This window comes from Methylibium sp. T29 (assembly GCF_000576205.1).
GTDB lineage: Bacteria > Pseudomonadota > Gammaproteobacteria > Burkholderiales > Burkholderiaceae_C > Methylibium > Methylibium petroleiphilum.
Genome location: NZ_AZND01000008.1, coordinates 1 through 49,585 on the forward strand (window position 1 = coordinate 1; position 49,585 = coordinate 49,585).

Here is a 49,585-nt window from a genome sequence, read left to right on the forward strand (position 1 = left end):
AGCAGCATGAAACTGTTGGTCGTTGAGGATGAGATCAAGCTCGCCGAGTACTTGCGCAAGGGCCTGACAGAGGAAGGCTACGTCGTGGATGTCGCCCACGACGGTATCGATGGTCTGCACCTGGCGGTGCAGGGCGACCACCACCTGATCCTGCTCGACGGCATGTTGCCGGGGATCGATGGCCTGGGTTTGCTCGCCGCGCTGCGCCAGAGCAAGCAGACGCCTGTCTTGATGCTGACCGCGCGAATTCGGATCGAGGACCGTGTGAAGGGCTTGCAAGGCGGTGCCGACGACTACCTGGTCAAACCCTTCGCGTTTTCGGAACTCGTGGCCCGGATCGCGGTGCTGCTGCGCCGAACCCGGCCGGCGGGCGATGCCGGCGGAGCCACCGTGCTGTGCCTGGCCGATCTCGAACTCGACCTCGCGCGCCGCCGGGCCACCCGCGCCGGTCAGCGGCTGGAACTCACGGCCAAGGAGTTCACCCTGCTGACGCTGTTGCTGCGCCGTCAAGGCGAAGTGCTGTCGCGCACCGAGATCGCCGAACAGGTGTGGGACATGAACTTCGACAGCGCGACCAACGTCATCGACGTGGCGGTGCGGCGGCTGCGCGGCAAACTCGACGCGCCGTTCAAGCGCCCGCTGCTGCACACCGCCCGGGGCATGGGCTACGTGCTGGAAGCGCGTGAAGAATGAGCAGGCGCACCGCAAGTTCGCTGGGCCGACGCTTGTCGTCCTGGCTGGCACTGCAGAGCCTGGCCGGACTTGCCGCGGTATGCGCTGTGGTCTACGCAGTCACCGACGCGAACCTGTCGGCGCGGCAGCTTGAAGCGATCGCGGAGAAGGAAACGCAGGTCCGGCACCTGCTGGCGGAGTCGGTAATTGACAGCGACACGGCGGCGCTCAAGCACAAGCTTGATGACTTCTTCGTCGGCCACCGCGACCTTGCGCTGTCGCTCCGGCGCCGCGATGGCACCGTGTTCTACGAGAACCTGGCGCCGGCCGGCGACAGCACCGGCGTTCGCGCGGCCCGCTTCGACGTGCCGTCTCCCGCTGCAAAGGATGAGACGCTCTCGGCGACCCTGTCACTTGACACGCGGGACGACAGGTCCCTGCTGTGGCGACTCGGTCTCACGCTGGTGGCCGCCGCAATAGCGGGCGCGATGTTGGTGTCCGCTGGTGGTTTTCTTCTCGTTCGCATCGGCCTGCGTCCCGTGCGGGACCTCGTCGAGCAGACGCGCAGACTCGCGGCCGACACGCTGCACGCTCGCCTGGATGGTTCGGCGCAGCCCGAAGAACTCCAGCCGCTGATTGCGCAGTTCAACGCGCTGCTGGGCAGGCTGGGCCAGGCCTACGAACAGCTCGAGGGTTTCAATGCCGACGTGGCGCACGAACTCTGCACGCCTTTGGCCACACTGATCGGCAGCACCGAACTCGCACTGCGCAAGGCGCGTGGCCTGGACGAACTGCGCGACGTGCTCGGCTGCAACCTCGAAGAACTGCAGCGCATAACACGCATCGTGCAGGACATGCTGTTCCTGTCGCATGCCAACCAAGGGGCAGCAGCGCGGCGCGTACCGGTAGAAAGCCTGGCTGCCGTGGCGCGCGTGGTCGGCGACTATCACGAGGCGGCGCTGGCCGAAGCCGGGCTGCATCTGGAGGTCATCGGCGACGCGGCCGGCGAGTTCGACGCGCCACTGCTTCAGCGCGCCCTGTCCAACCTGGTGGCCAACGCCACCCGTTTTGCCGAGCGCGGAACCGTGATCCGGGTCGAGATCGGTGCGGCGCAATCCGGTGAAGCAACGATCAGCGTCGTCGACCACGGCCTCACCATCGGGGCAGAACATCTGCCCCGGCTGTTCGACCGGTTCTACCGCATTGACCGTTCGCGCAGCAGCGCCGCACAGAATCACGGGCTTGGACTGTCGATCGTCGCGGCCGTCGCACGCATGCACGGCGGCCGAGCCTTTGCCCGTTCCGCCCATGGCGACACATCGATCGGCATGACCCTGCAGAGCGGACCTGCGCCCGGATCGGCCGGCGACTTGCAGGGATGACGGCGAATCCGGCTCGGCCTCGCATCGAAGCATCGGGCTCAGGCCCACGGGGGATCCATGCGCCACACCACACACCCGTCAGCGACCGCTTGCCTGCTGATCAGGTTGCGGCTGCTGCGCCGCGTGCTGGCCGCCGCCGGCCTGGGCTGGGCCCTTGCCGCAACGCCGGCCGAGCGCACGCTGTACAAATCGGTGCTGACCGACGGCCGCGTCGTCTATGGCGACGCACCGGACCCGCGGGCGCGCAGCAACCAGAAGATCAGCGTCGAGGTCCATCCGCCCGATGCAGCCGAGACCGAAGCCGCGCTGCGTGCGCTGGCGATGACGCGCCAGCAGTTGCTGCGCGACGCCGAGGCGCGGGCGGCGCGCTTGCGCCAGATTGAGCGGCAAATCGTCGCCGCCTACGCCGATCTGCAAGCTGCCGAAGCCGAGCGCGAAAGCGGCGTCGCGGTGCAGCAGGGCGACCGGCAGGGGCGGCGTTTCTCGGCTGCGTACCTGCAGCGGCAGCGCACGCTCGAAGCATCGGCCCTGCAGCTGCGGCGCAGCCTGGACGCGCTGCTGCGCGAACGCAGCGCATTGCTGTGACGCGGTTGGCAGCCCCGCCGCGCCGCCGCGTCGTTCAGGCGGCCGTCACAGCCTGCCCCTGGCCCGGTAGACCTTCGGCAGCACCCACCACAACAGCACGATCAAGACCGCGATGCCGCCGGCCGCGACGTTCCCCAACACATGGCCGAACACCGCCGACAGCACCAGTTGTGTCACCAGCACCAGCGCCAACGCGAGCGCGACCGAGCCGAAGATGATCTGGCGCGTGGCCAGCCGCTTGAAGTGCGCGCGGTCGGTCAGCGGTCGTATCACGCGGTGCTGTACGGCGGGCGCGCTCAGCATCACCAAGCTGGCCACCGCCAGCATGAAGGTCGCGATGAAGACGCCCTTCTCGGCCGCCACGACGGCCGCAAAGCCGCTGCTGAACGGCACCGTGATCAGAAACGCCGACAGCAACTGCGCGCTGGGCAGCAACACGCGCAGTTCGCCCAGCATGTCGGTCAGGTCGCCGTCGGCATCGCCGCCAGCCGCCGTTGCGGCGCCCGGGGCACTTTCAAGCGCTGGTACGCCCTCGTTCGTTGTCGTCATGTGGTCTCCTGCCCAGCGGTTGCTCCGCTGGCTGGGACGCTTGTACATCGATTCAGCGGACCTGATGGCTTGGGACGCCCCTGGGCAGCCGCTACGATGCGCCGAGGGAGCAATCGGGCTTCGCGCAGAAAGAAAAAATGAGTGATCCAACGCAGCTGAACACAGTGCCCGACAAACCCGCAGGCACGGCCGCATCGCGCCATCGGAAGGGCCTCACCTGGGCGCTGGCGCTGACCTCGGCCTTCATGGCCATCGAAGTCGTCGGCGCGCTGTGGACCGGCAGCCTGGCGCTGCTGTCCGACGCCGCACACATGCTCACCGATGCCGGCGGAATGGCGCTGGCGCTGCTGGCCATCCGCTTCTCGGAGCGCCCGCGAACGCCGCAGAAGACCTACGGCTATGCGCGCATGGAAGTGCTGTCCGCGCTGACCAATGCCGTCGTGCTGCTGCTGCTGACGATCTACATCTTCTACGAGGCCTACCAGCGCTACCTCAATCCACCCGAGATCCTGGGTGTGCCGATGCTGGCGGTGGCCGCGGCCGGCCTGGTCGTCAACCTGATCAGCATGAAGCTGCTGGCGGCCGGCTCGAAAGAAAGCCTCAACATGAAAGGCGCGTACTTCGAGGTGCTGGGCGACATGCTCGGTTCGCTGGGCGTGCTGGCCGCCGCCGCCATCATCATCTTCACCGGCTGGAAGCTCGCTGATCCGCTCATCGGCGCCGGCATCGGGCTGCTCATCATTCCGCGCACCTGGACCCTGCTCAAGCAGGCGATCCACATCCTGATGGAGGGCACGCCGCCTGAAGTCGACGTCGCGCTGCTCGAGCGCACGCTGCTCGCGATTCCCGGCGTGACCGGGGTGCGCGACCTGCATGTGTGGACCATCACCTCCGGCCTGGACTCGATGAGCGGCCACCTCGTTGTCGATGGCGGCACGGACGCCAAGACCGTGCTCGCTGCGGCGCGGGAGGCCATGGCCACCCGGTTCGCCCTCTCACACACGACGATCGAGATCGAGGATGCCGAAAGCGCCGCGGCCGAGGGCGCACGCGCTGTGTAGCCTCTTCATGCTGGTCGCGGTGTGGAAGGGGCCGCGACGTCGATGTGCAGCACGCTCGCGCAGACCGTGCGTGCATAGTGGCCGCACCATCACGGTGAGCGCAGGCTCCAAGAGTCCGAGCGGGCTTGCCATGGCGCATCAGGCAACATTGGGCCTCCGCCGCGGACGCTGCACGATCAACCCGGCGCTCCATCTTGGTGAGCTGGTGCACGAATGCCACCAGACGGCGCGAGAGGGCACCAAAACAGCGCAACCCGGGCGTTTCAGGCACATTCTCCAGAACCGGGGTGCATGGCACAGAAGCTGCCTATCGGGTGCCGATCGCCTGCGCAGCACCGACCGTCGCCTCGGCGCAGTTCGCCTTCAACGTGGGGGCCGTCAGTGACTACCGCTACCGTGGCATCTCGCAGTCCCGCCTCAAGCCGGCGATCCAGGGTGGTGTGGACTACGCAGCGGGCGGCTTCTACGTCGGGGCGTGGGCCTCGTCGATCAAGTGGATCAAGGACTTTGGCGGTGACGCCGGCGTCGAGATCGACGTCTACGGCGGCTTCAAGGGCGAGGTCATGCCCGGCATCGGCTTCGACGTCGGCGCGCTGACGTACCAGTACCCGAGCAATGACCTGAACCCTTCGGCAAACACCACCGAGCTCTACGGCGCGCTCACATATGGGGCGGCCACGCTGAAGTACTCGCATGCGGTCACCAACACGTTCGCCAACCCTGACAGCAAGAACTCGTTCTACCTCGACCTGTCGGCCGGCTTCGACGTGGGCGGCGGCGTCATGCTGACGCCGCATATCGGCTATCAGAAGATCAAGGGGCCAGTCGGCGGCGCAGCGACCTATACCGATTACGCGCTGACGATCAGCAAGGACTTCAGCGGCCTCGTCGTCAGCGCTGCGATCGTCGGGACCGACGCCGACAAGGTCTTCTACGCCTCGCCCATCAACGGCAAGGAACTCGGCAAACCGGGCATCGTGCTCGGCGTCAAGTACAACTTCTGAAGTCGCGGTTCGCGGGAGCCGGGGGCGCGCACGGCCAGTGGGCGCCCCTGAGGCCCGTGGCCGGGTGCGCGTTCGCCGCCACCTGGGTGTCGGGATGTCGCCCGGGTGTAGGTGTTGCTCTCGACTCGGAACTGCAGCCCCGTCTCCACCTGCACGCGGCCCGCCCCGACCACGTTGCTGCCGTCGGCAAGGCCGGGTCGGTCGGGGTTGATGGTGTCGTCCACCGGCTGTGCCGCAGCCGCGGCTGCGAGCTGCAGCGCCAAGGTCAAGCCCAGTTCCCGCCATTGTCGACAGGACGGCATCCTGGCGGCTACGACTTGAGCCATTCAACGAGCTCGGGGCCCAGCAGCGTGGCGTTGAGCTCCTCGTCCGACTGCGCGACAAAGGCTTCCAGATCGCGGATCACGACCACGCCGGTGTTCTTGAACCGGCGAGCAATCTTCTGTACGAACTCGAAGGTGACGCCCTTGTCCTCGCAGGCGCCGATGAACAGGAAGTAGACCTGGTCGCCGCGCTGTTGCGATTCCTCGAGAACACGCATGGTGCGCGCCTCGTCACTGCCGTCGTTTTCGCCGTCGGTGATGAAGAGCACCAGCGAGCGCCGCTTGTCGTGGGTGTGCGGGGTGCCGTGCTGGTGCACCTGCCCGCTCGGCGACCAGCCGAACAGGCGGCTCAGAAAGCCGGCGCCCTGCGATGAGCGGTGAGCCTCTTCGCACACCTTCCAGCCGAAGTGCTCGAGTGCGCGCTCGAGCACGAAGCTGTAGGTTGTGCCACCGTTCCAGCCCGGAACCCGTTCGACGATGTTGCGCGTGATGTAGTCGCGCGCATCGTCGGGCGTGACCACGCCCACGTAGTGCGCGCTGTCCTCGCCGGCGCTGAAGGTGAAGACGTCCATCTTGCGGTCCGGGTCGAGCACCATGCAGTAAGGCACCAGCCGCTCGAGCAGGATGCTGGTGGTGCCCTCTTCGTGCTCGTGCTCGAACGAGCCCGAGACGTCGATGATGGCGGCCGTTTCCGCCTTTACGTTCGCCACCACGCCGGCCTTGTCGAGCGCCAGCCGCAGCGCGTTGGCCGACTTGTCCAGATTCAGTGTGAGTTTGCTGTTCATGCGTGCTCCTGGTTCAGGGTTTCAACTGGCTGATGATGTCGCGCAGCCGATAGGCCAGCTCACCGGCTTCGGTCTGCGAAACCGTGGTCTTGCTGGCGCCGAGGGTGGTGATGGACGCGATGCTGCCGATGAACGCCGGCATCACGACCAGCGCCACGTTCTGGATGGCGCCGATCAGGCGGATCGGCTGCTCGATCTGCAAATCGCGCGTCGAGCCGGCCTGCCGCATCTGCGCCAGGGTCTGCGTCAGACTCATGCTGCGCTCGGCAAAGCACTGCGCCAGTGCGGCGTCGTCCTGGCGCAGGCGCTCCGACAGGAACAGCGCGCCGATGGCCGCGGCCTCGACCTGAGTCGCGGTCTCCTCCATCGACCCGGACAGGCGCAGCAGCCGGTCCTTCAGGTCCAGCAGGGGGTCGAGCGCCCCACCCATGAGCGCCAGCAGCTGCTCCAGCTCGGCTTGGGCCTTGGCCAGTTCGCCCGGCGTGTCGATGCGGCGGTTGATGCCCTGGAACAGCCGCCCCACGACACCGTCGCCGCTGTGTCCGCAGGCGGCCATCAGGTCGATCGATCCCAGGATGTCCATCATCCGCGCGAGGTAAGCCTGCACCTGGCGCAGCACCGGGCTGCGCGCCAGGGCCAGCATCTCGGCGACGAGTTCTCCGTGCGACTTCTGCAGCTCGTGGCCCCAAAGGATCGCCTTGCGCTGCGATGCCTTGGCGACGACAAAGGTGCCGACCAGCGCCCGCGCCTGCTGGTACACCCCGGCATCAGCGCCCGGCGACAACGCCTGCAGATCGCGCGCGGTCACTTCGATCCGCGTGCGTGCGGCGCCCGGAATGGCTGTCGGCTGCCGCACCACCGGCGGCTGCACTACCGGCGCGACAGCAGATGCACGACGCGCCGGCGACGGCATGTCGTGCGCCGCCGGCACGCTCAGCGCAGGGTTGCGCAGCGAAGCGCCTGAAGCGCCGATGACCGTCGGGCGCAACTTGTCCTTCGCAGACGGCACGGCCAAGCTTTCAGGAGAAGTGGCCCAGCACGTCGTTGAACGTGCCCGTGAAGCCGCGGCCGACGGGCGCGTACTCCCAGCCGTTGTCGCCGTGCATGATGCTGCCCAGCTGCACCACGTTGAACTCGCCGAACTCCTTGGACAGCTGGTAGGCGCCCAGCTCGCGCCCGCCCTCGTCGGCGATGGTGACGGTGCAGACCTCGATGTCGGCGAAGGCCGCCTCGTCCTCGGCCTCGGTCTCGGACCCTTCGTCGTGCCCCGCGCCGTGTTCGGCCTTGTGGACGGTGGCGAAGAGCGGGATCTCGTTCACGCCCGCCGGAAGTTTCGCGCCTTCGATGACGATGGTTTCGGTGTTGCCCTGCACCCGCACGTCGCCGGAGTGCCGCAGCCCGCCCGAGGGCGTGGCAAAGGAGCCGTCGGCCGCGGTCGGCAGCACGCCGGTTTTCGGACTCATCTTCGTCGTGTTGTACGTGGACAGGATCTCTTCGAGCGCCGCGACCTTGGCGCCATTGCCGCCGTTGCGGGCCTCGAGCGCGTGGATGTCGATGTCGTCCTGGTGGTCGGCCTCGCACTGCCAGGCCACGGTCACTTTGAACGTGGCGCCCTTGTTCAGCGAGAGCTGCAGCTTGCGAGCCGGCGCGGCGCCGGGCTTGTCGAGGGTCAGTGTGAGCATGGTTTCTCCGGGGTCGTTGTCAGGCCTGGCGCAGCGCCACGAGCTCGGCGCGAGACTGCTCGAACATCTGCCGCGCCGTCTCGAACTTGGCTTCGGTTTCCTGCTTGGCGGTTTCGACCAGATCGTGGATCTCGCGCGTCTGCGTGATGATCGCGGCGATTTGCTGCGCCTGTGCGACGCGGTTGTCACCGGGCGCCTTGGCCGCGGCGACGGCCACGTCCTTGGTGGCCTGGCCGCGCAGTTGTGTGAGCTGTTGGTCCAGGCGCGCCTGGCGCTGGGCGATCTGCTGCACCGATTTGACGGCGAATGCGCCGTGGATGGCCAGCAGGGTCATCTTGATCGACGCAAAACGCGAGGACACCGTGGTGGCGGTCTCCTGCAGCGTGGCGATTCCGGCGGCCTCGATCTGCTGGATCACCATCTGGTCGGCCGGCAGCCGCGTGTAGGTGCCTTCGAGCGCGAGGGCCCGGCTTTCCAGCAGCCTGAGCTTGTCCTGCAACTCGCGCAGCCGCGCCTGGGCGGTCATGTCGGCGGGGGCGGCAGCGGCGGTCTCTTGCGCCACGACCTGCCGGGCCTTGTCGAGAAACGCGCGCGCCACGGCGGCATCGACGGTGAAGCTGGCGAAGTGCGTGCCGTACGACTGCTTCAGGCTCTCCAGTGCCTGCAGTTCGCCGAACAGCGTCTTCATTTCCTTCGACAGTTCGCCCTCCAGGCGGCCCATCTCGTCGGCCAATGTGCGCGTCCGGCTCGAGATCAAATCGCCGACCTCCTGCATGAACTCGCTGAAGGCCTCTTCGGGCTTGCGGCCGGTGAACTTGGCGAACAGGCCGGCGAAGAACCCCGGGTCCTCGCCTTCCTGAATCTTCTCCAGGATTTCAGGCAGCTTGGCGTCATCGACACCTTTTCAAGGCGCCCGAAAAGCGCGAACACTTTGGACGCCGTCTTCGTGTCGAGCCGGGCCAGAAAGCCGTCCAGCGTCTTTTGCAGCGCCTGTTCGGCACCCAGGCCGATCTTGATGATGTCGCCGGACGGAATGGCCGCGAAGTCGAGCGTGGCCAGTGCCTGCTCGGCTTGCGGCATCTGCTCGGGCCGCAAAGCGATGGCCCCAGTGTCCAAGGGTGCTTGCACCAGCAACTCCTGCGCGGGGGTGGGTACTGCTGCAGTGGCTACCGCAGTCGGGAAAGTGGTGGGTTTCATGAGTTTCTCCTCTGATGACCGGTCGGGACTCCCCAGTCAGGCCGCGCTGTCGACACAGCTTACCCGGCTTGCGCTCCAACGGCGGCCGCAGTCCTCGCATCGCACGCGCTTGGGGCCATCCAGACAACGGGCAAACCCGGTTGGCACAGCAAGATGGCACGTCCGGCAACACCGCGCTGTCACGGTACTTTGGCCCCCTCGATCTCTTGGTCGACCAGCGCCTTCAATTGTGCTTGCCCGAAGTCGCGCAGCGGCGTGCCGTGGTCTCGCACGCCGGGTCGAAAAGTCATCCCAGGCAGGGAGGAATCGCCAAGAGCGCAGAGTCGGTCGGGACGGCTTGCTCACGGCATCCTGGCCAGGCTTGCCTGCAACGCGATTGATCGCCGGCCAAGAACGACTAATTCCGTCACGCGCGTGCCGAAATGCGGTGAAGTGCCGCACTGCATTGAACCCACTCGCTCGCCCCAAACCCTGTAGCTGCTAGACTATTTCGCATGCGTCGTTGGTTCGCCATTGCTCTGCTCGCCTTGTTGCCGTTCCAGTTCACCTGGGCTGCAGTGGCAAGCTATTGCGCGCACGAAAGCGATGCGCAGGCGCAGCACTTCGGACACCACGAGCATCAGCATCATGGTGATTCGACCGTGGACCAGGACAGTGGCGACTTGGCTGGCAAGACCTTGGGCAGCAGCGATCTCGACTGTGGACATTGCCATGGCAGCTGCTCGGCGGTGCCCACACCCTGTGATGGCTTGATGCCACTCGCCATCGCCTCGCATCCGGCCACGCTGGACGAAGGCATCGTGCGCACCCTGACGCACAGCCCGCCCGAGCGCCCTCAGTGGGCACCCCTCGCCTGATCGGCGAGGCGGCCACTTCTTCTTCCTGAAGCCCGTTCGCGCCTGACCGCGTGCCGTCGTCGACGGCCGCTCAGCCGCGACGCGACCTGCTGGGTCGCCCTTGCCGATCTCCCGTGAGTTGTCCTCAACCCTGGAGCATCGGATGCACCGACGAAATTTCATCACGCACGCTCGCTGGCGAACGACCGCCAGTGCCACGCTGGCCCTTGCCTTCGCATTCGCACTGAGCACTGCCGCAGCGGGTGCATTGGCCCAAACCACTGCGAAGCCCGAAGGGTTGACGCTGAGCCAGGCCTTCGAAGCGGCATGGGCGCGCCAACCTGAACTCGCGGCCCTGGCGGCACGCCGGGACGCAGCCCGGGCACAGCAGCAAGCCGCGCAGTCCTGGACACCCGAGCCCTTGGCGGTGGAGGTGACCGGTAAAACCGACCGCCTGAACCGTAACCTCGGCACACGCGAATACGAAGCAGGCCTTGCGATCCCCCTGTGGCTGCCCGGCGAACGCGGGCGCAGCCAGGCACTGGCGCAGGCCGAAGGCCGTGCTGTCGAAAGCCGCACCACCGCAGCCCAGCTGCGGGTGGCCGCCGCCGTGCGTGACGCCTGGTGGAACTGGCAACGCGCGCGTGCCGATGCCGCCACTGCACAGGGCCAACTCGACAACGCACAACGGATCGCAGCCGATGTCGGCAAACGGCTCAAGGCCGGCGATCTGGCACAGGCCGACCAGCACCAGGCCGATGGCGCCGTGGCTGCCGCCCAGGCGACGGTGGCGCAGGCGCAAGCGCCGTGATCGTGGCCGAGCAGTCCCTGCGCACGCTGGTGGCGTTGCCCGGCCTGGCGCTCACAGCCGGCCCGTCGGATCTCATCGCCGAGCCGGAGCCTGGCGCTGTGGGACCCGACATGGACACGCACGGCGAATTGCTGGCGCTGAAGGACCGCGCCTCGGTGGCCGAAGGCGTGGCGGCCCTGGCGGCCACGCAGTCGCGCGCCAACCCCGAACTGACGATCGCCACCACGCGCGACCGCGGGGTCTCGGGTGAAGCCTGGCAACAGACCTTCACGGTCAGCGTGCGCATTCCTTTTGGGGCGGGTCCGCGTCACGACGCGCGCACGGCGGCCGCGCGGGCCGAGACCATCGAACTGCAGGCGCAGTTGAATCTGGAGCGGGCCCGGCTGGCGGGTGAACGCGACTCGGCCAAGGCACGCACCGAATCCGCCCGGCTGCAGTTGGCAGCGGCGGAGCGCCGCGCACAACTGGCGCGCGAGTCCCGCGGCTTCTTCGACAAGTCCTTCCGCCTGGGCGAGACCGACCTGCCGACCCGGCTGCGCATCGAGGCCGAAGCGGCCGAGGCCGAGCGTCAGGCCGCACGCAGCCGCATCGAGCTCGCAGCCGCCATCTCCGCATGGCGCCAGGCGCTTGGCTTGTTGCCGCAGTGAAGCCCGCAGCTGCGACGAAGCCACCCGACGCTCAACCAAACACCTCTTCCGGACATTCCCCCATGAAGCCCTTCCACACCCTGGTCGCGATTCCTCTCGCGATCCTGATCCTGGCACCGAAACTTGCAATGGCGGGCGACGGCCACGACCACGGCGAAGCCGCACCCACGGCCACCGGCCCCGCCCTGCCCAGATTCGCCGCCGTGTCGGACCTGTTCGAACTGGTCGGCGTGCTCAACGGCAAGCAGATCACGCTGTACCTGGACCGGGCCGCCGACAACAGCCCGGTCACTGAAGCCCAGATCGAACTCGAGATCGGCGGCAAGAAGTTCAAGGCGGCCAAACAAGGCACGGACGAGTTCGAAGTCGTGCTGGCCGAAGCGCCCAAGCCTGGAGTCCTGCCGATCACCGCCACGGTGAGCGCCGGGTCCGACGCCGACCTGCTGGCTGGCGAGCTCGACATCCATGAAGCCGCACACGCTGACGAGGCGGCCCACGCGCATTCGTGGAAGGAATATGCCGGCTGGGCAGCGGGAGGGGTCGCCGTGCTGGCGATCCTGCTGACCGTCGGTCGCCGCGTGCTGTCGTCGCGCCAGACCCGTGTCGGAGGTGTCGCATGAAGCGCGCCCTGATCCTTTCCGGCGCGCGGCTGGCCATCATCGCCAGCATCGTGATGGTGCTGTCCGCGGTGCCTCAAGCACAGGCTGGCGAAGGCCATGACCATGGCGACAGCGGTGCAGCACCCAGTGCCAATGGGCCGCAGCGCCTGCCCGACGGCAGTGTGTTCCTGCCCAAGCCTGCGCAGCGCCAGCTGGGTGTGCGCACCATGGCCACGGTTGACGCCGAGCTGCCGCGCTCGGTGGAACTCACCGGCATGGTGCTGATGGACCCGAACGCCGGGGGCAAGGTGCAGCCGCTGAATGCCGGCCGCATCGAGCCCGGCCCGCGCGGTCTGCCCAATCCGGGCCAAGCGGTGCGCAAGGGCGAGGTGCTGGCCTACGTGGTGCCCTCGGCAGCTCCCATCGAACGCTCCAACCAGTCGTCCCAGCTGGCGGAGCTGCGGGCGGCCAAGTCGCTGGCCGACAAGCGCGTAGCCCGCTTGAAGGAACTGGCGGACACGGTGCCGCGCAAGGACATCGAATCCGCAGAGAGCGAATCCGCCAGTCTGGCCGAACGCATTGCCGCGATCGGTGGCGGCCTGGCCACGCGTGAAGCCCTGGTGGCGCCCGTGTCCGGCGTCATCGCGTCGGCCCACGTCGTGGCGGGCCAGGTGGTGGATGCACGCGAGCTGCTGTTCGAGATCGTCGACCCGAGCCGTCTGCGCATCGAGGCCCTGGCCTTTGATCCTGCCTTGGCGGCCAATGTGGGCAGCGCCACGCTGTCTGTCGGCAACCAGCGCGTGCCACTGGAGTTCATCGGTGCCGCGCGCAGCCTGCGCGAGCAGGCGCTGCCGCTGGGTTTCCGCGCCCAGGGCGTCGCCCTCAACAGCCTGGCCGTCGGCCAGCCGGTGCGTGTCTTCGTGCAGACCAAGGAGAAGGTCAAGGGGCTGGCGGTGCCGGTCGCTTCGCTGATGAAGAACCCGGCCAACCAGACCATCGTCTGGGTCAAGACCGCGCCGGAACGGTTCGAGCCCCGCACGGTGACGACCGAATCGCTGGACGGCATCAGCGTGTCGGTCACCGCCGGCCTGAAGGCTGGCGACAAGGTCGCCACTCAAGGCGCCAGTTTGATCAACCAGGTGCGCTGACATGTTCAAGTGGCTACTCGACAACAGCCTCGGCAACCGGCTGCTGGTGATCATCGCCAGCGTGGTGCTGATGGCCTACGGCGCGTTCACGCTGACGCGCACGCCGGTGGATGTGTTCCCTGACCTCAACAAGCCCACGGTGACCATCATCACCGAGGCCGGCGGCATGGCCGCCGAGGAAGTGGAACAGCTCATCACCTTCCCGCTGGAAACCACGATGAACGGCCTGCCGGGCGTGGAGACGATCCGTTCCACCTCGTCGGCCGGCCTGTCGTTCATCTACGTCACCTTCGACTGGAGCACCGACATCTTCCGTGCCCGCCAACTCGTCAGCGAGCGACTCGCGGCGATGGAGGAAGGCATTGCCGAAGGCGTGCTGCCCCGCATGGGCCCGATCAGCTCGATCATGGGCGAGATCATGCAGATCGCGATCCCCGTGGACACCACGAAGATCAGCGCGATGGCGGTGCGCGAGTACGCCGACTGGGTGTTGCGACCCCGCCTGCTGTCGGTGCAGGGCGTGGCGCAGGTCATCCCCATCGGAGGTGAGGTGCGGCAGTTCCAGGTGCAGCCCAACACCGTGCGCATGGCCGAACTCGGCATCACGCACGAGCAACTGGAAGCGGCGTTGAAGGGCTATTCCAGCAACACCTCGGGCGGTTTCCTGGAGCTGAACGGGCGTGAGTACCTGATCCGCAACCTGGGCCGAACCTCGTTGCTGGACGACCTGAAGAACCTGGCCCTGACATCCAAAGCGGGCCAACCGATCCTGATGCGCCAGATCGCCGAGGTGACTTTCGCTGCGGCCAACAAGCGCGGCGATGCCGGTTACGAGGGCCAACCGGCCGTCATCCTGGGCATCCAGAAGCAGCCTTCGGCCGACACCATCGCGCTGACACGCAACATCGAGGAAGCCTTGGCGGGACTGAAGACTTCCTTGCCCGCCGGCATGCAGGAGCCCAAGGTCACCTTCCGCCAGGCCAGCTTCATCGAGGCTTCGATCACGACGCTGCAGGGCAAGCTGATCGGCGCTTCGGTGTTCGTGGCGGTGATCCTGTTCTTCTTCCTCGGCACGTTGCGGCCGACCATCATCGCGCTGACCGCCATCCCGGTGTCGATCTTCATCACCGCGCTGGTCTTCCGCTACTTCGGGTTGTCGATCAACACGATGACGTTGGGTGGCCTGGCCATCGCCATCGGCGGGCTGGTCGACGATGCCGTGGTGGGTGTCGAAAACGTACTGCGCCGCTTGAAGGAAGACCGCGCCAAGCACCCGCACTCGCGCATCCACCCTCTGGAAGTGGTGGCGCACGCCACGATGGAAGTGCGCTCGGCGATCCTCTATGCCACGGTGATCATCGTGCTGGTCTTCATCCCGCTGTTTGCGCTGCCGGGGCTGGAAGGCAAGCTGTTCGTGCCACTCGGCATCGCGTTCATCGTGTCGACGCTGGCCTCGCTGATCGTCTCGGTCACGGTGACGCCGGTGCTCAGCTTCTACCTGCTGCCGCGGATGAAGAACCTGGACCATGGCGACACGAAAGTGCTGCGCTGGTTGAAGTCGGCCTATCAGTCGTCTCTGCAGTCCGTGCTGAATACACCGAAGGCGGCGATGGCGGCAGCCGGCGTGGCAGTAGTGGTGGCGGCGGCGGCTGTTCCGTTCTTTCCGACCACCTTCCTGCCGCCCTTCAATGAAGGTACGCTGCTAATCGGCCTGCGCCTGAATCCCGGTGTCACGCTGGCCGAAACCTCCGCGCTGGCGCGCCAGGCCGAAGTGCTGGTGAGCCAGGTGCCCGAGGTCACGCACGTGGGCCGGCGCAGCGGCCGCGCCGAACTGGACGAACACGCCGAAGGGGTGCACGTCAGCGAGCTCGACGTCGGCCTGAAGCCCACCGCCGAGCTGACGCGCACGATGGACGAGATCAAGGCCGACATCCGCGCGCGGCTGATCAACCTGCCCGCCGCACTGGAGATCGGCCAGCCGATCTCGCACCGCATCGACCACATGCTGTCGGGCGTGCGTTCGCAGATCGCCATCAAGATCTTCGGCGAGGACCTGGACGCGCTGCGTGGCCAGGCCGATGTGCTGCGCGCGAAGCTGGCCGCCATCCCCGGCATCGCGACCTGCAGATCGAGAAGCAGGTGCTGGCGCCGCAGATCAAGGTGCGGGTGGACTACGCCGCCGCGGCCCAGTACGGCGTGCCCGCTCCCCAGGTGCTGACCACGCTGCAGAACCTGGTCGAAGGCGAGAAGATCACGCAGATCGTCGAGGGCAGTCGGCGATTTGCGCTGGTGGTGCGGCTGCCGGAATCGGCCCGCTCGGTCGAGGGCCTGGGCCAGATCCTGATCGAGACGCCGAACGGCCGCATCCCGCTGTCGAAGATCGCGACCATCGAAGACGGCGACGGCCCGAACCAGATCAGCCGCGACGACGGCAAGCGGCGAATCGTGCTGTCGGCCAATGCGTCGGGGCGGGCCTTGTCGGAGATCGTGGCCGACATCCGCAGGGTGGTGGCCGAGACGAAGCTGCCCGAGGGCTACTTCATCACCCTGGGCGGCCAGTTCCAGGCGCAGGAGGAAGCCTCGCGCCTGGTCGGCCTGCTCAGCATCGTGTCGCTGACGCTGATGTTCGTGGTGCTCTACAGCCGCTACAAGTCCAGTGTGCTGGCGGCGCTGATCATGGTGAACATTCCTTTGGCGCTGGTCGGTGCGGTGCTGGGTTTGTGGCTCTCGGGCCAGCCCTTGTCCGTTGCCGCACTGGTGGGCTTCATCACCCTGGCCGGCATCTCGGTGCGCAACGGCATCCTGAAGGTCAGCCACTACATCAACCTGATGCGCTTCGAGGGTGAGAACTTCGACCACAAGATGATCCTGCGTGGCTCGCTGGAACGGCTGAGCCCGGTGCTGATGACGGCGCTGGTGACGGCCTTCGCGCTGGCGCCGCTGCTGTTCGAGGCCGAGCAGCCCGGCACCGAAGTGCTGCACCCGGTGGCCGTCGTGATCTTCAGCGGCCTCATCAGCTCCACCCTGCTCGACACCTTCCTCACACCCGCGATGTTCTGGCTCTTCGGCCGCAAGCCTGCCGAAGCGTTGATGGACAGCAAGGATGCCGAAGCACTTTGATCCCTTCCCCCTGTCAATGTTTTCCAACCCCTGAAAGGACTCTCATGAAGACGACAACCCTCCTCGCGGCCCTTGCCCTGACCCTGGCCGGCACGGCCTTCGCTGCCGGCGGACACGACCATTCGCCCAAGCATGGCGGCGTGGTCGCCGAGGCCAAGGACATGGACTACGAACTGGTCGCCAAGCCAGCCGCGATCCAGTTGCACCTGCGCGACCACGGCAAACCGGCTGACGTGTCAAAGGCCAGCGCCAAGCTGACCTTGCTGACCGGTGCCGAGAAGCAGGAAGTCGAGCTGAAGCCAGCTGGCGACAAGCTCGAAGCAACCGGCAGTTTCAAGGTCGGCCCGGGCACCAAGGCCGTTGCTGTCGTCACCATGTCCGGCAAACCGGCCGGCACGGTGCGTTTCACGATCAAGTAGGGAACGCCGCCGTGGACCACTCCAGACTTCCCCAACGCAGAACCCTGTTGATTGGCCTGGCGGCAGTCGGGTTGGTCCCGCTCGCGGGCTGCATGACCAAACCGATGCGCCCGGCCAACGCGGACGGCACCTACTGCTTTGCGATCGGCAAGTGGCACAGCCGCAAGCTCACCTGCACGACGGCGCCCATCCCGCCGGAGCAGGTCGAGATGGCGGCAAAGCGGTTTGAAGCTGTGCCAGACATGCTGACCGTGTATGTCGTTCGCAAGCGCTGGGGGGACGCGAGGAACGCGGTCAGGCTGACGCCAGACATGGGCTCTGCCATCGTGACGGTCCCCGAGTCCTTCGTGCGGCTTCGCCTCAAGCCTGGATCGCACACGCTGGCGGCAGCTTGGGACGAAGGGCGTGCATCCATCGACATCGCAGGCGCAGCAGGTGACGTTGTCTTCATCGAACTGGTCGGTTCGGTCTGGTCGTGGGGCAGCAGTTACCGGCTAGAGCGCGGCGACCCCACGGAATCGCGTGCTCGGGCTGCGCCTCTGCGCCTGGTCGCGGATGTTGGCTAATTGCGCTTGAGCGCCTGCCTTCTCAACGGGTGTGCCGGCTTCGCGATGCCAGCCTATTTGCCTGCAACCCGTTGCATGTGGAGCGACAGCGCGGGTGGAGTTGCCGTTGTCCGATGTTCCCTGACCTCGGCCGACTCGACACAAGAACGGGAGGCGCGCGATGAGGATGCAGCTGCCGGATGCAGCGATCGCACAGACGATGCTGTGGATCTGGGTGGCCGTCGTGGTCGTCGCTCTCGTGCTGGTCGCGCTTTGGCGTCGATGGCGGAGGGCCCACCCACCGCCGAAACCCGAACAGAAGCTCACCTACAGCCAATCGCTGTCGAAGCGGCTGTCGGCTGCCCGCCGCGACGGCAAAGGCAAACGGCAACGCGGGCCACCAGATGCTGGTGGCCCGCACGAGCGCTGAGGCTTGCCGGGTGCTCAGCCGCCGCGTTGCAGGTCCATCCGCGCGCGGCGCTGTTCGGGCGACTCGTTCAGCAGCTCGGCGATCACCTGCTGGCGGGTCTTGCCGGGCCCAGTGGCCTTCATGGGCAACGGCGTGTTGCGCTGCATCAGTGCGAGCGTGCCGTCCTTGCGAGCCGCCTCGACCTCAGCCATCACCTGGCCACGTGTCTTGGTGCCCTTCCAGTGGTCGGGGTGCTCGGTGTACCCGGCGTCAGTGTTAGCGGGGTGATACAGGGAGTTGGCCTGCGCCATCACCGGCAGCGTCATGGCCAGCGCAACGAGGGGCAAGGCGGCGTGTTTGCGAAAGTTCATGGTCAGGGTTCCTTGAAGAAGAGGTTGCCTGCGACCTTGTGTCGCGGCATGCCCGATGGCATGACCATGACTTTAGAAACCAGCCTCCAACAAGACTCGGTCCAGCAGATGACAAGTCGGTCACTTGCTGGGGTCGCCAAATGAGGGCTTCAACGGCATGAGACTGTTGGTGATTGAAGACGAGGTGAAGCTTGCCGAATACCTGCGCAAGGGGCTGACCGAAGAAGGCTACGTCGTGGACGTGGCGCACAACGGCGTCGACGGTCTGCACCTGGCGATGGAGGCTGACTACGACCTGCTCGTGCTGGACGGCATGCTGCCCGGCATCGACGGGCTGGGCTTGCTGGCCGCCCTGCGCCAGAGCAAGCAAACGCCTGTGCTGATGCTCACGGCGCGCATCCGGGTCGCGGACCGTGTCAGGGGTCTGCAAGGGGGTGCAGACGACTACCTCGTCAAGCCGTTCGCGTTCTCCGAACTGGTGGCCCGGATCCAGGTTCTGCTGCGCCGCGCGCGGCCGGCGCGCGATGCTGAAGGTGCCACGGTCCTGGGTCTGTCTGACCTCGAGATGGACCTGATGCGCCGCAAGGCCACCCGGGCCGGCCAAAGGCTCGACCTCACAGCCAAGGAGTTCACCCTGCTGGCATTGCTGCTACGTCGCCAGGGCGAGGTGTTGTCCCGCACCGAGATTGCGGAGCAGGTCTGGGACATCAACTTCGACAGCGCAACCAATGTCATCGACGTGGCGGTACGCAGGTTGCGCGGCAAGCTCGACGCGCCCTTCGAGCGCACGCTGCTGCATACGGTGCGCGGCATGGGTTACGTGCTGGAGGAGCGCGAGGAATGAGCAGGAGCCGCGTCGGCTCCCTTGGGCGGCGGCTGTCGACATGGCTGGCGCTTCAGAGTCTGGCCGGGCTCTCCGTGGTCTGCGTCGCGGTCTACGCCGTCACGCACATGAACTTCGAGGCCCGGCAGATCGAGGCGCTGAGGCAGAAGCAGGCGCAGGTGCGGCACTTGCTCACCGAAGAGACGCAGCGCGGTGACGCCAGCACGCTGACCCACAAGCTCGACGACTTCTTCGTCGGCCACCAGGATCTGGCCTTGTCGCTGGTGCGGCCCGATGGCGGCGTCTTCTACCAGCGCGCCGTAGGTGCGTCATCCCCCGGTAGCGCGCGCGTGGTCCGCTTTGAAGTGGCTTCGCTGGCCACCGCACCGGACAAGCTGACCGCCGTCCTGACACTGGACACAGGCGATGACCGCCAATTGCTGCGTCGGCTCGCACTCACCCTTCTGGCAGCTGCCCTGAGCGGCGCCGCGTTGGTCTCGGTGGGCGGAATTGTGCTGGTGCGCCTGGGGCTGCGCCCCGTGCGTGAACTGGTGGAGCAGACACGCCTGCTTGCGGCAGATACGCTGCATCGGCGCCTGGATGGCTCAGGCCAGGCCGAAGAACTCGAACCCCTGATTGCGCAGTTCAACGAACTGCTCGGCCGCTTGTCACAGGCCTATGAGCAGCTCGAAGGATTCAATGCCGATGTGGCGCATGAGTTGTGCACCCCGCTGGCCACCCTGATCAGCAGCACCGAACTGGCGCTGCGCAGGGCTCGCGGTGCCGACGAACTGCGCGAGGTGCTCGGGTCGAACCTGGAAGAACTGCAGCGCGTGGCTGGCATCGTGCAGGACATGCTCTTTCTCTCGCAGGCTGATCGTGGCAGTTCGGCGCGGCGCGTGGCGACGGCCAGCCTGGCCGGGGTGGCCCGGCAGGTGGCTGACTATCACGACGCCGCGCTGGACGATGCCGGAGTTCGGGTCGAGGTCATCGGCGACACCGGCGGAGAGTTTGATCTGCCGCTGTTGCAACGAGCGCTATCAAACCTGGTCGCCAATGCAACGCGCTACGCGGACCACGGCTCGACGATTCGCATCGAGATCGATGCCCTGACGGGCGGCGAAGTGCGGTTGGCTGTGGCCAATCAAGGTGCGACTATCGAACCGGCCCACCTGCCACGGTTGTTTGATCGGTTCTTCCGCGGCGACCGCGCCCGCAGCGGAGCGCATCAGAACCACGGGCTGGGTCTGGCCATCGTCGCTGCGATCGCCCGCATGCATGGCGGCCGGCCCTTTGCAAGTTCAGCCAACGGCACCACCTCGATCGGCTTCACCCTGCTGCCCGCGACGGGTGTTTCAGTGGCGCCCTCCGCTACGGCGCCTTCACCTTCTTGATCTCCTGGTCGACCAAGCTCGCAGCTGCGCCTCGCCGAAGTCACGCAATGGTGTGCCATTGACGAAGAACCCCGGTGTCCTGTCCACCTTCAATGCCTTCATGTCGGCGATGTCCTGTGCCAGAAGCTGGGCCACCGCGGGGCTGTCGGCGTCGGCCCGGGCCTTCGCCATGTCCAGGCCGAGGTCCGTGATGAGGTCCCAGATCAGCTCGGGTCTGGCGTTGCCGTGCGCCGCCCACTGGGGCTGGCCAGCCAGTGCCCGCTCGACCGCCGGCCAGTACTGGCCCTGCAGCCTCGCCGCTTCCAGAATCTTCACTGCGGTGTCCGAACCCTGATGAAGGGGCGCATGCCGCACGACCAGCCTGACCTGTCCAAAGCTTGAAGTGACGATGGTCTTGACCAGCGGATAGAAGGCCCGACAGGTTTCGCAGGCCGGGTCGAAGAACTCGACGATGGTGACCTTGGCAGCCGGATTGCCAAACACGGGTGAACTTGCCCTGACCAGCGCATCGCTGTTCGACTGGGCGGCTTGGCTCACCTGCTGCGTTTCGCGACCCTTGAAGACAACGGCCCCCGCGATGAACGCGACCACGACGGCCATCACGGAAGCGACAACGATCCACTGCTTATTCATGCTTTTACCCTTCTGTTAGCAACCCACAGCAGCGCAAGAATGCCCGTGAATGCGATGGCGGAGAGCAAGGGGATCGGCACGACTCCGGCCACTTGCACTTCGGCGTCTGCACAGGAACCGCCCTTGCCGCATGGCACCAGCCCGTCGGTCACGACGCCCCAGAACACGGCGCAGTGGTAGACCGCCATGACCCAGCCTGCCCAGGCGAAGGGCCACGCATACCGGATGCTGCGACCATCGGCTTCCAGCAGGCCCAATCCCAGGATCACCGCCAGCGGAAACATGGCGATGCGCTGGTACCAGCACAACACGCAAGGCGTCATGCCCATCACTTCACCCAGGAACAAGGCACCTGCCGTCGCAAGCAGCGCGATGAGCCACGCTGCGAACAACGGCGCCCAGTGTCTTTGCGCAGCCGGCATCACCGCTCCTCGTCGCGCAGCAGTCGTTCGAGCTCCGGCGGCAGCGCCATCGGCTCGAACGGGCTGACGTTCGATGCGCCGGTGTTGCCCAGGGGCAGGCGGCCGCTCAGGTGTCCGATGGGGGTCAGCGCCAGGCGCAGCAACTGCCCGCGAAGTTCTCGGCCGTCACGCAGGACCCACGCCGCACGGAGCATCAGCAGGTGCACACGCAGGTGCGGGCCGATCTCGCGCTGACCCAGCACATGGGCACGCTCCAGCATGGCCATCGCGGCGCCCGGACTTGCTGCAGCCATCAGTCTCTCGGCCTCGGACAAAGCCGCATCGTAGGCCACGGCGCGGGGCGACATCAGGCTCACCGGCTCTGCACGCCGGCCTTCAGCAGGCGCAGCCCGTTGACCACCACCAGCAGGCTGGCGCCCATGTCGGCGAACACCGCCATCCACATCGAGGCGTTGCCAAACACCGCCAGCACCAGGAACACCGCCTTGATTCCCAGGGCGAGCGCGATGTTCTGCCACAGCACCGCATGCGTGAATTTCGACAGACGCACCGTCTCGGCGATGCGTCGCAGGTCGTCATTCATCACCACCACGTCGGCTGCTTCCATCGCGGTGTCGGTGCCGGCTGCACCCATGGCCACTCCTATGTCGGACTGGGCCAGCGCCGGCGCGTCGTTGATGCCGTCGCCAGTCATCGCCGTCATGCCGTGCTCGGCCTGCAGCGCCTTGATGGCAGCTAGCTTGTCTTCCGGCAGCAGGTTTCCCCGCGCCTCGGCGATGCCCGCCTCGTGCGCGATGGCCGTGGCGGTGGCCTGGTTGTCGCCAGTCAGCATCACGGGGGTGATGCCCAGGGCCTTCAGCTCGGCAACCGCCTCGCGCGATGAAGGCTTGATGGTGTCGGCCACCGCAAAGAGAGCCACCGGGCCGGTGTCGGACGCCAGCAGGCTGACCGTGCGGCCGGCCTCTTCGTGCGTGCGCAGCACGGCCTCGAGCGCGGGCGAACACTGGCCACGCTCTTCGATCAGCTTGTGATTGCCCAGCACCCAGAGTTTGCCGCCGATTTCCGCCTGCACGCCGCGGCCGGCGATGGCCTTGAAGTCCTTGGCTTGCACGCTGTTGGATTTGAGCCCAGCCGCAATCGCGCGTGACACCGGGTGGTCGGAGTGGCCTGCCAGCACTGCCGCCGTGTGTTCGGCCGTGGCCGCGTCCATGCCGGCCGCCATGGCCGTGTCCAGCACCTTCCACTCCACCAGCTTCGGCTTGCCTTCGGTGATCGTCCCGGTCTTGTCGAGCGCGATGGCCTTGAGATTGCGGGCGCCTTCCAGGTACACACCGCCCTTGATCAGGATGCCGCGCCGGGCCGCGGCCGCCAGGCCGCTGACGATGGTCACCGGCGTCGAGATCACCAGCGCGCAGGGGCAGGCGATGACCAGCAGCACGAGCGCTTTGTAGATGGATTGCATCCACGTCCAGTCCAGCAGCCAGGGCCCCAGCAGGGCCACCGCCAGTGCAACGACGAAGACGGCCGGGGTGTAGACCGCAGCGAAGCGGTCCACGAAGCCCTGGGTGGGCGCGCGCGTGCCCTGGGCTTCTTCCACGGCGTGGATGATGCGTGCCAGGGTCGAGTTCGAGGCCAGTGCCGTGACACGGAACTCGAAGCTGCCGGTGTCGTTGATGGTGCCGGCAAACACCGGGTCGCCCACGGCCTTGTCCACCGGGATGCTCTCGCCCGTGACGGGTGCCTGGTTGATGCTGGTGCTGCCGGCGGTCAGGACACCGTCCATGGGCACCCGCTCGCCCGGCCGCACCTGCAGCACCGCGTCGAGCGCCACGCTCGCCACCGGCTGCGTCAACCAGGTGCCGTCGGCCTGGCGCACAGCGGCTTCTTCGGGCGCCATCTCCAGCAGGCCCTTGATCGCATTGCGGGCGCGGTCCACCGCGCGCGCTTCGATGGCTTCGGCGATGGCGTAGAGGGCCATGACCATGGCGGCTTCGGGCCATTGACCGATGGCGAAGGCGCCCGTGACAGCCACGGTCATCAGCGCGTTGATGTTCAGCCGCCCGCGCAACAGCGCAGTCAGCCCCTTCTTGTAGACATCGAAGCCTGCCAGCCAGATGGCAGCGGCGGCCACCGCGAGGCCGATGCCTTTCCAGATTTGCGTGTCCGGCGCGAAGTAGCCCACCAGCTCGGCGGCAATCGCGAGCAGCAACGCCATCCCCAGGCGCCCGTAGCCTACCGGCCCAAAGGCGTGGTCCTGCCCGTGATCGTGCCCATCATCGGCCGCGTGTTCGGGTGCGGCGCCGGGCTTGCCCTCGGCCAGCGGCTGCGGATCGAAACCTGCCTTGCGGATGGCCGCCACGGCCAGTTCCAGCGCTGGCCCCGGTGCATCGAGCGCCAGGCTGCGCTGCCCGAGCTGGAAGGTCAGCGCCCGAATCCCGCTGATGCCCTCAACGGCGCGCCGAATCTCTGACTCCTCCGCTGCGCAGTCCATCGTCGGCACCCTAAAGCGTGCCCAGCCCGCACCCGGCGGTGGCACTGCGGCGGCAGTTGCGGCAGGCGCAGCGGGCACTTCGCAAGCGCCGCAGGGGGCAAGGCTATCCACTGACGGAGGAGCCCTGTCGGGGGTACTGCGACGGGTGCAACGGGGTTTTCGGAACGGTTCACGGTGGCATCCTTCAATCGGCAGACTGCATTGAAAACCCTGAAGTCGGTGTAAGGTCAAGCCCTATTCGACATCGAGGGGACACCATGCGCATCGGAAACTTGGCTGAAGCCACCGGCACGCCCGTCGAAACCATCCGCTTCTACGAGCGCGAAGGCCTGATTCCAGCGGCACAACGCAGCGACAACAACTACCGCATGTACACCGCGGCGCATGCCGAGCGGCTGGCTTTCATCCGCCATTGCCGTAATCTGGACATGGCGCTGGACGAGATCCGCTCTCTGCTGCGCTTGCGAGATGCGCCGCCTGAGGACTGCGGCGAAGTCAACCAGCTGCTGGACGAGCACATCGGGCATGTTGCGCAACGCATCCGCGAGTTGCGCGCGCTGGAAAAGGATCTGAAGGCACTGCGGGCACGCTGCAGTTCGCCGCACTCGCTCGACGAGTGCGGCATCCTGAATCAGCTGGACAGTGTCGCTGCCCAAGGCCCCAAGGCAGCAACCCACCGGCACATACGTGGATCGCACTGACCTCGCGGGCAACGACGCCTGAACCTCCGACGCCACGCCGGCGCTCTGACTGCCATGGCCATGACGGCCAGAGCGGCATGAAGCCCGAACATGACGCATCTGTCATCTGCCGGTCCCAGGTCTGTTGGTCACCGGTTTCTAGAGTCCTTGCTGATGCCACCAGCGGCATTGCCAGCCATGCAGCGGCATGGCCGGGAAACATCAGACAAGGACAAGTCATGCAGAAAACCCGACTCTTCGCCGCCATCGCCCTGTGCGGCGTGGCCGCCGCACCGCTTGCCAGCCTCGCCGCCGGCGCAGATACGTTTGCCAACGGGCAGTCCTACTATGGCCAACCGACCTCGCCGCAGGCCGCCACGCGGGCGGTCGATCTGGGATCAGCCAGCAGGATCAACGTCGCCTATGGGGAGTCGGTGACTTTTCGCAGCGGGGGTCAGCTGTTCACCTGGACTTTCAATGGGCTCGACCGTCGTGCGGTCGATGTCACCAAGATCGCCCCGGCAGGCTTCCCCACCAAGCCGCTCGTGGTTTATGTCGGTCTGAACCCGGCCAATCGCAGATAGTGCGCGCTGGCGCGTACATCGACGACGACAGTCCGAGGCGGGAGGCCTTCAACATCGTCTTCTCGATGCCAGTGGGCACGCCGCCAGAGGCGGTGCTTGCGGCCACGGCCGAGGCCGCGCGCGGCCGCCCTGCACGCAATGAAATTCGAGGGCGACCGTTCAACGGGCACGCGAACCGCGCCTGCTCCAATGCGAGATCGAACTCGTAGGCCTAGTCGTTAGCGCGAAGGGCATCGGCGCCCTTCGGAGGCCAGACGATCGCATAACGACTTCGGGTCTGCAAATGGAGTAGCTGGCCCAGTAAGCCCCTTCGAACCGACGGGTGCCAGGTCGCGAACTTCTTCACGTGGCGTCGGCGGTCAAGGGCGAAGGGCGTCGTGAAGAAATTCTGAACCACCAAGACTCGAAACCCGCTGTCCCCGCAGGTCGCAACGTGCTTCGTTAAACTCTCACTTCCATGCGCCGCTCCGCCGTTCTTCTCGTCATGCTGTTCGCCATGCTCTGGCAAACGGTGGCCGTGGCACGCGCCGGCTCGACGATGAACGCCCTTGCCGACATGGAACATGCTTCGCTCCATTGGCAGGAAGAAGGTCACCATCATCATGAGGATGGGTCCTACCACCTGGACGATTCGAACGCTTCGGCACAGCACGTGCTCAGCGATCACTTGAGCGCGACAGCGGCATTCACGGTTACGGCGTCGCACCACTTCCCTCACATTGGTTCGGCCGCTCCCGGCGGACTGCACGAGAGCGTCGTGCCCGACCCCACCCTCGACGGCCTACTCCGGCCGCCTCGGCCCCGCTCCTGACCCGCCTTCACGGCGGGCGTCCACCCATGGACGCCCGGCCCGCCGGACCGGTTCCCCACGCAAGCATTTGTCCGCCCTGGCGTGACTTGAACTATGCGTACGGCCGGCCCCGGCTGTTGAATCGTCAGGAGCATTGTGAGACTTTCCATTTGGCTGTCTGCCGGCATCATCGCGGGCGGTCTGGCCGGCGGGGCCGTCGGGGCCCAGCCTGCCGCATCTCCGGGTAGCCCCCCGGCCGCCCTACCGTCCCCGGCCTATGAAACTGCCGGCAGCATCACGCTTCGCGCCGCCCTGGACGCCGCGTGGCAACGCGCCGTCGCCGCCCGCGAAAGCCAGGGTCAGCGCCGTCGTGCAGAGGCCGACCGAACCGCCGCAGGCAGCTTCTGGGCCGCGCCTCCATCACTGGAACTGAGCCACCGAAACGACCGCCTGCAAAGCAACGCGGGCCGGCGCGAGACCGAAATCAGTGTGGCCGTTCCTCTTTGGCTGCCCGGCCAGAAGGCGGCCCGCGCGGGAACCGCGGACGCTGCGGCAGCACAGGCACTTGCTGCAGAGCAGGTAGCCCGCCTGCGCCTGGTGGGCGAATTGCGTGAAGCGGCGTGGCAACTCGCCGCGTTGCAGGCCGAGGCGGCCCAGGCCGAGATACAGATCCAGGCACTGAAGCAGCTCGCCGCCGACGTGGAGCGCCGCGTGCGTGCTGGCGATCTGGCGCGGGCCGACTTACTGGCCGCCCAGGCCGAGTTGCTGGCGGCGTCCGCGCTTCAGTCCGACGTGAGCCAGCGCCTGCAGGCCGCGCGTGCGCGCTGGACTCTGCACACGGGGCTGGCTGCAACGCCCGATGTGTCCGTCGAGGCCCTCGAAGGGGCCCCTCGTCCGGCCGCATCGCACCTGGAGCTGCAACTCGCCAGCCAGTCCACCGAACTGGCACGCAAGCGCGTGGAACTCATGCGCCATTCGCGGCGCGACGCCCCCGAACTGACTGTGGCGTACGCCAGGACGTGCCCGGCCGCGCCGAAAGCTCCCAAGGCAGCCTGGTCGTCGGACTGCGCCTGCCCTTCGGCACCGACGACCGCAACCGGCCGCTGGAAGCGGCTGCACTGGCCGAGCTGGACGTGGCCGAGACCCACGAGCTGAGACTGCGCGAACGCCTCGACAGCGACATTGCCGCCGCACGCGATGCGCAGCGATCGGCTGAGGCTCATCTCGACGCCGAGACCGCCCGTGCCCGCCTGCTGCGCGAACGCGCCAGCCTGATCGACAAGTCCTTCCGTGCCGGCGAGACGCCGCTGCCCGACCAGCTGCGTGCGCTCGCTGCCGCATCGCAGGCCGACAGCGCCGTCGCCCGCCAGACCGCCGCACTGGGCCTCGCCCGCGCCCGCCTCCAACAAGCCCTCGGACTCCTCCCATGAACAACCACCTCCAAATCCGCACTCCGATGCCACTGCGCGCGCTTTCCGTCATGGCCCTGGCCGCATTGCTGCTTGTCGCCAATGCGCCCGCCCTTGCCGCCCCTGGCGCCCACGGCCCCAATGGCGAACACCTCGACGGCCCGACCACCATGCGCGCGGCATCGGCCCTGCCGCGTGTCGAAGCCAAGTCGGAAACCTTCGAACTGGTCGCCGAACTGCGCGCCAGCGAACTGGCCATCGTGGTCGACCGCTACGAGTCCAACGAGCCCGTGCTGGGCGCGAAGCTCGAAGTCGAGAGCGGCACGCTCAAGGCGGTGGCTGCGTTCCGTGCGGAGCAAGGCGACTACGCCGTCACCGACGCGGCGCTGTTGAAGGCGCTGGCGGCGCCGGGCGAGCACGGCCTCGTCTTCACGCTCGTGGCCGGCAGCGACAGCGACCTGCTCGACGGAACGCTGATGAGCTCCGCGGGGCGCGTGGCCACCGCAGCGGCGAAGGACGACCACGGGCACGCCCACGGCAACGACGACCACGGCCATGGACACGACCACGAACTGGAGCGCGCCGCCTGGATCGGCGCGGGTGTTGCAGCCCTGGGCCTGATCGGCGGCATCGCCTGGTGGCGGCAGCGGCGCCGCGACGCCGGCAAGATGCAGGGAGGCCTGTGATGACGCGGCTGGAATCGACTCGACCCTGGCTGCGGGCCATGGCCAGCGCCACGGCGCTGGCTGCGAGCGTGCTCTGCGCTTCGCCAACGCTTGCCGCCCCCGGCGCCCACGGCCCCAACGGCGAACACCTCGACGCCCCTGGCGCGGCCGTCAACGCCTCTGGCCTGGCGCGCCTGCCCGATGGCAGCGTCAACGTGCCCAAGATCGCCCAGCGGCGCATGGCCATCCGCACCGTGCTGGCACCCGAGTCCGAAGCCGCAGCCTCGGTCGAGATGCCTGGCCGGGTGGTGATGGACCCGAACGCCAGTGGGCGTGTTCAAGCCGCGCATGGCGGGCGCATCGAGGCCGGCCCCAAGGGGCTGCCCGTCGCTGGCCAGTCGGTGAAGCGCGGCGAGGTGCTGGCGTATGTGCGCCATCACGCCGAGCCCTATGCGTTGGGCACGCAACAGGCCCAGGTCGCCGAACTGAGGGCGCAGCGTGAACTGGCCGAGCAGCGCTTGAAGCGCCTCGAAGGGCTGGAAGGCACGGTGCCGCGCAAGGAGATCGACGCTGCGCGCACGGACGCCAGGAGCCTGGCCGAGCGCGAGCGCAGCATCAGTGGCAGCCTGGTGGCGCGAGAAGCGCTCACCGCACCGGTGAGCGGCGTGATTGCCCGTGCCGACCTGGTGGTGGGCCAGGTCGTCGAGTCGCGCGACGTGCTGTTTGAGGTGGTGGACCCGGCACGCATGCTGGTGGAGGCCACCACCGCCGACGCCAAGGTGGCCGCCCGCGTGGCGGGTGCTTCGCTGCAGGGTGTGCCGGAAGTGAGCTTGCGCCTGCTGGGCGCGTCGCGCTCGCTGCGCGACGGCGTGTTGCCGATCACCTTCGCAGTGAGTGCCGCGAAATCGGGCGCAGCCCTTCCCCTGGCCATCGGCCAGCCGGTCACCGTCGTCGCGCAATCGACGGAGCGCATCAAGGGCGTGGTGCTGCCGGCGCAGGCCGTGGTGCGCAACCCGTCCAACGAGCCCATCGTCTGGATCAAGTCGGGTGCCGAGCGCTTCATCCCGCAGCCGGTGCAGTTCAGGCCGCTGGATGCTGGCACGGTGGTGGTGACTCAGGGGCTGAGCGCGGACAACCGCGTCGTCGTCCAGGGCGCGCCGCTGATCGCGCAGATCCGCTGAACGGGAGCGACCCTCATGTTCAACTGGATCGTTCGCTACAGCCTGCACAACCGCCTGTTCGTGCTGGCCGTCGCGGTGCTGTTGATGGTCTACGGGGCAATAACGGCCTGGCGCACGCCGGTCGACGTCTTCCCCGACCTCAACAAGCCGCTGATCACCGTGCTGACGGAGGCCGGCGGCATGGCGCCGGAGGAAGTCGAGCAGCTCGTCACCTTCCCGCTGGAGACCGCGCTCAACGGCATGCCGGGCGTGACCCGCGTTCGAAGCACCTCCGGGGTGGGCCTTTCGCTGGTCTATGCCGAGTTCGACTGGGGCACCGACATCTACCGCAACCGCCAGCTGGTGGCCGAGCGGCTGGCCATCGTGCGTGCGCAAATGCCCGGCGACATCACGCCGGTGATGGGGCCGGTGTCGTCGATCATGGGCGAGGTGATGCTCGTCGCACTGCCCCTGGTCCCGGGTGATGGGAAGGCACCCGTGGCCACGCCCATGCAGGCCCGGGAGTACGCCGACTTCGTGCTGCGCCCGCGGCTGCTCTCGATCCCGGGCGTGTCGCAGGTCATCCCCATCGGCGGCGAGGTGCGCACGCTGCGTGTGGCGCCCGACACGGCGCGCATGGCGCAGTTCGGCGTTTCGCTGACGCAGGTCGAGCAGGCGCTGAAGGGCTATGCCGCCAATGCCGGCGGCGGCTTCATCGACCTCAACAGCCGCGAGTACCTGATCCGCCACCTGGGCCGTACGAACCGCGCCGAGGACTTGGGCGGCGTCGCGGTGGCCTGGAAGGACGGCCGCGCGATCCTGATGGAGCAGGTGGCCACGGTGTCCTTCGCGGCGGGGCTGAAGCGCGGCGATGCCGGCTACAACGGCCTCCCGGCCGTCGTGATCAGCATCCAGAAGCAGCCCGATGCTGACACGGTCAAGCTCACCGCGCAGATCGAGTCGGCACTCACCGAGCTGAAGCAGGGCCTGCCCAAGGGCATGGCAGAGCCGCGTGTGCTGTTCCGCCAGGCCGACTTCATCAAGGCCTCGATCGGAAACGTCGCCGAGGCACTGCGCGACGGCGCCATCATGGTCGCCATCGTCCTGTTCGCCTTCCTGCTTTCGGTGCGCACGACGGTCATCTCGCTGGTGGCGATCCCGCTGTCGCTGGCGGTCACGGCGCTGGTGTTCCAGTGGCTGGGCCAGTCGATCAACGTGATGACCCTCGGGGGACTTGCCATCGCCATCGGCGAGCTGGTCGATGACGCGGTGGTGGATGTCGAGAACATCCTGCGGCGCTTGAAGCAGAACCGACTGGCTGCGAACCCGTTGTCGGTCCTGGAAGTGGTGCGACGCGCCAGCGTCGAGGTGCGCTCGGGCATCGTCTACGCGACCGTGATCGTGGTGCTGGTCTTCGTGCCGCTGTTCGCGCTGCCAGGTATCGAGGGGCGCCTGTTCACGCCGCTTGGCATCGCCTATATCGTGTCCATCCTCGCGTCGATGCTGGTCTCGATGACGGTCACGCCGGTGATGTGCTACTACCTGCTGCCGACGATGAAGCGCCTGGACCATGGCGACAGCCCGCTGGTGGCCTGGCTCAAGCGCCAGGACACCCGGCTGCTCACCTGGTCCTTCAGCCGAGCGAAGCTGCTCATCGGCCTGGCCGTGCTCGCGGTGGCCGGTGCCGCGGCGACGGTGCCCTTCTTCCCGCGCGCCTTCCTGCCGGCCTTCAACGAGGGCTCGCTGGTGCTGGGCCTGGTGATGCAGCCAGGCACCTCGCTGGTCGAGGCCAACCGGATCGGCGCGGTGGCCGAGACGCTGATCCGACAGGTGCCCGAGGTCACGCAGGTCGGCCGCCGCACTGGCCGCGCCGAGCTCGACGAACACGCCGAAGGCGTGCACTCGGCCGAGATCGACGTGGACCTCAAGCGCAGCGAGCGCGACCGCGAGACCATCATGGCCGACATCCGCGAGCGGCTCTCGTCGCTGCCGGGACAGGCCACGATCGGCCAGCCCATCAGCCACCGGCTGGACCACCTGCTGTCGGGGGTGCGGGCGCAGATCGCGGTGAAGATCTTCGGCGACGACACCGACACGCTGCGCGGCCTGGCCGAAGAGATGCGCGGCAAGCTGGCGACGGTGCCGGGCCTGGTCGACCTGACCGTCGAGAAGCAAGTGCTGATCCCGCAGATCACCGTGCGTCTGGACCACCGCAAGGCGGCGCAGATGGGCCTGTCACCCGGCGAGGCCATCCGTGTGCTGCAAGCGCTGACCGATGGCGCACACGGTGCCGACATCGTCGACGGCCCGCGCCGCTACGAGCTGGTGCTGCGCCTGCCCGACCAGCAGCGCAGCCCGCAGGATCTGGCGCGCACGCTGATCGACACCCCTGCCGGGCGCATCCCGGTGTCCAGCATCGCGACCGTGGAAGAGACCGATGGCCCGAACCAAATCGGCCGCGAGAACGGCCGGCGCCGCATCATCGTCTACGCCAACACCGACGGCGGTGACATGGGGCGGGTGATCGCGGACATCCGGGAGATCATCAAGAAGACGCCCTTGCCACCGGGCAACTTCATCAGTCTCGAAGGGCAGTTCCAGGCCCAGGAGCAGGCCACGCGCCTGATCGCCGGCCTGTCGGTCGTGTCGCTGGCGATGATGTTCCTGGTGCTGTACAGCCGATACCAGTCGGTGGTTCTGGCCGGCATCGTCATGGCCAACATCCCGCTCGCGCTGATCGGTTCGGTGACGGCGATGTGGATCGCGGGTGTGAGCCTGTCGGTGGCATCCATGGTGGGCTTCATCACGCTGGCCGGCATCGCCACGCGCAACGGCATCCTGAAGATCAGCCACTACATCAACCTCGTCAAGTTCGAGGGTGAGAGCTTCAGCCAGGCCATGATCGTGCGCGGCTCGCTGGAGCGGCTGACGCCAGTGCTGATGACGGCGCTGGTGGCGGCCTTCGCGCTGACGCCGCTGCTGCTGGCGGCCGATGCCCCGGGCAAGGAGATCCTGCATCCGGTGGCGGTGGTGATCTTCGGCGGGCTGGTCAGCTCGACGCTGCTCGACACGCTGCTGACGCCGGTGCTGTTCTGGCTGTTCGGCGAGAAGGCCACGAAACGGCTGACCCAGTCCGAGCCCGAATCACCGGACGGCGCGCCAGAAGCCCAGGAAGCCTATTGAGTTGAAACCAGGCCCGGCGGCGCCGCCTGCTCCAGTGCGCCGCACCCTCGAAGGAGATCGAAGAGATGATGAAGAAACTGTTGACCGTGGTCGTGCTGGGCCTGTCGGCGCTGTCGTTCAATGCCGCCTTCGCGCATGGCGGCGGCCCGGCCAAGCACGGCGGCGTGGTGGCAACCGCCAGCGACCTGTCGTTCGAGCTGGTGGGGGCGCCCGATGGTGCCGTGATCTACGTCGAGGACCACGGCAAGCCGATGGCCCCCACGGGCATCAAGGGCAAGCTGACGGTGCTGAATGGCACCGAGAAGTCGGAAGCCGACCTGGTGGTCGCAGGCGACAAGCTCGAAGCCAAGGGCCTCAAGCTGGCCAAGGGTGCCAAGGTGGTTGCCGCACTGGTGACACCCAGCGCGAAGGCGATCACGGTGCGGTTCACCGTGCGCTGAGTTCCGATGCAGCAGTGGCCGGCGATGCCATCGGATGCCGGTGGCCGCACCCTGGTGCTGCTGACCGCCACTCCATGGCTTCACATCCTATCCCCGGGAGGGATAAGGAGATGATAGGATGTGGGCATGTCTGAAACTGACCTCCACGCCTCGCACGACGCGGTGACCAAGCGGCTCAAGCGTGCCAGCGGCCACCTTCAGAACGTGATCACGATGCTGACGGACGATCGGCCCTGCCTGGATGTGGCGCAGCAGTTGCACGCAGTCGAGCGTGCCATCGCGGCGGCGAAGAAGCAGTTGATTCACGACCACATCGATCATTGCCTCGACCACGCCGTCGGCGAACCTGCCAAGTCGACGCGGCAGGCACTCAGCGAATTCAAGGCGATCACCAAGTACCTCTGAGCCCTCCAACTCCCAGACCTGTGCCTTCAATGACATCCAGAGCCTCGCACCCGTTGCACCAGCGTCCACGCGACGCAGGTGGCATCGTGCGCCTGGTGCTGAGCTGGCTGCTGGTGGCGGTGCTGGCCGTGGATCTGATCGCATCGCCACTTCACGGCCATCGCCACGACGGAGAGTGGTCGATAGGCGGAGCGCTCTCGGCTTCCGCAGGGCATCGGAACGAACTGCACAGCCCAGACAAGGTGCACGCCGCCACGCCAGCGGATCACGACGCGCCGGAGTTCTCGCATTCAATCTCGGCGCTGCGCGGCCAGGTCCAGGCCATGGCCGATGTGCCGTCATCGGATGAAGCCGCCGCCACGCCGTTCTGGTCCGTGACGGCCCAGCGGCCGCTTTCGGTTGCTGCGGCCGCCATCTGGCCACCAGATCGGCACCGGGCCGGTTCCAGTGCCTTCCGAAGCCTGCCGCCCAACGGCAGGGCGCCGCCCCTCCACGCCTGAAGACCGCTGCGGCGCCCTGGCGCCGCACCTGCCAACCCGTTCCTGCCCGGGAGCGAGGCCTTCTGTCCGTGGAGTTCCTATGCCTGCCATCTTTCGTCCCGGCGGCGCCTTGCGCGTCGCTGTCTGCCTGTCCCTGAGCGCCTGGTTGGTGCCGGCCCCGGCAGCTGAACCCAACGCCGAGTTCGCCGTCTCGGCAGCGCAGTTGAAGACGCTTGGCGTCACGCTGCTCAAGCTCGACCAACCCGGCGCCATCGCCGGCATGGCCTACGCGGCCAAGGTGATGCTTCCCCCGGGGCAGGAACAGGTGGTCAGTGCGCCGGTGGCCGGCGTGGTCGACCAGTTGCTGGTCGGTGAACAGCAGGCCGTGAAAGCCGGGCAGCCGCTGCTCCGGCTGAACAGCCCGCAATTCGGCGAGATGCAGCTCAAGCTGCTCGAGGCCGCCAGCCGGGCGCGGCTGTCGCAGAAGACGCTGCAGCGCGAGAAGTCGCTGCTGGCCGAGGGCATCATCCCCGAGCGCCGTGTGCAGGAAGCCGAAGCTGCAGCACAGGACGATGCGGCGCGCCAGCGCCAGGCCGAGGCCGCCCTGCGCCTGGCCGGCATCGACGCCGCTTCCATCCAGCGCATCGCCGCCGGCGGTACGGTGCAGGACGGCGTGGTGGTGCGTGCCCGTGCAGCCGGGGTAGTGCTGGGCATCGATATCAAGCCCGGCCAGCGGGTGCAGGAGGCCGACGCACTGTTGCGCCTGGCCAGCCTGCAGACGCTCTGGCTCGACATCGCGATGCCGGCTGACCGCCAGCCGGCCACGTTGGCCAAGGCCGCGACGATCCAGATTGTCGGCCGCGACGCCGTGGCGATGCCGCTGTCGGTCGGCGCCGTGGTCAGCGACAGCCAGACCGTGACGCTGCGCGCGCGCGTCACCCGCGGCGCCGAACGGCTGCGTCCCGGTGAAGTGGTGCAAGCCAGGTGCCGTTCGCCGCCAACGCCGCGGGCTGGGCGCTGCCGCTGGCGGCGGTGGCGCGGCAGGATGACCAGGCTTTCGTGTTCGTGCGTACGGACAAGGGCTTCGTCGCCCGGCCAGTGAGCGTGGTGTCCAGTGCCGGCGCCTCGGTGCAGGTGGCAGGCGACCTGAAGCCGGGCCAGGAAGTGGCGACCGCATCGGTCATCGCGCTGAAGGCGGCATGGCAGGGCAAGAGCGGGGGTGACAAGTGAACCCCAGCCGCAACCCGCTGCACATGACCGGAGCCCGGCCATGCTGAACCGCCTCGTGCAATTTGCGCTCACGCAGCGCCTGTTCGTCTTGCTGGCTGCCGTGCTGCTGGCCGGCTTCGGCTGGTACGCCTTCCGCTCGCTGCCCATCGACGCCTTCCCCGATGTGTCGAGCACGCAGGTGAAGATCATCATGAAGGCCCCGGGCATGACACCCGAGGAGATCGAAAGCCGCATCGCGGTGCCGATCGAGGTTGAGATGCTGGGCATTCCGAAGCAGCGCATCCTGCGTTCGGTGACCAAGTACGGCCTGGTCGACGTGACCATCGACTTCCAGGACGGCACTGACCTCTACTGGGCGCGCCAGCAGGTGGCCGAGCGGCTGAACAACATCGTCGGCGACCTGCCCTCGGGCATCACCGGCGGCATCGCGCCCATCACCACCCCGCTGGGCGAGATGTTCATGTTCACGATCGAGGCGCCGCAGTTGACGCTGGAAGAGCGGCGCAGCCTGCTCGACTGGGTCATCCGCCCCGCGCTGCGCGCCGTGCCCGGCGTGGCCGACGTCAACGCGCTGGGCGGCAAGGTGCACAGCTTCGAGGTCCTGCCCGACCCCGCCAAGCTTCAGGCGCTGGGCCTGAGCATGGCGCAGATCAAGACGGCCATCGAGGCCAACAACCGCAACGACGGCGCGGGGCGCCTGGGCGAAGGCGGTGAGGTGCTGCTGGTGCGCACCGAGGGCAGCATCAAGACGCAGGACGACCTGCGTGCGGTCGTCGTGGCGCGCAAGGATGGCACGGCCGTGCGCCTGGGCGACGTGGCCGTCGTGCGCGACGGCAGCACCACGCGCTACGGCGTGGTCACCATGGACGGCAAGGGTGAGGCCGTGCAGGGCCTGGTGCTGGGCCTGGCGGGCGCCAACGCGCAGCAGGTGGTCAATGGCGTGAAGGCCAAGATCGCCGAGCTGCAGCCCACGCTGCCGGCGGGAGTGACCCTGAAGGTCTTCTACGACCGCGCCTCGCTCGTCGAGAAGGCCGTGGGCACGGTCTCCAAGGCCTTGCTGGAGGCGACGCTGATCGTGCTGGTGCTGCTGGGGGCATTTCTCGGCAACCTGCGCGCCGCCGTGGCGGTGGCCGTGGTGCTGCCGCTGGCGGCGCTGGGCACCTTCATCCTGATGCAGGGCTACGGCATGTCGGCCAACCTGATGAGCCTGGGGGGCCTGGCCATTGCGCTGGGCATGCTGGTGGACGCGGCCATCGTCGTGGTCGAGAACATCGTTCAGCACCTGAGCCGCGAGACTGCCGGCGGCAAGCTGCCGCGCCTGCACATCGTGCTGCGCGCTGTGCGCGAGGTAGCAGTGCCCGTGGCCGCGGGCGTGCTGATCATCGTCACCGTGTTCCTGCCGCTGCTGACCTTGCAGGGCCTGGAGGGCAAGTACTTCGTGCCGGTGGCGCTGACTATCGTGTTCGCGCTGGCGAGCTCGCTCGTGCTGTCGCTGACGGTGATCCCGGTGCTGGCGTCGTTCCTGCTGAAGAAGGTGTCGCACGACGAGCCCTGGCTGCCACGGCAGCTGCTTCGCCTGTACGAGCCGGTGCTGGCCTGGGCGCTGAAGCGGCAGACGGTGGTCTTCGTCGCAGCAGGTGCCCTGCTGGTGCTGGCCGCGGGTGTCTACACCCAGGTCGGCAAGACCTTCCTGCCCGAGATGGACGAGGGCGACATCATCGTCGGCATCGAGAAACTGCCCTCGGTGAGTCTGGAGGAAACCGCAGCGCTGGACCTGATGGTCCACCAGACGCTGATGAAGAACATCCCCGAGATCACCGGCGTGGTGGCGCGCGCGGGCTCGGACGAGATCGGCCTGGATCCGATGGGCCTGAACCAGACCGACACCTTCCTGGTGCTGAAGCCACGCCCCGAGTGGAGCATGGCGAGCAAGGACGCGCTGATCGACCGCATCCGCGAGGTGCTCGACCAGATGCCCGGCATCAGCTACAGCTTCACACAGCCGATCGACATGCGGGTGTCGGAAATGATCATCGGCGTTCGTGGCGACCTGGCGATCAAGATCTTCGGCCCCGATCTGGCGAAGCTCAACGAACTGGCCGCGCAGATCGAAGGCCTGATGAAGACGGTGACGGGCAACCAGGACGTCTACACGGTCGAGAACGACGGCGTGCAGTACCTGCGCGTGGTGGTGGACCGCCTGGCAGCGGGCCGCTACGGTCTGTCGATCGAAGACGTGCAGGACGCGCTGCGGGTGCAGATCGAGGGCCAGCGCGCCGGCACCGTGATCGACGGCAACCAGCGCATCCCCATCGTTATCCGCGGGCCGGACATCGTGAAGGTCTCGCCGGCCGAGTTCGCCGCGCTGCGCATCGCCACACCCGACGGGCAGAGCGTCCCGCTGGAGACCCTGGCTAAGCTGACGCGCGAGAGCGGCCCGGTGAAGATCGACCGCGAGATGGGCAGCCGCTACAGCGTGGTCATCGCCAACGTCACCGGGCGCGACCTGGTGGGCTTTGTCGATGAAGCCAAGGCCAAGGTGGCGGCCGAAGTGAAGCTGCCCACCGGCTATCGGATCAGCTGGGGGGGTCAGTTCGAGAACCAGCAGCGCGCAGCAGCACGCCTGGCGCTGGTGGTGCCGCTGGCCATCGGCTTCATCTTCCTGATCCTGTTCTCCACCTTCGGCTCGGTGCGGCAGGCGCTGCTGGTTCTCAGCAACATCCCGTTTGCGCTGGTGGGTGGCATCGTGGCGCTGTGGGTGACCGGCGAGTACCTGTCGGTTCCGGCCTCGGTGGGTTTCATCGCCCTGCTGGGCATCGCGGTGCTCAACGGCGTGGTGCTGGTGAGCTACTTCAACCAGTTGTATGCCGAAGGGCACGACCTGTTCACCAGCGTGACGCAGGGCGCACGAAGGCGCCTGCGCCCGGTGCTGATGACGGCGTCGATCACGGCCTTCGGCCTGATCCCGCTGCTGTTTGCCACCGGGCCGGGTTCGGAGATCCAGCGCCCGCTGGCCATCGTCGTCATCGGCGGCCTGATCACCGCGACAGCGCTGACGCTGATCCTGCTGCCCATCCTGTACCTGCGCTTTGCCCATCCACGTGCCGACGCCGTCCTGAGTCGCACCTTTCCGCAGGAGGCCGCCCATGGCTGACTTTTGCCTGACCCTGATATGCCCTCCTACGGTTGAGGAGAAGCTGCTCGATGTGCTGCTGGCCAACGCCGGCAGCGAAGTCTTCACCAGCACGCCCACCCACAGCCACGGCAGTGGACAGCAGCGGCTCAGCGCCACCGAACAGGTGATGGGCCGCAGCCGTGCGATGCAGGTCAATGTGCTGCTGACAAACGATGAGCTCGGGCAACTGCGCCAGTTGCTGCAACGCGACTTCGCCGGCACGGGCGTGCGCTACTGGGCCACACCGCTGGCCTTTGACGGGGAGTTCACATGAAGCGATTTGTACTGGCGGGGATCGGTGCACTGCTGATCGCTGGCCTGGCCGCGGCGCAGGAGGTGGCGACGCCCAAGGACCTGCCACCGACGGTGCAGGCACAGGCCTGGATCGACAAGGACCCGGCCGTCGTCGAGGCGCGGCGCGCATTGGATGCAGCTGGCCACGGCGCAGCCGTTCTGGCAGCCGGGCCCCATGAATGGACGGCCAATGCCAGCACGCAGCGGCGCAACGTGGGCGGCGTCGGCAACACCACCGAGTGGTCGGTGGGCGTGGAGCGTGGCATCCGCATCGGCGGCAAGGCCGGGCTCGACCGCCAACTGGGCGAAGTCGACATCGAGATCGCACGCGCCCGCGTCAGCGAGGCACGGCACGAGGCGGCACGCGCGCTGTCCGACCTGTGGCTGAACTGGCTGGAGGCCCACAGCGCGCAGGCGCTGCTGAAGGAGCAGCTCTCGTTTGCCGAGACCAACCTGGCTGCGGTCGACAAGCGCAAGCGCGCGGGCGATGCATCCGCGCTGGACCTCAGCATTGCGCAGTCCGACCTGGCCGAGGTGCGGCGCCAGGCCAGCCAGGCCGACTCCACCTTGGCCAAGGCAGGTGCGAAGCTGAAGCTGCGCTTCCCCGAGGCCACGCTGGCGCCTGCCGCACTCTCCGACCCGGCCGAGCCGATGTGGCCGGAGGCCCGCTGGCGCGAGCGCATCGTCGCCGAGGCCGACCCGCTGAAAACGGCCGAAGGGCTGGTGCGCCGAGCCGAGCTCACCGCGTCGCGGACCCGCGCCGACAAGGTGCCGGACCCGACTGTGGGCGTGTTCACATCCAGCGAGGCCTTTCGCAACGAGCGGGTGATCGGCATCAGCGTCAGCATCCCGTTCGGCGGGACGGTGCGTGAGCGACGCCTGCAGCAGTCACTGCAAGAGGCCGAAGTCGCACGCGCGGCGCTGGACCGCGCGCGCCAGGGCATCGAGATCGAGATCGCCGAGACGCATGCCGACGCCGTGGGCGGCCTCGAGCGCTGGCGCATCGCTGAACGCGGCGCCGAGGCGGCACGCGAGAGCGCGCGCCTGACCCAGCGCGCCTACACCCTGGGCGAGGTGGACCTGCAGTCGCTGCTGCTCGTGCGCCGCCAGTCGCTGGAGGCGTTGCGCGCCGCCGGCGAAGCGCGCGCCGACGCGCTGCGCTGGAACTATCGCCTGCTGATCGACGCCCACCTGATCTGGAATCACGCCAATGACTGATAGCCGACGTCCCGCTGCGAAAGCCCGCGCATGACCGCGACGCCCGCCCCCGCCCGACCTGCCGCCGCTGAATCGGGCTGGGGCGCGCTGATGACGCGCGAGCGCTGGATCGAAGTCGGTCGCATCCTGCTCACCGGCCTCGCCGCCTTGCTGTATTGGCGGCAGGCCGTGCCCATCGAAGTACTTTGGGCGGCCGTGGCCATTGGCCTGTATCCGCTGGTGAAGACCGGCCTGCTCGATCTGGTGCGCGAACGCAAGATCGGCACCGAGATCTTCGTCACCATCGCCACGCTGGTGGCGATGCTTGGCGGTGAGACGGTGGCCGGTGCGGTGCTGATGGTCATCATCCTGATCGCTGAGTTCATCGCCGAGCTCAACACGGACCGCGCGCGCGCCTCGATCAAGTCGCTGATCGGTTCGGTACCGCAGGTCGCGCTGGTGCGCGGCAAAGATGGCGAGGTCGGCGAACGCAGCGTGCCGGTAGCGGAGCTGCGTGTGGGCGACGTGGTGCTGGTGCGCGCGGGAGAAAAGGTGCCTGTCGACGGCAGCGTGCTCAGCGGCCAGGGCGCGGTCAACGAAGCCTCGATCACGGGCGAGAGCCTGCCCAAGGACAAGCAGACCGGCTCGACCGTCTTCGCCGGCACGGTGCTGGCCAGCGGCGCGCTCGACGTGCGCACCGACAAGCTCGGCGCCGACACGATGTTCGCACGCATCATCACCCTCGTCGAAGACGCCGAGGCGCATCAGGCGCCGGTACAGAAACTGGCCGACCGCGTCGCTGCCTGGTTGATCCCGGTGGTGCTCGTGTTCCTGGTGGGGGTCTGGCTGGTCACGCGCGACATCCGGACCGTCGTCACGCTGCTGATCTTCACCTCGCCGGCCGAACTCGGATTGGCCACGCCGCTGGTGATGATCGCTGCGGTGGCACGCGCGGCGCGCAATGGCATCCTCATCAAGGGCGGGCTGTACCTGGAACTGCTGGCCAAGGTCGACGTGGTGGTATTCGACAAGACCGGCACGCTGACCGCCAACCGGCCTGCCGTGGTGAGCGTCTCGACGCAGGACGCCGCCATCGACGAACGCCAGCTGATGCGGCTGGCTGCCGCTGCCGACCGGCGCTCGGCGCACCCGCTGGCGCAAGCGTCATGGCGCATGCGGCGGCACTCGGCATCGAGGTGCCCGAGCCGCAGCAGTACGAACAGATCCAGGCGCGCGGGGTGAAGGCGACGGTGGAAGGCCGTGCGGTACTGGTCGGCAATCCGGCGCTGCTGAGCGAGGCCGGCGTCGCGCTGCCTTCATCCACGCTGGCCACGGGGGCCACGGCAGCGGCGGACGCCGCGGGCATCGGCAGCAGCACGCCGGTGCACGTGGCCGTGGACGGCCGCTTTGCCGGCATCGTGTACATCGCGGACGCGGTGCGCCCGGGGGCGCGCGAGGCGCTGGTGGCGTTGAAGGCCACCGGCGTCAAGCGCACGGTGATGCTCACCGGCGACAACGCCGCTACTGCGCACGCGGTCGCTCAGCAACTGGGCATCGACGAAGTGCACGCCGAGCTGCTGCCCGAGGGCAAGGTGGGTGTCATCGCCGAATTGCAGAAGCAGGGCCACCGCGTGGCCATGGTCGGCGACGGCATCAACGACGCGCCGGCGCTGGCGCGGGCCGACGTCGGCATCGCCATGGGCGGTGGCGGCACGCAGGCGGCGCTGGAGGCCGCCGATGTGGCACTGATGACCGACGACCTGGCCAAGATCGGGGCCGCCCGCGCCATCGCCCGCCGCGCCTACCGCACGGTTCAGGAGAACCTGTTCGTCGGCGTGGGCGTGGTGCATGTGCTGGGCATTGCCGCCGCACTGATGGGTTGGATCGGGCCGATCGAGGCCGCGATCATCCACCTCGGACCCGATGTGCTGGTTTTCGTCAACTCGGTGAAGCTGCTGCGGGTGCGTATCCCGGGTGCACGTGAGCCGCGGCAAACCACCTCTCAAGCGCTGATCTCTTTCATTTCCAAGCTCGGAGACACCTTCATGAAGTCGATTCGTCCCCACCTGTTCGCTCTCGTCGCGGGCGCCGCGCTGCTGGCTGGCTGCGCCACTCCGCCGCCGCCAAATCCGGCGGCCGAAATCCCGCACTGCTACAAGACCAACAAAGGCAGGACCATCGCGTGCACCAGCGCGCCAGTCCCCAGTCTGAATGCGGATGCCGACGCAAAACGCTTCGCCCCCGATCCCAGCGCCTTGACGGTGTTTGTGGTGCGCCGCAACTGGGCCGACGGCCGCAACTTCGTGAAGGTCTATTCGGATGGTGGTCCGGGTGTCGAAACCCTGCCCAACACGATGATCCGCCTGAAGTTCAAGCCCGGCGCGCATGTGATCGCCTTCGAGTTCGAGGGCAAGCGCCAGTCCATCACCGTGGAGGGCAAGGCGGGTGACGTGCGTTTCGTGAGGATCGACGGCACCGTCTGGTCCTGGAAGAGTTCCTACGAGTGGGCCGCTGAACCCGAGGCATCGATCCGCGAACGCGCCCTGAAATCCCGTCTCGTCGCCGACGTGACGGTTCGCTGAACTCGGTCCGAAAACAACACACCGCCATCGAGCACGTCATCTGAGCCGTAGCCCGGCGGTCCCGGCGTGAGACCGCACAAGCTGTCCTGCCTGATGATGTTCAAGCCATGAACCGAATGTCAACCACCTTGCCCGCCCTCAGGGGTGGGCTGCTTGCCCTGCTGGCCGCAGCACTGTTCGGCGTCAGCACGCCGCTGGTGCAGCAGTTCGGTGTCGGGCTCGGGGCATTCAGCACGGCGGCACTGCTCTACGCCGGGGCCGCTGCCGTCGGCCTGTTGTCGCGCCAGCGCATCGAACGCGAAGCGCGGCTGCAGCGAAGCGATCTGGCCCGCCTGCTGGCGATGGCCGCGTTCGGCGCCGCCATCGGCCCGGTCGCGCTGGCCTGGGGCCTGCAGAACACGAGCGGCACGAGTGCGTCACTGATGCTCACGCTCGAAGCCCTCTTCACCGCCGTGCTGGCATGGCGTCTGTACCGCGAGACCATGGACGGCCGCGTCTGGACGGCGATGGCCCTGCTGCTGGCAGGCGGGATGGTGCTGGTGCTGGAACAGGGACGCACGGGCGGCGCGCAGCTGTGGGGCCTGCTGGCCGTGCTGCTGGCCACCGCGGCCTGGGGCGTGGACAACACGCTGTCGCGCGCACTCGCGGAACGCGACCCCGGACAGGTGGTAATGGCCAAGTCGCTGCTAGGGGCGACAGCCACGGGTGCGCTGGCATTGGTCTTTGGCGAGCCGCTGCCTTCGGCGATCGCCGCGCTGGCGTTGTTCGCCATCGGCGCCACCGGTTACGGCCTGAGCCTGCGGTTCTACCTGCTGGCACAGCGCGCCTTTGGCGCCGCTCGCACGGGTTCGGTGTTCGCGTTCGCGCCCTTCATCGGCGCGGCGTTCGCGGTGGCGCTGGGCGACCGTTCGGCGAGCGGACTGATGGTGCTGGGCAGCGTTCTGATGCTGGTTGGCGTGGTGCTGCACCTGGCCGAGTCACACGGCCACGAACACGAGCACGAGGCGCTGGAGCACGAACACGCCCACCGCCACGACGACGGGCATCACGACCATGTGCACGACGTGACGCCGGTCGGCGAGCACAGTCACCGGCATTGGCACGAGCCGGCGCGGCACGCCCATCCCCACGTGCCGGATGCGCATCACGCGCATCGGCATTGAACCGAGTCGGGCTGCTCGATCGCGGTGAAGCTGCTTGCCGACGAGGCTCTAGAAGGTCTTCTCGCGATCGATGCGAAGCGCCCACCTGACCAGCAAGATGACTCAGCCTACCGAGTAGCAGGCTCACCCATTGAGCTACCCGACAGCGAGCATGCGCAATCCACACAGGAGGTCGGTCATGGCGCAGAACAGGGTTCAGTACCAGAAGGGGCTGTCGATGCCGGAGGTCTTCGATCGATTCGGCTCGGTGCAACAGTGTGAGGAGCGGGTTCGGGCTTGGCGCTGGCCGAGCGGGTTCGTCTGTCCGCGCTGCGAGCAGACCGGGCAGAGCGAGTTCCGGCGGCACGACCGCCTGTACTTCCAGTGCAGCAGCTGCCGCTACCAGTGCAGCCTGGTCAGCGGCACGATCTTCGAGTCCAGCAAGCTGCCGCTGCCGCGCTGGTTCTTGGCCATGCACCTGATGACGCAGGCCAAGAACAACGTCTCGGCGCTGGAGCTTAAGCGGCATCTGGGGGTGTCCTACCCGACGGCGTGGCTGCTGAAGCACAAGATCATGCAGGTCATGGTGCTGCGGGAGGCTCAGCGGCAACTCACCGGCCGCGTCGAGATCGACGACGCCTACCTGGGGGGCGAGGTCCGCGGAGGCAAGGCGGGCCGGGGCTCGCCGAACAAGGTTCCCTTCGTGGCAGCGGTGCAGACGACGGAGGACGCCAAGCCGGTCGTGATGTGCCTGTCTCAGCGTCCCTTCACCAAGGAGTCGATCCAGGCCTTCGCCGAGAAGTCGCTGGCGGCGCCGGCGACCCTGGTCTCCGATGGGCTGGGCTGCTTCACGGCCGTTCATGGCACCGGCATCCTGCACGAGCACCACATCACCAGTGGCGGTGCGTCCAGTGCCAAGCACCCGTCCTTCCAGGCCGTGAACACGGCGCTCGGCAACATCAAGACCTCCCTGTCAGGCACGTACCACGCCTTCGCCTTCAAGAAGTACGGCCAGCGCTACCTCGGGCAGGTCCAGTACCTCTTCAATTGCCGCTACAGGCTGAGATCCATCCTGATCCGGCTGGCTCGGGACGCCTTTCAAACTGCTCCACGCCCTATCAAGACGACCCGCTCGGCTGAGGCAGCTTGCTGATCAGGTGTGCGCATGCGACGCAGCGGCCGAACCGCTGCCAGGCATCAATTGATGGCGAACGCCAGCACGACCGCCCCGAGAGCGAGCAGTCCGAGCCCAGCAATGAACACCGTTTCGGCGTAACCCTCGAAGCGGCTTCCATGGCGGCGCGACCGCATCGACATGAACGACAGCACGGCACTGGCCAGGAACACCAGCGCGTCCACTGCCATCAGCTTGTCGACCAATACACGCTGAGTGCCCACCGGCCCGAGCAGACTGATGTAGAGCGTCGTGAGGCACACGCCGATCATCGTCGCCGACGTCGGCAGGATGTGCGCCGACAAGCCATTGCCGGCCGTTCGAGCTGAACGGCCGGGCGGCAGGCTGGGCGTCTCCTCGGCTGGCTCGCTCAAGATTTCGACTCGCCAGTGCCTGCCGTCGCGAGGAGGAGCGGCGCGCCCATCATCCGACGCGCACGGGCACGAAGATCTTGTCGCCGTCGCGCTGGATCAGCAGCGCGACCGACTTGTCGGACCTCGCCACGGCCTGCCGCACCTGGTCAATGCTGTTGACTGGCGTGCCGTTCACGGCCATCAGCACGTCGCCCGCCTGCACGCCGGCCATCGCCGCCGGACCGCCCGCATCCTCGATGAGCAGGCCATCCACGCCGGCCTCTCGCTTTTCTTGCGGCTGCAGCGGGCGCAGTGCCAGCCCGAGCTTGCCCTTGCCAGCGGCATCGTCGGCCTTCGCAAGCTGGGCCTTCTTGTCGCTGGCGTCACCCAGCCTGGCCGTCAGCTCCTCGCGCTTGCCCTGTCGCCACACCTCCAGCGTCACCTTCTCGCCGGGCGCAGACTGACCGATCAAGGCCGGCAGGTCGCCTGAGGCGATGATCGGCTGGCCGTTGACCTTGCGGATCACGTCGCCGGTCTTCAGTCCGGCCTGGTCTGCAGGCCCGCCCGCATCGACATTGGACACCAGCGCGCCTTCGGGCTTGTCGAGCTTGAAGGAATCGGCCAGCGTCTGGTTCACCTCCTGGATCGCCACCCCCAGACGGGCATGGCTGGCCTTGCCGGTGGCGACGATCTGGTCCTTGATCTTGGTCGCCAGGTCGATCGGGATGGCAAAGGACAGGCCCTGGTAGCCGCCGGTGCGGCTGTAGATCTGCGAGTTGATGCCGATCACCTCGCCGCGCGTGTTGAACAGCGGACCGCCCGAGTTGCCCGGGTTGACGGCCACGTCGGTCTGGATGAAGGGCACGAAGCTGTCGTCGGGCAGCGACCGCCCCTTGGCACTGACCACACCGGCGCTGACACTGTTCTCGAAGCCGAAGGGCGAGCCAATGGCCAGCACCCATTCGCCGACCTTCAGGTCACCCGAACTGCCCATTGGCACCACGGGCAGGTTCTTGGCGTCGATCTTGAGCACTGCCACGTCCGTCTTCGGGTCCGATCCCAGTACCTTGGCCTGGAACTCGCGGCGGTCGGTGAGCTTGACCGTCACATCCCTGGCATCGCGCACGACGTGGGCGTTGGTCAGGATCAGGCCGTCGGCGCTGACGATGAAGCCCGAGCCCTGGCCCCGCACCGGCATCTCACGCTGGCCCGGCAGACCGCCGTTGGGACCCTGGAAGCGCCTGAAGAATTCGAAGAACGGGTCATTGGGATCGATGCCCTGCGGGCCGCGCCGTTGCGCCGCCGGCGCCTCGTCGGCGTCGTTGATGGCGAGCTTCATGCCGCTGACGCTGATGTTGACCACCGCTGCACCATTGCGCGCGGTGATCTGGGAGAAGTCGGGCGCGCCGACGGCGGTGGGGGTGGCGCCCATCGGCGTCATCATGGACGCGCCGGGCAACGCCGTGGCGGTCGGAGCGGCCGCGCGGGCATGCGTGGCGGACACGAAAGTCGCACCCGCACCGCCCAGCACGCCTGCGGCGACCAGCGCGAGAACCAAGTGGGTCGGGGTCATCGAACGTGTTGTCATGAGAACTCCTGGAAGGGAACAGTGGTTGAACACAGACTCAATGTCAGGCCGGGGACTTAGACAGTTCTTAATCGGTCGGCTCTCGTGACGCCAACACCGCTGCCGATGAGCGATCAACCCGCTTCAGAGCAAGCCTCTGAGCACCCGCTGCAAGCCGGCCTCGAAGGTGCGCGCCAGCCGCGCCACGTTGGCCGCGTGCGAGAACTCCGTCATCAGTGCGGACGGCATCGGCGTCGTGACAGTGGTGACGCCACCCTGGTCGTGCATCGAGATCCGGCACGGAAGGACGTGGGCGAGCCCGGGGTCGATGTCGATGAGTTGGGCGGTCAGGCGCGGATTACAGACCTCGTAGACGCGACAGTTGTGCTCCAGTGACATGCCCTTGGCCTGGAGCAAGCGCCGGAAATCGTGCACCTGCAGGATCCCGAGATCATTGGCGACGATGCTGCCCTCCAACTGCAGGGCGACCTCGTCGAAGGGTCGGTCGCACACCACGGAAAGGGTCGACTCGCCGCGAATGAAGCCTCGGCCTTCAGCGCCTCGAAGGAGGCGGACTCTTTGCGTTGACGCATCATTTGCTCCTCAGGGCGGGGGTGTCGCTCCTGGTTCCAAGATGGTGGGCGCCGACAGTTAGACAGGACTTAAGGCCAAACTCGGTCTGAGCTGGGACCGATGAGTCGGCCAAAGATTCTGGCAGCGAAGAGATCCGGCGGCGATCGATCAGTCTTGGCATGGCGTGCGCGATTTACTTCCCTGTTCGACGACGCTGCAACCTCAGACCAGCCGCGCCGCATCCAGTACGGACCTGCGCCTTTCGGCCCTGGTCATGTAGACGACCAAGCCGAGGATCACCGTCAGGAACAGCGCGCTGGTGCCGACCGTCCCCAGGCCCAGGCCCCCGTTGCTCGCCGGCTGCGACAGCAGGTCGCCGAACGATGCACCGAACGGACGGGTCAAGATGTAGGCGAGCCAGAACGCGAGCACGGCATTCAGCTTGAACACGAGGTGCGCCAGGGTCACGAGCGCGATGCCGGCGCCGAATGCCATGGCCGAGTACAGGTAGCCGAGCTTCAGCGTCTCGGCCACCAGGTCACCTGCCGCCGTGCCCAATGCGAACGTGAACAGGATGGCGGCCCAGTAGAACGACTCACGGCGCATGGTGAAGATCGAGTGGATCGACAAGGTCTTCTCGACGGCAAACCAGGCGGCGAAAGTGGTCGCCAGAGCGATCGCGAAAATCGTCGTCGTCACCTGCAGCGGCACGCCGAAGTGATCGGTGATGTTGTCGGTGATCAAGGTGCCCACCACGCTGATCAGCACCACCGCGACCCAGTAGATCCAGGGCACGTAGCGGTCCTTGCGGAACTGGCCGACGAGGGCTGCGACGAGCAGCGCTGCCATCAGGATCGAGGTGTTGGTCAGGCCGAGATTCAGGTTGGTGTTCAGGAAGTCCGCCGCCGTCTCGCCGACGGTGGTGGCCATGATCTTGATGACCCAGAAGTACAGCGTGACCTCCGGCACCTTGTTGAGCAGGCGCTCGGCAGACGCGGGTTCGATCTTGTTCATGGGAATGCCCTCTTGGATGCTGAGTGGTGGAGCCAGCCCCTACGCTATCGGGCCATGACTTACCAAGCACTTAACCCGCTGTGGGTTGAGTGCACACAGCATCGAGCAACGCGTCGTCGGGCACGACTTGCGGCGTGACGGCCAGTTGGCGCGTCCGCGTGCGATCAGCCTGCCAGAGGGAAAGTCACGTCGACCCGCAGGCCGCCCAGCCGCTCGGATCGGTCGAGTCGCAAGCGCGCGCCGTGCATCTCGGCAATCGACCGGACGATCGCCAGGCCCAGTCCGCTGCCCGTGGTTTCTGTGCCGGCCACGCGGTAAAAGCGGTCGAGCACCCGCTGCCGGTCGACGTCGGCGATGCCAGGTCCGCTGTCTTCCACCGACAGGCGAATCGCGCCCGCCTCGCGCACGATCTCCAGGTCCACCTTGCCACCCGCCGGGGTGTACTTCACAGCGTTGTCCAGCAGGTTTCGCATCAGGATGCGCAGTGCCTCCGCCTGGCCTGCGATCAGTCCCTCATCGGCCTGCGTCAAGCCGACATCGGTCTGGCGCATTTGCGCTGCGGGCACCGCATCGGCCACGGCCAGACGCGCCAACTCCACCAGAGACACTGGCTCCGGCTTGAGGCCCGTGGCGGCGCTCGCTTGATGCCGGGCCAGCACCAGAAGTTGTTCTACCAGGCGCGTCGCGCGGTCGATGCCCGCGGCCAGCCGACTCACCGCCAGGTCTCTGGCCGTATCGTCGGTGGCGCGCTGCAGCCCCTGGACCTGCAGCTTCAGAGCGGCCAACGGCGAGCGCAGCTCATGCGCCGCATCGGCGACGAAGTTCTTCTGGGCGTCGAAGGCCTCGCGCACCCGGCCGAACAGCAGATTGAGCTCCTGGACCAGAGGCCGGATCTCGTCCGGCAGGTCGAGGTCGCTGACAGCACTCAGGTCGTCGGCCTGTCGATCGGCGACCTGGCGCCGCACCCGTGACACCGGAGCCAACGACAGGCTCACTACCCACCACACCACCAACATCAGCAGGGGCGCCATCACGGCGATGGGCGCCATCGTGCGCAAGGCCAGGGTACCAGCCATCTCGCGCCGCGCCGCCATGTCCTGGGCCACCTGGATGACTTGTGAACGCGACTGCATCGAGAACACGCGGTAAGTGCCGCCGTGGGTCTTGACGTCGGAAAAACCCAGCACGGTACGCTGTGGCAACGCAGCGCGGGGCGCCGACTGAAACACGCGCAGGCCATCGGCGGTCCACACCTGGACCATGAAGTTCAGGTCTTCTTCGTCCTGCGAATCCTCGCCAGGTCCCGCTACCGCATTCGACGGCAGCCCCGATCGCAAAGACAGCGCCATCTGCTGCATGTGGTAGTCGAAGATCTCATCCGCCTCGGCGCGTGCTGCGCGGTAGGCGATCAAGGCCTGGACCACCGCCGTCAGTACGATGGCCGCAAGCAGCAGCCAGAGCAGCCGGGTGCGCAGGGAATGGGAGGGCTGCACGGCCATGCTCAGACCCTGGGAACCATGTAGCCGACGCCACGCACGTTCTGGATCAGGTCCACGCCGAGCTTCTTGCGTGTGCGCGCCG

Annotated in this window: 51 protein-coding genes and 2 pseudogenes; 37 read left to right on the plus strand and 16 right to left on the minus strand. The window is 67.3% G+C overall.

The window, feature by feature from the left end; all coding sequences use genetic code 11:
• Positions 1–6: 6 nt before the first annotated feature.
• The 3 genes from x551_RS02635 to x551_RS02645 all read left to right on the plus strand — a co-directional run bounded on the left by x551_RS02635 (position 7) and on the right by x551_RS02645 (position 2,639).
• A complete protein-coding gene (locus x551_RS02635; protein WP_036229827.1) occupies positions 7–693 on the plus strand; it encodes a heavy metal response regulator transcription factor in 687 nt (228 codons plus the stop codon).
• Positions 690–2,054 (plus strand): heavy metal sensor histidine kinase, encoded by a 1,365-nt coding sequence (locus x551_RS02640; protein WP_051495535.1) that lies wholly within the window; start codon positions 690–692, stop codon positions 2,052–2,054. The genes x551_RS02635 and x551_RS02640 overlap by 4 nt, the downstream gene beginning before the upstream one ends.
• Positions 2,055–2,177: 123 nt before the next feature.
• Positions 2,178–2,639: a DUF4124 domain-containing protein gene (locus x551_RS02645; protein ID WP_161727941.1), complete on the plus strand. Its 462-nt coding sequence runs from the start codon at positions 2,178–2,180 to the stop codon at positions 2,637–2,639.
• A 45-nt stretch (positions 2,640–2,684) separates the two neighbouring features.
• On the opposite strand, the gene x551_RS02650 is transcribed toward x551_RS02645, so the two are convergent.
• Positions 2,685–3,188 (minus strand): DUF6328 family protein, encoded by a 504-nt coding sequence (locus x551_RS02650; protein ID WP_036229762.1) that lies wholly within the window; start codon positions 3,186–3,188, stop codon positions 2,685–2,687.
• A gap of 164 nt (positions 3,189–3,352) precedes the next feature.
• On the opposite strand from x551_RS02650, the gene x551_RS02655 reads away from it, so the two are divergent.
• Positions 3,353–4,249: a cation diffusion facilitator family transporter gene (locus tag x551_RS02655; protein WP_036229833.1), complete on the plus strand. Its 897-nt coding sequence runs from the start codon at positions 3,353–3,355 to the stop codon at positions 4,247–4,249.
• Between the two features lie 197 nt (positions 4,250–4,446).
• A complete protein-coding gene (locus x551_RS02660; protein ID WP_231497514.1) occupies positions 4,447–5,253 on the plus strand; it encodes a TorF family putative porin in 807 nt (268 codons plus the stop codon).
• Positions 5,254–5,563: 310 nt separating this feature from the next.
• On the opposite strand, the gene x551_RS02665 is transcribed toward x551_RS02660, so the two are convergent.
• Genes x551_RS02665 through x551_RS26340 form a run of 5 tightly spaced genes read right to left on the minus strand, consistent with a single transcriptional unit; the run spans position 5,564 to position 9,240 of the window.
• Positions 5,564–6,361, minus strand: coding sequence for a VWA domain-containing protein (locus tag x551_RS02665; protein WP_036229767.1), 798 nt, complete (start codon positions 6,359–6,361; stop codon positions 5,564–5,566).
• Positions 6,362–6,374: 13 nt separating this feature from the next.
• Positions 6,375–7,370, minus strand: a complete 996-nt coding sequence (locus x551_RS02670; protein ID WP_152543380.1) for a hypothetical protein — start codon at positions 7,368–7,370, stop codon at positions 6,375–6,377.
• A gap of 10 nt (positions 7,371–7,380) precedes the next feature.
• The gene (locus x551_RS02675; protein WP_036229772.1) at positions 7,381–8,043 is read right to left on the minus strand and encodes a TerD family protein; all 663 of its coding nucleotides are present in this window, start codon (positions 8,041–8,043) and stop codon (positions 7,381–7,383) included.
• Positions 8,044–8,062: 19 nt separating this feature from the next.
• Positions 8,063–8,800, minus strand: a complete 738-nt coding sequence (locus tag x551_RS26335) for a hypothetical protein (protein ID WP_197028721.1) — start codon at positions 8,798–8,800, stop codon at positions 8,063–8,065.
• Positions 8,797–9,240 carry a hypothetical protein gene (locus x551_RS26340; RefSeq protein WP_197028722.1) on the minus strand — a complete coding sequence of 148 codons (444 nt, stop codon included), beginning with the start codon at positions 9,238–9,240 and terminating at the stop codon, positions 8,797–8,799. The genes x551_RS26335 and x551_RS26340 overlap by 4 nt, the downstream gene beginning before the upstream one ends.
• A gap of 494 nt (positions 9,241–9,734) precedes the next feature.
• On the opposite strand from x551_RS26340, the gene x551_RS02685 reads away from it, so the two are divergent.
• From x551_RS02685 to x551_RS02720, 9 genes and pseudogenes are all read left to right on the plus strand, one after another.
• Complete coding sequence (locus x551_RS02685) at positions 9,735–10,097, plus strand: hypothetical protein (RefSeq protein WP_036229774.1); 363 nt, start codon at positions 9,735–9,737, stop codon at positions 10,095–10,097.
• 277 nt (positions 10,098–10,374) lie between these two features.
• Positions 10,375–10,887 (plus strand): TolC family protein, encoded by a 513-nt coding sequence (locus x551_RS28060; RefSeq protein ID WP_343252106.1) that lies wholly within the window; start codon positions 10,375–10,377, stop codon positions 10,885–10,887.
• Complete coding sequence (locus x551_RS28065) at positions 10,884–11,534, plus strand: TolC family protein (RefSeq protein WP_343252107.1); 651 nt, start codon at positions 10,884–10,886, stop codon at positions 11,532–11,534. The genes x551_RS28060 and x551_RS28065 overlap by 4 nt, the downstream gene beginning before the upstream one ends.
• A 62-nt stretch (positions 11,535–11,596) precedes the next feature.
• Positions 11,597–12,154, plus strand: a complete 558-nt coding sequence (locus x551_RS02695) for a hypothetical protein (RefSeq protein ID WP_036229778.1) — start codon at positions 11,597–11,599, stop codon at positions 12,152–12,154.
• Positions 12,151–13,281: an HlyD family efflux transporter periplasmic adaptor subunit gene (locus x551_RS02700; RefSeq protein ID WP_036229781.1), complete on the plus strand. Its 1,131-nt coding sequence runs from the start codon at positions 12,151–12,153 to the stop codon at positions 13,279–13,281. Before x551_RS02695 ends, x551_RS02700 begins: the two co-directional genes overlap by 4 nt.
• Positions 13,282–13,351: 70 nt before the next feature.
• Positions 13,352–16,401: pseudogene (locus x551_RS02705) on the plus strand (efflux RND transporter permease subunit).
• 44 nt (positions 16,402–16,445) lie between these two features.
• Positions 16,446–16,820: a hypothetical protein gene (locus x551_RS02710; RefSeq protein WP_036229783.1), complete on the plus strand. Its 375-nt coding sequence runs from the start codon at positions 16,446–16,448 to the stop codon at positions 16,818–16,820.
• A 92-nt stretch (positions 16,821–16,912) separates the two neighbouring features.
• The gene (locus x551_RS02715) at positions 16,913–17,386 is read left to right on the plus strand and encodes a hypothetical protein (RefSeq protein ID WP_152543381.1); all 474 of its coding nucleotides are present in this window, start codon (positions 16,913–16,915) and stop codon (positions 17,384–17,386) included.
• Between the two features lie 160 nt (positions 17,387–17,546).
• Positions 17,547–17,795, plus strand: a complete 249-nt coding sequence (locus x551_RS02720; protein ID WP_152543382.1) for a hypothetical protein — start codon at positions 17,547–17,549, stop codon at positions 17,793–17,795.
• Positions 17,796–17,809: 14 nt separating this feature from the next.
• On the opposite strand, the gene x551_RS02725 is transcribed toward x551_RS02720, so the two are convergent.
• A complete protein-coding gene (locus tag x551_RS02725) occupies positions 17,810–18,145 on the minus strand; it encodes a DUF4148 domain-containing protein (RefSeq protein WP_036229786.1) in 336 nt (111 codons plus the stop codon).
• Positions 18,146–18,302: 157 nt separating this feature from the next.
• On the opposite strand from x551_RS02725, the gene x551_RS02730 reads away from it, so the two are divergent.
• Complete coding sequence (locus tag x551_RS02730) at positions 18,303–18,989, plus strand: heavy metal response regulator transcription factor (protein WP_036229787.1); 687 nt, start codon at positions 18,303–18,305, stop codon at positions 18,987–18,989.
• Positions 18,986–20,362 carry a heavy metal sensor histidine kinase gene (locus tag x551_RS02735; protein ID WP_051495538.1) on the plus strand — a complete coding sequence of 459 codons (1,377 nt, stop codon included), beginning with the start codon at positions 18,986–18,988 and terminating at the stop codon, positions 20,360–20,362. The genes x551_RS02730 and x551_RS02735 overlap by 4 nt, the downstream gene beginning before the upstream one ends.
• Here the strand turns inward: x551_RS02735 and x551_RS02740 are convergent.
• From x551_RS02740 to x551_RS02755, 4 genes are read right to left on the minus strand one after another with little or no spacing between them, the layout of a single operon-like run.
• Positions 20,351–20,995 carry a thioredoxin domain-containing protein gene (locus tag x551_RS02740; RefSeq protein WP_036229790.1) on the minus strand — a complete coding sequence of 215 codons (645 nt, stop codon included), beginning with the start codon at positions 20,993–20,995 and terminating at the stop codon, positions 20,351–20,353. The two genes, x551_RS02735 and x551_RS02740, sit on opposite strands and share 12 nt — an antisense overlap.
• On the minus strand, positions 20,992–21,417 hold the full coding sequence (locus tag x551_RS02745; RefSeq protein ID WP_036229793.1) for a disulfide bond formation protein B: 426 nt from the start codon (positions 21,415–21,417) through the stop codon (positions 20,992–20,994). The genes x551_RS02740 and x551_RS02745 overlap by 4 nt, the downstream gene beginning before the upstream one ends.
• Entirely contained in the window at positions 21,417–21,764 is a 348-nt protein-coding gene (locus x551_RS02750; RefSeq protein ID WP_036247483.1) for a DUF3703 domain-containing protein, read from the minus strand. Before x551_RS02750 ends, x551_RS02745 begins: the two co-directional genes overlap by 1 nt.
• Positions 21,765–21,769: 5 nt before the next feature.
• Positions 21,770–23,908 (minus strand): heavy metal translocating P-type ATPase, encoded by a 2,139-nt coding sequence (locus tag x551_RS02755; RefSeq protein WP_036229796.1) that lies wholly within the window; start codon positions 23,906–23,908, stop codon positions 21,770–21,772.
• Between the two features lie 257 nt (positions 23,909–24,165).
• Between x551_RS02755 and cadR the strand changes: the two genes are divergently transcribed.
• The 21 genes and pseudogenes from cadR to x551_RS02845 all read left to right on the plus strand — a co-directional run bounded on the left by cadR (position 24,166) and on the right by x551_RS02845 (position 44,476).
• Positions 24,166–24,609 carry a Cd(II)/Pb(II)-responsive transcriptional regulator gene (gene cadR / locus x551_RS02760; RefSeq protein WP_036229797.1) on the plus strand — a complete coding sequence of 148 codons (444 nt, stop codon included), beginning with the start codon at positions 24,166–24,168 and terminating at the stop codon, positions 24,607–24,609.
• Between the two features lie 218 nt (positions 24,610–24,827).
• Positions 24,828–25,172, plus strand: coding sequence for a CzcE family metal-binding protein (locus tag x551_RS02765; protein ID WP_051495539.1), 345 nt, complete (start codon positions 24,828–24,830; stop codon positions 25,170–25,172).
• A 457-nt stretch (positions 25,173–25,629) separates the two neighbouring features.
• Positions 25,630–25,983 carry a hypothetical protein gene (locus x551_RS02770; protein ID WP_036229800.1) on the plus strand — a complete coding sequence of 118 codons (354 nt, stop codon included), beginning with the start codon at positions 25,630–25,632 and terminating at the stop codon, positions 25,981–25,983.
• A 135-nt stretch (positions 25,984–26,118) separates the two neighbouring features.
• Positions 26,119–26,373: pseudogene (locus x551_RS26790) on the plus strand (TolC family protein); the annotation flags it as partial.
• Between the two features lie 78 nt (positions 26,374–26,451).
• Positions 26,452–27,117 carry a TolC family protein gene (locus tag x551_RS26795; protein WP_253950281.1) on the plus strand — a complete coding sequence of 222 codons (666 nt, stop codon included), beginning with the start codon at positions 26,452–26,454 and terminating at the stop codon, positions 27,115–27,117.
• On the plus strand, positions 27,033–27,392 hold the full coding sequence (locus tag x551_RS26800; RefSeq protein WP_253950280.1) for a TolC family protein: 360 nt from the start codon (positions 27,033–27,035) through the stop codon (positions 27,390–27,392). The genes x551_RS26795 and x551_RS26800 overlap by 85 nt, the downstream gene beginning before the upstream one ends.
• A complete protein-coding gene (locus x551_RS02780) occupies positions 27,389–28,057 on the plus strand; it encodes a hypothetical protein (RefSeq protein ID WP_051495540.1) in 669 nt (222 codons plus the stop codon). Before x551_RS26800 ends, x551_RS02780 begins: the two co-directional genes overlap by 4 nt.
• A 38-nt stretch (positions 28,058–28,095) precedes the next feature.
• Positions 28,096–29,217, plus strand: coding sequence for an HlyD family efflux transporter periplasmic adaptor subunit (locus tag x551_RS02785; RefSeq protein ID WP_036229803.1), 1,122 nt, complete (start codon positions 28,096–28,098; stop codon positions 29,215–29,217).
• Positions 29,218–29,232: 15 nt separating this feature from the next.
• Positions 29,233–32,379 (plus strand): efflux RND transporter permease subunit, encoded by a 3,147-nt coding sequence (locus x551_RS02790; RefSeq protein WP_036229805.1) that lies wholly within the window; start codon positions 29,233–29,235, stop codon positions 32,377–32,379.
• Positions 32,380–32,444: 65 nt separating this feature from the next.
• Positions 32,445–32,819, plus strand: coding sequence for a hypothetical protein (locus x551_RS02795; protein ID WP_173402791.1), 375 nt, complete (start codon positions 32,445–32,447; stop codon positions 32,817–32,819).
• 126 nt (positions 32,820–32,945) lie between these two features.
• Complete coding sequence (locus x551_RS02800; RefSeq protein ID WP_036247475.1) at positions 32,946–33,224, plus strand: metal-sensing transcriptional repressor; 279 nt, start codon at positions 32,946–32,948, stop codon at positions 33,222–33,224.
• A gap of 86 nt (positions 33,225–33,310) precedes the next feature.
• Positions 33,311–33,724 (plus strand): hypothetical protein, encoded by a 414-nt coding sequence (locus x551_RS02805; protein ID WP_152543383.1) that lies wholly within the window; start codon positions 33,311–33,313, stop codon positions 33,722–33,724.
• A gap of 79 nt (positions 33,725–33,803) precedes the next feature.
• Complete coding sequence (locus x551_RS02810) at positions 33,804–34,805, plus strand: efflux RND transporter periplasmic adaptor subunit (RefSeq protein WP_051495541.1); 1,002 nt, start codon at positions 33,804–33,806, stop codon at positions 34,803–34,805.
• A complete protein-coding gene (locus x551_RS25730) occupies positions 34,763–34,933 on the plus strand; it encodes a hypothetical protein (RefSeq protein ID WP_155935781.1) in 171 nt (56 codons plus the stop codon). Before x551_RS02810 ends, x551_RS25730 begins: the two co-directional genes overlap by 43 nt.
• Before the next feature lie 40 nt (positions 34,934–34,973).
• Positions 34,974–38,087: a CusA/CzcA family heavy metal efflux RND transporter gene (locus x551_RS02815; RefSeq protein ID WP_036229807.1), complete on the plus strand. Its 3,114-nt coding sequence runs from the start codon at positions 34,974–34,976 to the stop codon at positions 38,085–38,087.
• Positions 38,080–38,382, plus strand: coding sequence for a DUF3240 family protein (locus x551_RS02820; protein WP_036229809.1), 303 nt, complete (start codon positions 38,080–38,082; stop codon positions 38,380–38,382). The genes x551_RS02815 and x551_RS02820 overlap by 8 nt, the downstream gene beginning before the upstream one ends.
• A complete protein-coding gene (locus x551_RS02825) occupies positions 38,379–39,620 on the plus strand; it encodes a TolC family protein (protein ID WP_036229811.1) in 1,242 nt (413 codons plus the stop codon). Before x551_RS02820 ends, x551_RS02825 begins: the two co-directional genes overlap by 4 nt.
• Before the next feature lie 30 nt (positions 39,621–39,650).
• A complete protein-coding gene (locus x551_RS26345) occupies positions 39,651–40,841 on the plus strand; it encodes an HAD-IC family P-type ATPase (protein WP_197028724.1) in 1,191 nt (396 codons plus the stop codon).
• Positions 40,766–42,181, plus strand: coding sequence for an HAD-IC family P-type ATPase (locus x551_RS26350; RefSeq protein ID WP_216701294.1), 1,416 nt, complete (start codon positions 40,766–40,768; stop codon positions 42,179–42,181). The genes x551_RS26345 and x551_RS26350 overlap by 76 nt, the downstream gene beginning before the upstream one ends.
• Positions 42,182–42,288: 107 nt before the next feature.
• Entirely contained in the window at positions 42,289–43,344 is a 1,056-nt protein-coding gene (locus x551_RS02840) for a DMT family transporter (RefSeq protein WP_036229813.1), read from the plus strand.
• 178 nt (positions 43,345–43,522) lie between these two features.
• Positions 43,523–44,476 carry an IS1595 family transposase gene (locus tag x551_RS02845; RefSeq protein WP_036229815.1) on the plus strand — a complete coding sequence of 318 codons (954 nt, stop codon included), beginning with the start codon at positions 43,523–43,525 and terminating at the stop codon, positions 44,474–44,476.
• Positions 44,477–44,520: 44 nt separating this feature from the next.
• Here the strand turns inward: x551_RS02845 and x551_RS02850 are convergent, their stop codons facing one another.
• The 5 genes from x551_RS02850 to x551_RS02870 all read right to left on the minus strand — a co-directional run bounded on the left by x551_RS02850 (position 44,521) and on the right by x551_RS02870 (position 49,503).
• Positions 44,521–44,802: a hypothetical protein gene (locus tag x551_RS02850; RefSeq protein WP_253950279.1), complete on the minus strand. Its 282-nt coding sequence runs from the start codon at positions 44,800–44,802 to the stop codon at positions 44,521–44,523.
• 118 nt (positions 44,803–44,920) lie between these two features.
• Entirely contained in the window at positions 44,921–46,438 is a 1,518-nt protein-coding gene (locus tag x551_RS02855; protein WP_036229817.1) for a DegQ family serine endoprotease, read from the minus strand.
• 123 nt (positions 46,439–46,561) lie between these two features.
• On the minus strand, positions 46,562–46,894 hold the full coding sequence (locus tag x551_RS02860) for a DUF302 domain-containing protein (protein ID WP_216701295.1): 333 nt from the start codon (positions 46,892–46,894) through the stop codon (positions 46,562–46,564).
• Positions 46,895–47,212: 318 nt separating this feature from the next.
• The gene (locus x551_RS02865) at positions 47,213–48,004 is read right to left on the minus strand and encodes a membrane protein (protein WP_036229822.1); all 792 of its coding nucleotides are present in this window, start codon (positions 48,002–48,004) and stop codon (positions 47,213–47,215) included.
• A gap of 164 nt (positions 48,005–48,168) precedes the next feature.
• Entirely contained in the window at positions 48,169–49,503 is a 1,335-nt protein-coding gene (locus x551_RS02870) for an ATP-binding protein (RefSeq protein WP_036229825.1), read from the minus strand.
• Positions 49,504–49,585: the final 82 nt, after the last annotated feature.

Coding starts and splice junctions, on each gene's coding strand:
- x551_RS26340 (WP_197028722.1), bottom strand. CDS start 9,240: ATGAAACCCACCACTTTCCCGACTGCGGTAGCCACTGCAGCAGTACCC.
- x551_RS02870 (WP_036229825.1), bottom strand. CDS start 49,503: ATGGCCGTGCAGCCCTCCCATTCCCTGCGCACCCGGCTGCTCTGGCTG.
- x551_RS02865 (WP_036229822.1), bottom strand. CDS start 48,004: ATGAACAAGATCGAACCCGCGTCTGCCGAGCGCCTGCTCAACAAGGTG.
- x551_RS02785 (WP_036229803.1), top strand. CDS start 28,096: ATGGCCAGCGCCACGGCGCTGGCTGCGAGCGTGCTCTGCGCTTCGCCA.
- x551_RS02755 (WP_036229796.1), bottom strand. CDS start 23,908: ATGGACTGCGCAGCGGAGGAGTCAGAGATTCGGCGCGCCGTTGAGGGC.
- x551_RS02795 (WP_173402791.1), top strand. CDS start 32,445: ATGATGAAGAAACTGTTGACCGTGGTCGTGCTGGGCCTGTCGGCGCTG.
- x551_RS02725 (WP_036229786.1), bottom strand. CDS start 18,145: ATGAACTTTCGCAAACACGCCGCCTTGCCCCTCGTTGCGCTGGCCATG.
- cadR (WP_036229797.1), top strand. CDS start 24,166: ATGCGCATCGGAAACTTGGCTGAAGCCACCGGCACGCCCGTCGAAACC.
- x551_RS02720 (WP_152543382.1), top strand. CDS start 17,547: ATGAGGATGCAGCTGCCGGATGCAGCGATCGCACAGACGATGCTGTGG.
- x551_RS02815 (WP_036229807.1), top strand. CDS start 34,974: ATGCTGAACCGCCTCGTGCAATTTGCGCTCACGCAGCGCCTGTTCGTC.
- x551_RS02640 (WP_051495535.1), top strand. CDS start 690: ATGAGCAGGCGCACCGCAAGTTCGCTGGGCCGACGCTTGTCGTCCTGG.
- x551_RS02765 (WP_051495539.1), top strand. CDS start 24,828: ATGCAGAAAACCCGACTCTTCGCCGCCATCGCCCTGTGCGGCGTGGCC.
- x551_RS02840 (WP_036229813.1), top strand. CDS start 42,289: ATGAACCGAATGTCAACCACCTTGCCCGCCCTCAGGGGTGGGCTGCTT.
- x551_RS26345 (WP_197028724.1), top strand. CDS start 39,651: ATGACCGCGACGCCCGCCCCCGCCCGACCTGCCGCCGCTGAATCGGGC.
- x551_RS02740 (WP_036229790.1), bottom strand. CDS start 20,995: ATGAATAAGCAGTGGATCGTTGTCGCTTCCGTGATGGCCGTCGTGGTC.
- x551_RS02770 (WP_036229800.1), top strand. CDS start 25,630: ATGCGCCGCTCCGCCGTTCTTCTCGTCATGCTGTTCGCCATGCTCTGG.
- x551_RS02700 (WP_036229781.1), top strand. CDS start 12,151: ATGAAGCGCGCCCTGATCCTTTCCGGCGCGCGGCTGGCCATCATCGCC.
- x551_RS02635 (WP_036229827.1), top strand. CDS start 7: ATGAAACTGTTGGTCGTTGAGGATGAGATCAAGCTCGCCGAGTACTTG.
- x551_RS02685 (WP_036229774.1), top strand. CDS start 9,735: ATGCGTCGTTGGTTCGCCATTGCTCTGCTCGCCTTGTTGCCGTTCCAG.
- x551_RS02800 (WP_036247475.1), top strand. CDS start 32,946: ATGTCTGAAACTGACCTCCACGCCTCGCACGACGCGGTGACCAAGCGG.
- x551_RS02665 (WP_036229767.1), bottom strand. CDS start 6,361: ATGAACAGCAAACTCACACTGAATCTGGACAAGTCGGCCAACGCGCTG.
- x551_RS02845 (WP_036229815.1), top strand. CDS start 43,523: ATGGCGCAGAACAGGGTTCAGTACCAGAAGGGGCTGTCGATGCCGGAG.
- x551_RS02735 (WP_051495538.1), top strand. CDS start 18,986: ATGAGCAGGAGCCGCGTCGGCTCCCTTGGGCGGCGGCTGTCGACATGG.
- x551_RS02675 (WP_036229772.1), bottom strand. CDS start 8,043: ATGCTCACACTGACCCTCGACAAGCCCGGCGCCGCGCCGGCTCGCAAG.
- x551_RS02650 (WP_036229762.1), bottom strand. CDS start 3,188: ATGACGACAACGAACGAGGGCGTACCAGCGCTTGAAAGTGCCCCGGGC.
- x551_RS02810 (WP_051495541.1), top strand. CDS start 33,804: ATGCCTGCCATCTTTCGTCCCGGCGGCGCCTTGCGCGTCGCTGTCTGC.
- x551_RS02745 (WP_036229793.1), bottom strand. CDS start 21,417: ATGCCGGCTGCGCAAAGACACTGGGCGCCGTTGTTCGCAGCGTGGCTC.
- x551_RS02750 (WP_036247483.1), bottom strand. CDS start 21,764: ATGTCGCCCCGCGCCGTGGCCTACGATGCGGCTTTGTCCGAGGCCGAG.
- x551_RS02825 (WP_036229811.1), top strand. CDS start 38,379: ATGAAGCGATTTGTACTGGCGGGGATCGGTGCACTGCTGATCGCTGGC.
- x551_RS26350 (WP_216701294.1), top strand. CDS start 40,766: ATGGCGCATGCGGCGGCACTCGGCATCGAGGTGCCCGAGCCGCAGCAG.
- x551_RS02855 (WP_036229817.1), bottom strand. CDS start 46,438: ATGACAACACGTTCGATGACCCCGACCCACTTGGTTCTCGCGCTGGTC.
- x551_RS02790 (WP_036229805.1), top strand. CDS start 29,233: ATGTTCAACTGGATCGTTCGCTACAGCCTGCACAACCGCCTGTTCGTG.
- x551_RS02715 (WP_152543381.1), top strand. CDS start 16,913: ATGACCAAACCGATGCGCCCGGCCAACGCGGACGGCACCTACTGCTTT.
- x551_RS02710 (WP_036229783.1), top strand. CDS start 16,446: ATGAAGACGACAACCCTCCTCGCGGCCCTTGCCCTGACCCTGGCCGGC.
- x551_RS02820 (WP_036229809.1), top strand. CDS start 38,080: ATGGCTGACTTTTGCCTGACCCTGATATGCCCTCCTACGGTTGAGGAG.
- x551_RS02780 (WP_051495540.1), top strand. CDS start 27,389: ATGAACAACCACCTCCAAATCCGCACTCCGATGCCACTGCGCGCGCTT.
- x551_RS02730 (WP_036229787.1), top strand. CDS start 18,303: ATGAGACTGTTGGTGATTGAAGACGAGGTGAAGCTTGCCGAATACCTG.
- x551_RS02695 (WP_036229778.1), top strand. CDS start 11,597: ATGAAGCCCTTCCACACCCTGGTCGCGATTCCTCTCGCGATCCTGATC.